General features: G+C 60.0%; 50 protein-coding genes. 9 read left to right on the forward strand and 41 right to left on the reverse strand.

Annotated elements, in window-relative coordinates; all coding sequences use genetic code 11:
- The 4 genes from JWQ61_RS16540 to JWQ61_RS16555 form a co-directional block, all read left to right on the forward strand.
- Positions 1-825: A24 family peptidase (locus JWQ61_RS16540; protein ID WP_304361492.1), on the forward strand; the 825-nt coding region annotated here is incomplete at its 5' end.
- A gap of 6 nt (positions 826-831) precedes the next feature.
- A complete protein-coding gene (gene coaE, locus JWQ61_RS16545; protein WP_304361493.1) occupies positions 832-1,485 on the forward strand; it encodes a dephospho-CoA kinase in 654 nt (217 codons plus the stop codon).
- A 130-nt stretch (positions 1,486-1,615) separates the two neighbouring features.
- Positions 1,616-2,371 carry a cell division protein ZapD gene (gene zapD, locus JWQ61_RS16550; protein WP_120234299.1) on the forward strand — a complete coding sequence of 252 codons (756 nt, stop codon included), beginning with the start codon at positions 1,616-1,618 and terminating at the stop codon, positions 2,369-2,371.
- Positions 2,372-2,392: 21 nt separating this feature from the next.
- Positions 2,393-2,581, forward strand: coding sequence for a DNA gyrase inhibitor YacG (locus tag JWQ61_RS16555; protein ID WP_304361494.1), 189 nt, complete (start codon positions 2,393-2,395; stop codon positions 2,579-2,581).
- Positions 2,582-2,592: 11 nt separating this feature from the next.
- On the opposite strand, the gene mutT is transcribed toward JWQ61_RS16555, so the two are convergent.
- From mutT to JWQ61_RS16580, 5 genes are all read right to left on the reverse strand, one after another.
- Positions 2,593-3,006: an 8-oxo-dGTP diphosphatase MutT gene (gene mutT / locus JWQ61_RS16560; RefSeq protein WP_304361495.1), complete on the reverse strand. Its 414-nt coding sequence runs from the start codon at positions 3,004-3,006 to the stop codon at positions 2,593-2,595.
- A complete protein-coding gene (locus tag JWQ61_RS16565; protein WP_304361496.1) occupies positions 3,003-3,878 on the reverse strand; it encodes an ATP-binding protein in 876 nt (291 codons plus the stop codon). Before JWQ61_RS16565 ends, mutT begins: the two co-directional genes overlap by 4 nt.
- A gap of 140 nt (positions 3,879-4,018) precedes the next feature.
- Positions 4,019-5,257, reverse strand: a complete 1,239-nt coding sequence (argJ, locus tag JWQ61_RS16570; RefSeq protein ID WP_304361497.1) for a bifunctional glutamate N-acetyltransferase/amino-acid acetyltransferase ArgJ — start codon at positions 5,255-5,257, stop codon at positions 4,019-4,021.
- 207 nt (positions 5,258-5,464) lie between these two features.
- Positions 5,465-8,224 (reverse strand): preprotein translocase subunit SecA, encoded by a 2,760-nt coding sequence (gene secA / locus JWQ61_RS16575; protein WP_304361498.1) that lies wholly within the window; start codon positions 8,222-8,224, stop codon positions 5,465-5,467.
- 202 nt (positions 8,225-8,426) lie between these two features.
- The gene (locus tag JWQ61_RS16580; protein WP_304361499.1) at positions 8,427-9,383 is read right to left on the reverse strand and encodes a M23 family metallopeptidase; all 957 of its coding nucleotides are present in this window, start codon (positions 9,381-9,383) and stop codon (positions 8,427-8,429) included.
- Positions 9,384-9,536: 153 nt separating this feature from the next.
- Between JWQ61_RS16580 and JWQ61_RS16585 the strand changes: the two genes are divergently transcribed.
- Positions 9,537-9,938 carry a hypothetical protein gene (locus JWQ61_RS16585; RefSeq protein WP_236904444.1) on the forward strand — a complete coding sequence of 134 codons (402 nt, stop codon included), beginning with the start codon at positions 9,537-9,539 and terminating at the stop codon, positions 9,936-9,938.
- Positions 9,939-9,994: 56 nt separating this feature from the next.
- On the opposite strand, the gene lpxC is transcribed toward JWQ61_RS16585, so the two are convergent.
- From lpxC to tyrS, 26 genes are all read right to left on the reverse strand, one after another.
- Complete coding sequence (gene lpxC / locus JWQ61_RS16590; RefSeq protein ID WP_304361500.1) at positions 9,995-10,930, reverse strand: UDP-3-O-acyl-N-acetylglucosamine deacetylase; 936 nt, start codon at positions 10,928-10,930, stop codon at positions 9,995-9,997.
- Between the two features lie 143 nt (positions 10,931-11,073).
- Positions 11,074-11,580 (reverse strand): peroxiredoxin, encoded by a 507-nt coding sequence (locus tag JWQ61_RS16595; RefSeq protein ID WP_304361501.1) that lies wholly within the window; start codon positions 11,578-11,580, stop codon positions 11,074-11,076.
- 232 nt (positions 11,581-11,812) lie between these two features.
- Positions 11,813-12,988 (reverse strand): cell division protein FtsZ, encoded by a 1,176-nt coding sequence (gene ftsZ, locus JWQ61_RS16600; RefSeq protein WP_014007911.1) that lies wholly within the window; start codon positions 12,986-12,988, stop codon positions 11,813-11,815.
- Between the two features lie 121 nt (positions 12,989-13,109).
- On the reverse strand, positions 13,110-14,342 hold the full coding sequence (ftsA, locus tag JWQ61_RS16605) for a cell division protein FtsA (RefSeq protein WP_014007913.1): 1,233 nt from the start codon (positions 14,340-14,342) through the stop codon (positions 13,110-13,112).
- A gap of 10 nt (positions 14,343-14,352) precedes the next feature.
- Positions 14,353-15,120, reverse strand: coding sequence for a cell division protein FtsQ/DivIB (locus tag JWQ61_RS16610; protein WP_304361502.1), 768 nt, complete (start codon positions 15,118-15,120; stop codon positions 14,353-14,355).
- A 59-nt stretch (positions 15,121-15,179) separates the two neighbouring features.
- Complete coding sequence (locus JWQ61_RS16615) at positions 15,180-16,166, reverse strand: D-alanine--D-alanine ligase (RefSeq protein WP_304361503.1); 987 nt, start codon at positions 16,164-16,166, stop codon at positions 15,180-15,182.
- A 26-nt stretch (positions 16,167-16,192) separates the two neighbouring features.
- Positions 16,193-17,599, reverse strand: coding sequence for a UDP-N-acetylmuramate--L-alanine ligase (murC, locus tag JWQ61_RS16620; RefSeq protein ID WP_304361504.1), 1,407 nt, complete (start codon positions 17,597-17,599; stop codon positions 16,193-16,195).
- A gap of 9 nt (positions 17,600-17,608) precedes the next feature.
- Positions 17,609-18,697 (reverse strand): undecaprenyldiphospho-muramoylpentapeptide beta-N-acetylglucosaminyltransferase, encoded by a 1,089-nt coding sequence (murG, locus tag JWQ61_RS16625; RefSeq protein ID WP_304361505.1) that lies wholly within the window; start codon positions 18,695-18,697, stop codon positions 17,609-17,611.
- Positions 18,694-19,827, reverse strand: coding sequence for a putative lipid II flippase FtsW (gene ftsW / locus JWQ61_RS16630; protein ID WP_236904701.1), 1,134 nt, complete (start codon positions 19,825-19,827; stop codon positions 18,694-18,696). The genes murG and ftsW overlap by 4 nt, the downstream gene beginning before the upstream one ends.
- 98 nt (positions 19,828-19,925) lie before the next feature.
- Positions 19,926-21,452, reverse strand: a complete 1,527-nt coding sequence (gene murD / locus JWQ61_RS16635; protein WP_304361506.1) for a UDP-N-acetylmuramoyl-L-alanine--D-glutamate ligase — start codon at positions 21,450-21,452, stop codon at positions 19,926-19,928.
- A gap of 20 nt (positions 21,453-21,472) precedes the next feature.
- Positions 21,473-22,642 (reverse strand): phospho-N-acetylmuramoyl-pentapeptide-transferase, encoded by a 1,170-nt coding sequence (gene mraY / locus JWQ61_RS16640; protein WP_014007920.1) that lies wholly within the window; start codon positions 22,640-22,642, stop codon positions 21,473-21,475.
- 1 nt (position 22,643) lies between these two features.
- On the reverse strand, positions 22,644-24,062 hold the full coding sequence (gene murF, locus JWQ61_RS16645; RefSeq protein WP_304361507.1) for a UDP-N-acetylmuramoyl-tripeptide--D-alanyl-D-alanine ligase: 1,419 nt from the start codon (positions 24,060-24,062) through the stop codon (positions 22,644-22,646).
- Entirely contained in the window at positions 24,059-25,591 is a 1,533-nt protein-coding gene (locus JWQ61_RS16650) for a UDP-N-acetylmuramoyl-L-alanyl-D-glutamate--2,6-diaminopimelate ligase (RefSeq protein WP_304361508.1), read from the reverse strand. The genes murF and JWQ61_RS16650 overlap by 4 nt, the downstream gene beginning before the upstream one ends.
- Entirely contained in the window at positions 25,588-27,369 is a 1,782-nt protein-coding gene (locus tag JWQ61_RS16655; RefSeq protein WP_304361509.1) for a penicillin-binding protein 2, read from the reverse strand. The genes JWQ61_RS16650 and JWQ61_RS16655 overlap by 4 nt, the downstream gene beginning before the upstream one ends.
- Positions 27,366-27,638: a cell division protein FtsL gene (ftsL, locus tag JWQ61_RS16660; protein ID WP_014007924.1), complete on the reverse strand. Its 273-nt coding sequence runs from the start codon at positions 27,636-27,638 to the stop codon at positions 27,366-27,368. Before ftsL ends, JWQ61_RS16655 begins: the two co-directional genes overlap by 4 nt.
- On the reverse strand, positions 27,635-28,609 hold the full coding sequence (gene rsmH, locus JWQ61_RS16665) for a 16S rRNA (cytosine(1402)-N(4))-methyltransferase RsmH (RefSeq protein ID WP_304361510.1): 975 nt from the start codon (positions 28,607-28,609) through the stop codon (positions 27,635-27,637). Before rsmH ends, ftsL begins: the two co-directional genes overlap by 4 nt.
- Before the next feature lie 10 nt (positions 28,610-28,619).
- A complete protein-coding gene (gene mraZ, locus JWQ61_RS16670) occupies positions 28,620-29,048 on the reverse strand; it encodes a division/cell wall cluster transcriptional repressor MraZ (RefSeq protein ID WP_061534628.1) in 429 nt (142 codons plus the stop codon).
- A gap of 490 nt (positions 29,049-29,538) precedes the next feature.
- On the reverse strand, positions 29,539-30,081 hold the full coding sequence (ruvC, locus tag JWQ61_RS16675; protein WP_304361511.1) for a crossover junction endodeoxyribonuclease RuvC: 543 nt from the start codon (positions 30,079-30,081) through the stop codon (positions 29,539-29,541).
- 37 nt (positions 30,082-30,118) lie between these two features.
- The gene (purH, locus tag JWQ61_RS16680) at positions 30,119-31,696 is read right to left on the reverse strand and encodes a bifunctional phosphoribosylaminoimidazolecarboxamide formyltransferase/IMP cyclohydrolase (RefSeq protein ID WP_304361512.1); all 1,578 of its coding nucleotides are present in this window, start codon (positions 31,694-31,696) and stop codon (positions 30,119-30,121) included.
- A 127-nt stretch (positions 31,697-31,823) separates the two neighbouring features.
- Positions 31,824-32,057 (reverse strand): Fis family transcriptional regulator, encoded by a 234-nt coding sequence (locus tag JWQ61_RS16685; protein WP_014007929.1) that lies wholly within the window; start codon positions 32,055-32,057, stop codon positions 31,824-31,826.
- 121 nt (positions 32,058-32,178) lie between these two features.
- Positions 32,179-33,195 carry a tRNA dihydrouridine synthase DusB gene (dusB, locus tag JWQ61_RS16690; RefSeq protein ID WP_304361513.1) on the reverse strand — a complete coding sequence of 339 codons (1,017 nt, stop codon included), beginning with the start codon at positions 33,193-33,195 and terminating at the stop codon, positions 32,179-32,181.
- A gap of 85 nt (positions 33,196-33,280) precedes the next feature.
- Complete coding sequence (locus JWQ61_RS16695) at positions 33,281-34,417, reverse strand: GGDEF domain-containing protein (RefSeq protein WP_304361514.1); 1,137 nt, start codon at positions 34,415-34,417, stop codon at positions 33,281-33,283.
- Positions 34,418-34,592: 175 nt separating this feature from the next.
- Positions 34,593-35,264: a histidine phosphatase family protein gene (locus JWQ61_RS16700; protein ID WP_304361515.1), complete on the reverse strand. Its 672-nt coding sequence runs from the start codon at positions 35,262-35,264 to the stop codon at positions 34,593-34,595.
- A gap of 22 nt (positions 35,265-35,286) precedes the next feature.
- On the reverse strand, positions 35,287-35,922 hold the full coding sequence (locus tag JWQ61_RS16705; RefSeq protein ID WP_304361516.1) for a YbhB/YbcL family Raf kinase inhibitor-like protein: 636 nt from the start codon (positions 35,920-35,922) through the stop codon (positions 35,287-35,289).
- A gap of 151 nt (positions 35,923-36,073) precedes the next feature.
- Complete coding sequence (dtd, locus tag JWQ61_RS16710) at positions 36,074-36,532, reverse strand: D-aminoacyl-tRNA deacylase (RefSeq protein WP_369684906.1); 459 nt, start codon at positions 36,530-36,532, stop codon at positions 36,074-36,076.
- Positions 36,529-37,800, reverse strand: a complete 1,272-nt coding sequence (gene tyrS / locus JWQ61_RS16715) for a tyrosine--tRNA ligase (protein ID WP_369684907.1) — start codon at positions 37,798-37,800, stop codon at positions 36,529-36,531. The genes dtd and tyrS overlap by 4 nt, the downstream gene beginning before the upstream one ends.
- Positions 37,801-38,034: 234 nt before the next feature.
- On the opposite strand from tyrS, the gene JWQ61_RS16720 reads away from it, so the two are divergent.
- Both JWQ61_RS16720 and JWQ61_RS16725 read left to right on the forward strand, forming a co-directional pair.
- Positions 38,035-39,441 (forward strand): M23 family metallopeptidase, encoded by a 1,407-nt coding sequence (locus tag JWQ61_RS16720; protein ID WP_304361517.1) that lies wholly within the window; start codon positions 38,035-38,037, stop codon positions 39,439-39,441.
- Positions 39,442-39,549: 108 nt separating this feature from the next.
- Entirely contained in the window at positions 39,550-40,707 is a 1,158-nt protein-coding gene (locus JWQ61_RS16725; RefSeq protein WP_304361518.1) for an anhydro-N-acetylmuramic acid kinase, read from the forward strand.
- A gap of 121 nt (positions 40,708-40,828) precedes the next feature.
- Here the strand turns inward: JWQ61_RS16725 and erpA are convergent, their stop codons facing one another.
- The 4 genes from erpA to argC form a co-directional block, all read right to left on the reverse strand.
- Complete coding sequence (gene erpA / locus JWQ61_RS16730; protein ID WP_014007938.1) at positions 40,829-41,191, reverse strand: iron-sulfur cluster insertion protein ErpA; 363 nt, start codon at positions 41,189-41,191, stop codon at positions 40,829-40,831.
- 75 nt (positions 41,192-41,266) lie between these two features.
- Entirely contained in the window at positions 41,267-41,662 is a 396-nt protein-coding gene (locus JWQ61_RS16735; protein WP_014007939.1) for a polymer-forming cytoskeletal protein, read from the reverse strand.
- 13 nt (positions 41,663-41,675) lie between these two features.
- Entirely contained in the window at positions 41,676-42,410 is a 735-nt protein-coding gene (locus tag JWQ61_RS16740; RefSeq protein WP_304361519.1) for a DUF6776 family protein, read from the reverse strand.
- A gap of 36 nt (positions 42,411-42,446) precedes the next feature.
- A complete protein-coding gene (argC, locus tag JWQ61_RS16745) occupies positions 42,447-43,484 on the reverse strand; it encodes an N-acetyl-gamma-glutamyl-phosphate reductase (RefSeq protein ID WP_304361520.1) in 1,038 nt (345 codons plus the stop codon).
- 68 nt (positions 43,485-43,552) lie between these two features.
- On the opposite strand from argC, the gene JWQ61_RS16750 reads away from it, so the two are divergent.
- On the forward strand, positions 43,553-43,792 hold the full coding sequence (locus tag JWQ61_RS16750; protein WP_304361521.1) for a hypothetical protein: 240 nt from the start codon (positions 43,553-43,555) through the stop codon (positions 43,790-43,792).
- 1 nt (position 43,793) lies between these two features.
- Here JWQ61_RS16750 and rpsI read toward each other — a convergent pair whose 3' ends face one another.
- Together rpsI and rplM are read right to left on the reverse strand one after the other, a co-directional pair.
- Positions 43,794-44,186 carry a 30S ribosomal protein S9 gene (rpsI, locus tag JWQ61_RS16755; RefSeq protein ID WP_014007942.1) on the reverse strand — a complete coding sequence of 131 codons (393 nt, stop codon included), beginning with the start codon at positions 44,184-44,186 and terminating at the stop codon, positions 43,794-43,796.
- A gap of 9 nt (positions 44,187-44,195) precedes the next feature.
- Positions 44,196-44,624 (reverse strand): 50S ribosomal protein L13, encoded by a 429-nt coding sequence (gene rplM, locus JWQ61_RS16760; RefSeq protein WP_014007943.1) that lies wholly within the window; start codon positions 44,622-44,624, stop codon positions 44,196-44,198.
- A 531-nt stretch (positions 44,625-45,155) separates the two neighbouring features.
- Between rplM and JWQ61_RS16765 the strand changes: the two genes are divergently transcribed.
- A complete protein-coding gene (locus JWQ61_RS16765; protein ID WP_304361522.1) occupies positions 45,156-45,602 on the forward strand; it encodes an OsmC family protein in 447 nt (148 codons plus the stop codon).
- A gap of 4 nt (positions 45,603-45,606) precedes the next feature.
- Here JWQ61_RS16765 and coq7 read toward each other — a convergent pair whose 3' ends face one another.
- The 4 genes from coq7 to JWQ61_RS16785 all read right to left on the reverse strand — a co-directional run.
- Positions 45,607-46,233, reverse strand: a complete 627-nt coding sequence (coq7, locus tag JWQ61_RS16770; protein ID WP_304361523.1) for a 2-polyprenyl-3-methyl-6-methoxy-1,4-benzoquinone monooxygenase — start codon at positions 46,231-46,233, stop codon at positions 45,607-45,609.
- Positions 46,234-46,294: 61 nt separating this feature from the next.
- Positions 46,295-47,116: a DUF3025 domain-containing protein gene (locus tag JWQ61_RS16775; protein WP_304361524.1), complete on the reverse strand. Its 822-nt coding sequence runs from the start codon at positions 47,114-47,116 to the stop codon at positions 46,295-46,297.
- A 133-nt stretch (positions 47,117-47,249) separates the two neighbouring features.
- Positions 47,250-48,062, reverse strand: coding sequence for an ABC transporter ATP-binding protein (locus JWQ61_RS16780; protein WP_144739457.1), 813 nt, complete (start codon positions 48,060-48,062; stop codon positions 47,250-47,252).
- Positions 48,063-48,087: 25 nt separating this feature from the next.
- A partial coding sequence (locus JWQ61_RS16785; protein WP_304361525.1) for an ABC transporter permease subunit occupies positions 48,088-48,515 on the reverse strand: 428 nt, incomplete at its 5' end.

The raw sequence follows: 48,515 nt of genomic DNA on the forward strand, positions 1-48,515 counted from the left end.
CCCACCGTACTGGCAGCTGTTTTTGGATTGTTGATCGGCAGTTTCCTGAATGTAGTGATTCACAGGCTGCCGATCATGATGCAGCGCGAATCGGATAATTACGTCGCCCACGAAAGCGGCAAGCCGCTGCCGCACACCGAACGCTACAACTTGGTGGTGCCGCGCTCGGCCTGTCCGCAATGCAAACACCAGATCGGCGCGCTGGAGAATGTGCCGGTGCTGAGTTACCTGGCCTTGCGCGGCAAATGCGCAGCCTGCAAAACCCCCATCTCGATACGCTATCCCCTGGTCGAAGCACTGACCGGAGCGCTGTCGGCCCTGCTCATCTGGCACTTCGGCAGCGGCTGGGTCGGCCTGGCGACCCTGCTCTTCGTCTATCTGCTGATCGCGATGACATTTATCGACGCCGATACCCAATTGCTGCCCGACGACCTGACCTTGCCGCTGCTCTGGATAGGCCTGCTGCTGAACCTGTCCGGCCTGTTCGTGCCCTTGCAAGACGCCGTGATCGGCGCCGCGGCCGGTTACCTGAGCCTGTGGGCGATTTACTGGGCATTCAAACTGCTGACCGGCAAGGAAGGCATGGGCTACGGCGATTTCAAGCTGCTGGCGGCGCTCGGCGCCTGGCTGGGCTGGAAGATGCTGCCCATCATCATCCTGTTTTCATCATTGGTGGGCGCGGTAGTCGGGATCATATTGATCGTTTTTGCCCGCCGCGGACGCGACAAACCCATCCCCTTCGGCCCCTACCTGGCCGCTGCCGGCCTGCTGGCCCTGCTCTACGGCCAAACAATTCTGGAAACTTATTTCGGTTTTGCTACCTAATACCGTATGAACCAGCACGATGCGGCTAATCACGACCAGCCAGCGCAAGGCAAGCCCAGATTCAGCGTCGGCCTGACCGGCGGGATCGGCAGCGGCAAGAGCACCGTCGCCGACATGTTTGCCGAGCGCGGCGCCGCTGTCATCGACACCGATGTCATCGCCCATCAGCTGACGGCGCCGGACGGCGCCGCCATCGCCCCGCTGGCCGCCGAATTCGGCAGCGCCTTCATCGACGCCAGCGGCGCCATGGACCGGGCCAGGATGCGTGCCCATGTATTCTCGGACCCGCAGGCAAAACAGCGCCTGGAAGCTATCCTGCATCCCCTGATCCGGGCCGAAACCGCCCGCGCGGCGCAGCATGTCCAAGGTTTGTACCTGATCTTTGTCGTACCACTGCTGATCGAATCCGGCAACTGGAGAGAACGGGTACAGCGCATACTGGTCGTGGATTGCGACGAGCAGATCCAGCTGGAACGCGTGATGCAGCGCAATGCAATGACGCCGTCTCAAGTACGGGCCATCATGGCAACCCAAGCCTCCAGGCAGCAACGCCTGCAAGCCGCCGACGATGTGATTGTCAATGATGGTGAGCCCGCGGCGCTATTGCCGCAAGTGACGCGATTACACGCGCTATATGAAACATTGAGCCGATCGTTATAATGGTATAAAGCTTTATATATCAGACAGAAAGCCTGTCGCTCAATGTTAAAAATAGAGGGGCATTTGTAATTTCTGTTCGCATCGTTCAGAATCATGTCTTATCCGGCTCAAATTTTTAAGGGATGTCACTTTGATCGTCTACGAATATCCTTTCAACGAGCGCATTCGCACCATGTTGCGGCTGGAAGACCTGCATGAAAGATTCGGCTTTTTCGTGCAGCAGGAAAGCCCGCTGCAACACCATATCGCGCTGTCCACCATTTTCGAAATGCTGGAGGTTGCCGGACGCGCCGATCTGAAGTCGGATTTGCTGCAAGAACTGGAACGACAAAAACAAACCCTGCTCGGCTTTAAATCCAACCCCAACGTCGCGCCCGACATGCTGGACGCCATCCTGCAGGAGATAGACAGGATCAGCACGGCGCTGATGGCGACCCAGGGCAAGACCGGCCAGCACATCCGCGATAATGAATGGCTGATGAGTATCCGCGGCCGCACCATCATTCCCGGCGGCGCCTGTGAATTCGACCTGCCTTCCTACTATGCCTGGCAACAGCACCCCGCCGAACAGCGGTTTGCCGATATCGTCGGCTGGTTCGCGCCGCTGGCGCCATTGTTCGACGCTATCAGCATCGTATTGCGATTACTGCGAGAAACCGGAAGTTCGGTAAAGATAGACGCACAAAACGGCAGTTATCAGCAAATGCTGCAAGGAAAGTCTTACCAGATGCTGCGTCTGATCATCGATGAGCAACTGGCGGCGATTCCTGAAATATCCGCCAACAAGTACATGCTGTGGGTGCGCTTTACCACCCAGGGCGGCGACCTGAAGCCAAAAGCGTATGAGGGCGACGTGCCGTTCGAGCTGACTCTTTGTAATTTTTAAATGTTTTTTGAATAGATTTGTATGACTACTACCGTCGATTGCCCGACTTGCGGCATAAAAGTTGAATGGATTGCCGCCAACCGGTTCCGGCCGTTTTGCTCCGAGCGCTGCAAGCAGATCGACCTGGGCGCCTGGGCCGAAGAGAAATATGCGATTCCGGCGGTCAATCCGCCCGATGAAATCGATGACGACGGCAAGCTGCCGCAATAGCTCGAGCGAGATTAAACGCTTTCTCGGCGCAATTCGTCCAGCCATTCAATCAAGGGAATCGCCGCCGGCAACAGAGGCTCTACGCCGACGCTGCCTTGCCACGAAAAAGCCTGCCCTTCCAGGCTTTGCGGCTCACCTTGCCATTCGCGGCTGATGTAGAAATGCAGGCGCACACGCGCATGCGGATAATGATGCTCAATCCCGCACCAGGGCTCGGCGGAAGCAATTTCAACCCCCAGCTCCTCCATCAGCTCACGCTTGAGCGCGTCGAAAATCGACTCGCCCAACTCGACTTTCCCTCCCGGGAATTCCCAATAACCAGCCATGGGCTTACCTTCTGGTCGCTGGCCAAGCAACACATCGCCATTCGGCTTCATCAGGATGCCCACGGCTACATTGACCGGCTCCCGCTCAGGAAGGCTCATGGCTGGGTCATCCGGCCAGCGTAATCGCGAGCAAACTGCCATGCCACCCGGCCCGAACGCGAGGCCCGTTGCAGGGCCCAGCGCAAGGCATCGCCGCGCGCTTCGGCAATCTGCTCGGCATTGCAGCCGAAATGGCTGAGCCAATGGCCGACGATGTCCAGGTAATCGTCTTGCTTGAACGGATAAAACGACACCCACAGTCCGAAGCGCTCTGAAAGTGAAATCTTTTCTTCGACGGTTTCCCCCGGATGCAAATCGCCGTCCTCGGTGGTTTTATAGCTGGCATTGTCGGACATCCGCTCCGGCAGCAGATGGCGCCGGTTGGAAGTGGCGTAAATCAGCACATTGTCCGATTGCGCCGCGATGCTGCCGTCGAGCGCCACTTTGAGCGCCTTGTAACCGCTTTCGCCCTCTTCGAACGAAAGGTCGTCGCAAAAAATGATGAAGCGTTCCGGCCGCTCCGCCACCAGGTCGACAATATCCGGCAACGCCGCCAAATCGTCCTTATCTACTTCGATCAGGCGCAAACCCTGGGGAGCATACTGGTTCAGGCAAGCTTTGATCAGGGACGACTTGCCGGTGCCGCGGGCACCGGTCAGCAGCACATTGTTGGCCGGCCGGCCATCGACGAACTGGCGCGTATTCTGGTCGATCTGCTGCTTCTGCACTTCGATATTGTGCAGGTCCGACAGCGCAATATCCGAAATATGGCCGACCGCCTGCAGGTAACCGCCGGCAGATCCGCCGCGATGGCGCCAGCGAAAAGCGGTCGCCGTCTGCCAGTCGGGAGCAGCCTTGGCCTGCGGCAGGATGGATTCAAGCCGGGCCAGGAGGGCTTCGGCGCGGATCAAGAACTGGTCTAATTGAGTCATGGCTGGTTCGGTGACAAATGGGATTTCCCCATTCTGACGCAAAGCAAAACGCTGCTGGGTGAATATTATTTGTCAAAGTAAATTCGCCGCCGTGGCCGACAACCGGCCTCGGACAGCATTTTTCTCAGGATATTATCGGCTCAGGAGCGATAGTCAGCATTGATCGAGACATAGTCATGCGATAAATCGCAAGTCCAGACAGTCGCATCGGCATCGCCGCGCGCCAGTTGCACCCGCACCGTGATCTCGCTCTGCTTCATGACGCGCTGGCCTTCGGCTTCCTGGTATTCCGGGTTGCGGCCGCCGTTTTTTGCCACCAGGACGTCATCCAGGTACAGGTCCAGCTTGCTGACGTCCAGGTCATCGACGCCAGCGTAACCGATTGCCGCCAGGATGCGACCCAGGTTCGGATCGGAAGCGAAGAAAGCCGTCTTGACCAGCGGCGAGTGGGCGATCGAATAAGCGATCTTGCGGCATTCTGCAACGTTCTGTCCCTGTTCCACGGTGATCGTGATGAACTTGGTGGCGCCTTCGCCGTCGCGTATGATCATTTGCGCCAGATGCCGGGAAATATCGGTGACGGCGGCCGCCAGCTCCGCATATTCCGGACTGTCGACGCTGCTCACTTCCAGTTCACCGGCGCCGGTGGCGATCAGCATGAACGAGTCGTTGGTCGAGGTATCGCCGTCGATGGTGATGCAGTTGAACGAACGGTCGGCGGCCTGGCGCACCATGTGCTCCAGCACCGGCTGCGCCACTTTCGCATCGATCGCCAGGAAACCGAGCATGGTTGCCATGTTCGGCTTGATCATGCCGGCGCCCTTGCTGATGCCGGACAGCGTCACCGTTTTGCCGGCGATGACCAGGCTGCGTGAAGCAGCCTTTGGCTGGGTATCGGTGGTCATGATAGCCTCGGCGGCATTGAACCAGTTGTCGCTTTGCAGGTTCTGTATTGCCTGCGGCAAACCGGCAGTGACGCGCTCCACCGGCAGCGGCTCCAGGATGACGCCAGTCGAAAACGGCAAGATCTGTGCCGCATGGCAGCCCAGCAGCTCGGCCAGCGCATCACAAGTGGCATTGGCGGCCGCCAGGCCGGCTTCGCCGGTGCCGGCGTTGGCGTTGCCGGTATTGATCAGCAGCGCGCGGATAGGCTCGCCGGAAATCTCGGCGGCCGCCAGGTGTGCTTTGCTGACCTGCACCGGAGCGGCGCAAAAGCGGTTTTGCGTGAACACCCCGGCTACCGTCGCCGTCGACGCCAGCTTCATCACCAGCAAATCCTTGCGATTCGCCTTGCGTACGCCGGCTTCAGCATGGCCAAGCTCGATGCCCGCCACAGGCAGCAGGTCGGCGGCGACAGGAATGGGGGAATTGACGGCCATGAGAATCCTTAACTAGGTATAGATGTTGGCGGCGCTGGTTTGCCGAGATTAATGGGTGGTTCGCCCGGTCCAGCAGACCGGCAGCTGATCCAGGTGCTTATTTTAAGGGGTATTAAGGCGTATGCGCAGACCATGTGTGCATCTGCCGCAACAAAAGCAAAGGGCGGGTTTCCCCGCCCTGCTTTAGCTGTTGCCTGCCATTGCCGGTTACATCAGCTGGCCGTGGCACTGCTTGTATTTCTTGCCGCTGCCGCAAGGGCAAGGATCGTTACGGCCGACCTTCGGCACGCTGCTGCCCGGCTGCTGCGATTCATCGCTGTGCGCGGTCGGCGCCAGCAAGGCTTCCGGCGCGGCGTTCGAATCAAAGTCGGCGTGCTGGTAGTGCACGTTTTCCACATGGGACTGCGCCATTTCTTCTTCGGCAGCAGCAATTTCCTCGCGGTTTTCGATACGCACCGTCATCACCACCTTGACCACTTCATTCTTGATCAGGTCCAGCATCTGGCCAAACAGTTCGAACGCTTCGCGCTTGTATTCCTGCTTCGGATTCTTCTGGGCGTAGCCGCGCAGGTGGATCCCCTGGCGCAGATGGTCGAGCGCCGCCAGATGTTCGCGCCAGTGGCTGTCGACGCTTTGCAGCATGACGCTGCGCTCGAAGCCGGCGAACGATTCCTTGCCGACGATTTCGGTCTTGGCGTCATAGGTAACGTTGGCGGCAGTCAGCACACGCTCCAGCAGATCCTCGTCGGTCAGGTTCGGTTCCGATTTCAGCATCTCGCCCAGCGGTACTTCCAGGTGCAGGTCGTTGGCCAGGGCCGTTTCCAGCGCCGGGATATTCCATTGCTCTTCAAGCGACTCTTCCGGCACATAGGTGCGGAAAGTGTCGTCCAGCACGCCTTCGCGCAGCGACGCCACCGTCTCGGACACGCCTTGCGATTCCAGCAACTCGTTGCGCTGCTGATAGATCACCTTGCGCTGGTCGTTGGCGACATCGTCATATTCCAGCAGCTGCTTGCGGATATCGAAGTTGCGCGCCTCGACCTTGCGCTGTGCCGATTCGATCGACCGCGACACAATGCCGGCCTCGATCGGCTCGCCTTCCGGCATTTTCAGCCGGTCCATGATGGCGCGCACGCGGTCGCCGGCAAAAATGCGCAGCAAGGCGTCGTCCAGCGACAGGTAGAAACGCGAAGAACCCGGATCACCCTGGCGCGCGGCACGGCCGCGCAACTGGTTATCCACCCGGCGCGATTCATGGCGCTCGGTGCCGATGATATGCAAGCCGCCGGCATTGACCACGTGGTCATGCAGCGATTGCCATTCATCGCCCAGCTTGTCGGAGCGCAGTTGTTTTTCGGTGTCGCTGAGCGACTCGTCAGCTTCGATGAACTGGATCTGCTTCTCGACATTCCCACCCAGTACGATGTCAGTACCGCGCCCCGCCATGTTGGTGGCGATAGTGATCGCTTGCGGACGGCCTGCCTGCGCGATGATTTCCGCTTCGCGCGCATGCTGCTTGGCGTTCAGCACGTTGTGCGGCAGCTTGGCCTTGGTCAGGATCGAGGACAGCAGCTCCGAGTTTTCGATCGAGGTGGTGCCCACCAGCACCGGTTGCCCACGCTCGTAGCAATCCTGGATATCCTTCAGCATCGCATTGTATTTTTCCTGCGAAGTCTTGTAGACCTGGTCTTGCCGGTCCTTGCGCTGGTTCGGCCGGTTTTGCGGGATCACCACGGTTTCCAGGCCGTAGATTTCCTGGAATTCGTAAGCTTCGGTATCGGCGGTGCCGGTCATGCCGGCGAGTTTGCCGTACATGCGGAAATAGTTCTGGAAAGTGATCGAGGCCAGAGTCTGGTTCTCGTTCTGGATCTTGACGCCTTCCTTGGCTTCCACCGCCTGGTGCAAGCCGTCCGACCAGCGGCGGCCGGTCATCATGCGGCCGGTGAATTCGTCGACGATGACAATTTCGCCGCCCTGCACCACATAGTGCTGGTCCTTGAAGTATAGCGAGTGCGCGCGCAGCGCGGCGTACAGGTGATGGATCAGGCTGATGTTGGCGGCGTCGTACAGGGAAGCGCCTTCGGCCAGCAAGCCCATGTCAGTGAGGATCTGCTCGGCCTTTTCATGGCCGGCTTCGGTCAGCAGCACCTGGTGCGCTTTTTCATCCTTGGTGTAATCGCCGGGCACTTCAACCTTGCCCTTGCCGTCCGGCGTTTCTTCGCCAACCTGCTGGATCAGCAGCGGCGGCACTTCATTGATCTTGTAATACAGGTCGGTGTGATTTTCAGCCTGGCCGGAAATGATCAGCGGCGTCCGCGCTTCATCGATCAGGATCGAGTCGACTTCATCGACGATGGCGAAATTCAGGGTGCGCTGCACGCGGTCGGCAGCGTCGTACACCATGTTGTCGCGCAGATAATCGAAACCGAATTCGTTGTTGGTGCCGTAGGTGATGTCAGCGCCGTAAGCCACCTGCTTGGCGTCGTGCTCCACCGACGACAGGTTGACCCCGGTCGTCAGGCCCAGCCAGCTATACAAACGTCCCATCCACTCGGCATCGCGCTGCGCCAGGTAGTCATTGACGGTCACCACGTGCACGCCCTTGCCGGACAGCGCATTCAGGTAAGCCGGCAGGGTCGCCATCAGCGTCTTGCCCTCGCCTGTGCCCATTTCGGCGATTTTCCCGTAATGCAACACCATGCCGCCGATCAGCTGCACGTCGAAATGGCGCATTTTCAAGACCCGCTTGCCGGCCTCGCGGCAAACCGCGAACGCTTCCGGCAGCAAGGCGTCGAGCTTTTCGCCGTCGGCTATGCGCTGCTTGAGCTCCGGCGTTTTCGCCTGCAGCTCGGCATCGGACAGTTTTTCGAACGCCGGTTCAAGTGCATTAATTTGTCGGACGACTTTTTTATATTGCTTAAGCAGGCGCTGGTTGCGGCTACCGAAAATCTGGGTCAGTAATGACATGCTTGGATTCTAAAAAAAGCGCCGGCGGCATTCCGTGGCATCTTGTGGATGGCCCCGAAACCGGGCTGTGGCTAAATAAATAATCGGAGAATTTTATCATGCAGTCCCCGACACATTGGGGTTATGCACCAGGAAACAATAGCAAGTTGCGCAAATTGTGCCCGGCATCCGGCCTATCCTGCTTGCATTACAACAACATTCATTACTTCCCGGCCAATGTTGCCATCTTGGCCAGGTCGGTGCCGGCGTTCAGGAACTTGCGCGGATCCTGCGCCACACCCTTGATTCTTACTTCGAAATGCAGGTGCGGTCCGGTCGAACGCCCGGTAGTGCCGATATCGGCGATATGCTGGCCGCGCTGCACGATGTCGCCCACTTTGACAAACAGCCTGGAGGCATGGGCGTAGCGGGTGATGATGTCGTTGCCGTGATCGATATCGAGCATGTTGCCGTATTGCGGATGATATTCGGCCGCGATTACCACGCCGGCCGCCGCGGCGACGATGTTGGTGCCGACCGAGGCTGGAAAATCCAGTCCTTCATGAAATGCGCTGCGGCCGGTGAACGGATCGAGCCGCCAGCCGAAGCTGGAGGAATTGTAGTTGACGTTGACCGGCTGGTTGGTCGGCAGCAGCTTGGACTTGATGCGATCGCTCATGAGTACGGTTTCGACCACATTCAGGTAGTCGGTGCGAAAACCGACGTCGCGCGACATGGCGTCCAGCGCTTGCTGGAATTCGCTCATGCTCATGTCGTGCGAGCGCCGGTCGTACAGGCTGCTCGATTCGGCGCCGCCGCGTCCCGGCGCTTCCTTGAAATTGAATTCTTCCGGCTTGACCCCGGCCAGGCCCTGGACCCGCTCACCCAAGGCATCCAGACGCATCAGCTGCGCCTGCATTTCACCGAGCTTGATGGCCATCGCCGCCAGGTTTTCCTTCAGGTACTTGTCTTTATCCTGTACTCCTCCGGCGACAGCGTTGCCGGCGGCCTTGCCCGCAAACGGCAGGCCGACCGCGTAACGAGCGGTGAGAAAATACAATAATCCGGTCGCCAGCAATACCGCCAGTAAAAAACCGACGATCATCAGGGTGATGTGCTTGGCGCCTAAGGTGATGGATTTTGCGCGATTAAAACGCGGGTGCAGCAGAATTACCTGCATGGCAGCTCCTGTGACGCCCTGAGTGGGTCACAGGTGTGATATGGTTTCACCATCATGCGTAGACTCTCACCTTCTTCTTACCGGCCAGCGACAACGGGTTCCAGGCCTCAGACTCAAAAAGCCGTTGCCGATTTTTTACGGGGAAATGACAAGATGGCGGCTTTGCTGCCCGCTGTCACACGCATGGCAGCGCTGCAAAAACAATGCGCCGCCGAATTGCCTGCCATGTTCAGTACCTGCGAAGTATTGCAATGCGAAGCCGGGCAGCTGGTGCTGTCAGCTCCCAATGCAGCTCTGGCAAGCAAATTGAAGCAGCAACTGCCACGCCTGCAAAACCAATTGCTGGCAGGAAATTGGCAGATTAATGCAATCCGAATCAAAGTGCAAGTAAGCCAAAACCTAATGAAAGCGCCTGCTGTCAAGCAGGCACTACTTTCATCCAAAGCTGTATCGGCATTCTCTTCGCTGATGGAAGAACTGGAACCATCGGCTGCCAACGAAGCACTGAAAAATGCTATCGCAGCGATGGTCAGGCGCTATAGCGATAAAAAATAAATCGCTGCAGGCGGGGACAAACGCCATCTTGTAAAAATGGCATTATACACAAACAGCTAGTTGAGAGCCCACTCTTGCCCGACCTGGCGCTGATAAGCGCCGGGCGCTTCGGTCAACTCGTCGAAACTGACTACTTCATAGGCATCCGGCTGGGCCAGCAAAGCGCGCAGCAACTGGTTGTTCAGGCCGTGGCCCGACTTGTGGGCGGTGTAGCTGGCCAGCAGCGGATGGCCGATCAGGTACAGGTCGCCGATGGCGTCCAGGATCTTGTGGCGGACAAACTCGTTTTCATAACGCAAGCCGTCGCTGTTAAGGATGCGGTACTCATCCATCACGATGGCGTTTTCCAGCGAACCGCCGCGCGCCAGTCCCAGGCCGCGCATGGTTTCCACATCCTGCATGAAACCGAAAGTGCGCGCGCGCGCCACTTCCTTCACATACGACTGGATGCTGAAATCGACTTCCGCGGTCTGGCCGGTGCCATCCACCGCAGGGTGGTTGAATTCGATAAAGAACTTCAGCTTGAAACCGTTGCATGGATCGAGCCGCGCCCACTTCTCGCGGTCGCCTTCGCCTTCACGCACTTCGACGGATTTTTTGATGCGCACGAATTTCTTGGCGGCGTTTTGCTCTTCCAGCCCCGCTTGCTGCAGCAGGAACACGAACGACGACGCCGAGCCATCCATGATGGGAATTTCCTCGGCAGTCACGTCGACATACAGGTTATCTATGCCCAGCCCCGAGCAGGCCGACATCAGATGCTCGATGGTGGAAACCCGCACGCCGTCCTTGACCAGCACCGAGGCCATGCGTGTGTCGCCGACTTCGGTGGCCCTGGCCGGGAAATCGACGGCAGGATCGATATCGATACGCCGGAAAACGATGCCGGTATCCACTGCTGCCGGACGCAAAGTCAGCTCGACCTTGGTGCCGGAATGGACGCCAATGCCTGTCGTCTTGACAATTCTTTTGATAGTGCGCTGTTTCAACATGATGACATTATAAGTCTGACTGATAATTATTCTGTAACGATGTGTAGTTATTGTGGGGTAAAAAACACGCCAGGATGTTTCCTGCCCCGGAACTGAAAAACGGCGCCGTTGGCGCCGCCTTCTTTACCGACAATGACTAGCTTTTAGGCCAGTTGCGCCAGCAGGGTTTCCGCATTGGACACTTCGAACTTGCCGCCCTGCTCCACGTTCAGCTGCTTGACCACGCCGTCGTCGAGCAGCGCCGAAAAACGTTGCGAACGCACGCCCATGCCGAACTTGCCGAAATCGGCGTCCAGGCCCAGCGCCTTGACGAAATCGGCATTGCCGTCAGCCAGCAAACGCACGATGCCGGTGGCTTTCTGGTCACGGCCCCAGGCGCCCATGACGAATGCATCGTTGACGGAAACCGCCCAGATTTCATCGACGCCCTTGGCCTTGAATTCCGCCGCGTGCTGGATGTAGCCAGGCAGATGCTTGGCGGAGCAGGTCGGCGTGAAAGCGCCCGGCACGGCGAACAAGGCGATTTTCTTGCCCTTGACCAGGTCGCTGACATTGAACGAATTTGGTCCGAGCGAGCAGCCTTCGGTCTCGGTTTCGATGAATTCTGCTAATTTGCCTTCCGGCAGGCGATCGCCGATCTTGATAGTCATGACTAAGTCCTTGTCTAGGTGTGGATGCCCTGAAGCCCATGGCGCAACGCTATGGCGCGCGCCGGTATTCCAGAGGCACGGAATGTTGGCGGATGCTACAAAAGAAAACGCCGCGCCTTTCGACGCGGCGTTGAACCCGCAGTATGCCCTGTTCCGCACTTTCATGCAGAATGCCGGCGATGATAGCGAGTATCGGCACCCGCCATCACCATTGGGACAAAAGAGCCCTGGCTTAGTCGGCTTGCTTGCGCAGGAAAGCCGGAATGTCGTAGGTTTCCATGCCGTTCTTTTCCAAAGCCCGCACCGTGTCGGAAGCCGACTCGCGACGCCATACCGCCGGCGCCTTCATGCCTTCGAACGACGAGCTGCCATGTCCCACGGACGCCTGGCCGTGCATCATCGGCTCGTTGTGGGTGCCGGTACGCATCATCGGCGCCTGCACCAGCTGCACGGCCTTGCGCGCACGGCCCAGGCCGGTCGCCACCACGGTGACGCGGATATCGTCGCCCATGGTTTCGTCGTAGGCGATGCCTTGGGCAATCGAAGCGTCCGGCGCCGCAAACGCACGCACGGTCGCCATGACTTCCTTGATTTCCTTGCCCTTCAGGCTGCGGCTGGCAGTGACGTTGACCAGCACCCCGCGGGCGCCGGACAGATCGATGCCATCCAGCAGCGGCGAGGCAACCGCCTGCTCGGCCGCCAGGCGTGCGCGATCGACGCCGGATGCGGTAGCGGTTCCCATCATGGCCTTGCCCTGTTCGCCCATGATGGTCTTGACGTCATTGAAGTCGACGTTGATGTGGCCCGGCACATTGATGATTTCGGCGATCCCGGCGACGGCGTTGTTGAGGACGTCGTCGGCGTGCTGCAGCCATTCCATCATGCTGTCGTCTTCATAAATCTCTTCGAGCTTCTCGTTGAGAATGATGATCAGCGAATCAACATGCTGGGACAGCGCTTCCAGGCCCTCATCGGCGATGTCCATGCACTTCTGGCCTTCGTAGGAGAACGGCTTGGACACCACCGCCACCGTCAGCGCGCCCAGTTCCTTGGCGATCTGCGCCACCACCGGCGCAGCGCCGGTGCCGGTGCCGCCGCCCATGCCGGCAGCGATGAACACCATGTGCGCGCCGCGCAATGCGTCTTCGATCCGGCCGCGCGATTCCTCGGCCAGCTGACGACCCACCGACGGCTTCATGCCCGCGCCCAGGCCGGTCTCGCCGATCTGGATCACGTTATGCGCCTTCGATTGCTTGAGCGCCTGCGCATCGGTGTTGGCGGCGATGAACTCCACTCCTGACACACCCTTGTTGATCATATGTTGGACCGCATTGCCGCCGGCGCCACCGACGCCGACAACTTTAATCACGGTGCCCAAAGTTGCATTGTCAAGCATATCGATTTCCATGATATTTCCTCATAAAGATGCAGCATTCAGTCAATAGGCATCACGCGGTGTGAGGCCTAGCAACTGACAACTGCGTGTTGCACAAACAACGTTAAAAACAAATTTCGTAAACTAAAAAAAGCTAGAAATTACCCAGGAACCATTCCTTCATGCGCTGCCAGATCGCTTTCGCCGACCCTTCCTGGCGTGTCACGATATAGCCGCGCAGGTATTGCTTCTTCGCTTCCAGCAGCAGGCCCAGCACAGTCGAATAACGCGGGCTACGCACCACGTCGGCCAGCTGGCCGCGGTAGTCCGGCGTTCCCAGCCGTGCAGGCTTGAGGAAAATATCCTCCGCCAGCTCGATCATGCCGGGCATCATGGCCGAGCCGCCGGTCAGCACCACTCCGCTCGACAACACCTCTTCGTAACCCGACTCGCGCACCACCTGGTGCACCAGCGCAAACAGCTCTTCGACCCGCGGCTCGATCACCGCCGCCAATGCCTGGCGCGACAGGGTGCGCGGATTGCGGTCGCCCAGCCCTGGCACTTCCAGCGTCTCGCCCGGATCGGCCAGGATCTGCTTGGCCACGCCGTAGCGCAGTTTGATTTCTTCCGCCTCGTTGGTCGGCGTACGCAGCGCCATCGCGATGTCGTTGGTGATCTGGTCGCCGGCAATCGGGATCACCGCGGTATGCCGGATCGCGCCTTCGGTGAACACCGCAACGTCGGTGGTGCCGCCGCCGATATCAACCAGCACCACACCCAGCTCTTTCTCGTCGGGCGTCAGCACCGCATCGGCCGAGGCCATCGGCTGCAAGATCAGGTCCGACACTTCCAGGCCGCAGCGGCGGATGCACTTGACGATGTTCTGCACCGCCGACACCGCGCCGGTCACGATGTGCACCTTGACTTCCAGTCGGATGCCGCTCATGCCGATTGGTTCACGCACATCTTCCTGGCTGTCCACAATAAATTCCTGCGGCACCGTATGCAGCAACTGCTGGTCGGTAGGAATGTTGACCGCCTTCGCCGTTTCTATAACGCGCGAGACGTCGGCCGCGCTGACTTCCTTGTCCTTGATCGCCACCATGCCGCTGGAATTGAAGCTGCGGATATGGCTGCCTGCGATCCCGGTGTAGACGTTGCGGATCTTGCAGTCGGCCATCAGCTCCGCTTCTTCCAGCGCACGCTGGATGGACTCGACAGTGGCCTCGATGTTCACCACCACGCCTTTTTTCAGCCCCTTGGACTCAGCCTGGCCCAAGCCGATGACTTCATGGCGCCCGTCGGACAATACCTCGGCTACCACGGCCACCACCTTGGAGGTGCCGATGTCGAGACCGACGATCAGGTTTTTTGCGTCTTTTGTCATAGTGTTTCGCTTATTTTTTCTTGCTTCCCAATCCGGTCGACAAGCCACTCGCCTTCAGCGCCAAGCCATTCGGATACCGCATATCTACACTCTCAATCCGGTTCTGCAAACGCGACAGCAGCTGCGGATAAATCTGCACCAGCCGCTCAACACGATCTTTCAGCGTGCTCTTGTCTTGCTCACGCCCCAACTCCACCGTCATGCCGTTGTCCAGTTTCACGGTCCACGCATAACGGCTCGACAAATCCACCTCTACCGGGTTCAGCTTCAACGGCGCAAACCATGCCCGAAAATCCGCCAGCCGCGCCGTGACGTCTTTCTCGCTGCCTTTCGGACCTGACAAGCGCAGCAGTTCGCCGTCTTCCTCCGCCTCGTCCAGGTTGGCGGTAAATAAATCGCCATACACCGACAGCAGGCGGCCGTCATCGTCCCAGGTGGCCAACGGCTGATGCTCTTCAATCGTCACGATCAGCGTGTTCGGCCATTCGCGCTGCACCGCCGCCTTGCGCACCCACGGCACCGATTCGAATGCGCTGCGCACCGTATCCAGGTTAGCCGTGAAAAAGTTGCCCTTGATGCGCGGCAGCGCGCTGGCGCGGACGATCAACGGATTGACGCGCCGCAGCTCGCTCTGCCCCGCACCTTCGATCCTGATCGTCTTCAGCGTAAACATCGGACGCTGCGCCAGCCACCAGACGCCCGACGCCAACAATGCGAGCGCAGCCAGTCCCAGCAGGGTGCCGGAAATCGCGTTCAACATTTTGATGTCTTGCCACATGGTTATCGACTTTATCGCTTGGATCGTTAAGGTTTTCTATTCAGGTTTTTCCACCCGGATCAGTCCGGTTTCCAGTCTGTCGACGGCTTCAGGTCCAGCGAGGCCGACTTCAGTATTTCCACACACAGGTCTTCGTAGCTCACACCGTCCGCCTTGGCCGCCATCGGCACCAGCGAATGGCCGGTCATGCCTGGCGAAGTGTTGATCTCCAGCAGGAACGGTTCGTTGTCGGAAGAGCGCAGCATGAAATCGACCCGCGCCCAGCCTTCGCATCCCAGTGCATTGAAAGCCTGCACCGCCAGCGACTGTATGCGCTGCGTCAGCGCCTCATCCAGGGGCGCCGGACACAGATACTTGGTGTCGTCGGTAAAATATTTATGCTGATAGTCGTAATTGCCTTCCGGTGCACGAATCTCGACGATAGGCAAAGCCCGCGCATTGCGGCCGGCGCCCAGCACCGGCACCGTCAGCTCGCGGCCGGTGACAAATTCTTCCGCCAGTACTTTCTCATCGAATTTGGCGCACAAGGCAAAACCTTCGCTCATGTCCGAATAGCCGACCACCTTGCTGATGCCGATAGTCGATCCTTCATGCGGCGCTTTCAGCATCAATGGCAAACCCAGCACATCCGGCACCTGGCGCAGTTCTTCGCGGGTTGCGCTGTGCGAATCCAGTACGATAAAACGCGGCGTCGGCAAACCCATGCTTTGCCAGATGCGCTTGGTCATGACCTTGTCCATGGCAATCGCCGACGCCATCACGCCCGGTCCTGTATAAGGAATGCCGAGCTGCTCCAGCGCGCCCTGCAAAGTCCCGTCTTCGCCGTAGCGGCCATGCAGGGCGATGAACACGCGGTCGAATTTCTCCGCCGCCAGTTCGGCCAGGCTGCGCTCGCGCGTATCAAACAGATAGGCGTCAACGCCATGGCTTTTCAATGCCTTCAGCACGCCGTTGCCGGACATGATGGAAACTTCGCGCTCGGCCGAACGGCCGCCGAACAGCACTCCGACTTTGCCGAATTGATGACCTGTCTTTTTTTTGCTCATCGTTTCACTCATCGCTGTACTCATGACTATTGCTCTACCAATTGCGCCAGTTTGCCGGGCACGCCGCTGATCGAGCCGGCACCCATCGTCATCACTACATCGCCGTCGCGCACCAGGTTCAGGACTGACGCCGGCATGTCGTTGATGTCTTCCACAAACACCAGTTCGGCCATGCCCGCCACCCGCAACGCATGCGCCAGGGCGCGTCCGTCGGCGGCAATGATCGGCGCTTCGCCGGCGGCATACACTTCCGCCAGCACCAGCACATCCACCGTCGACAATACTTTTACGAAATCTTCAAACAGGTCGCGGGTACGGGTGTAGCGGTGCGGCTGGAATACCAGCACCAGGCGCCGTCCGGGATAAGCGCCGCGCGCTGCCGAAATCGTCGCCGCGGTTTCCACCGGGTGATGGCCATAGTCGTCGACCAGGGCGAATTCGCCGTTTGGCTTGCCGGCGGCGTCATGCAACTTGATTTCGCCGTAGCGCGTGAAGCGGCGGCCGACGCCGTTGAATTCGATCAGCGCTTGCTGGATCGCCGCATCCGCAACCCCCAACTCACGTGCAATCGCAATCGCGGCGCAAGCGTTCTGGACGTTGTGCATGCCCGGCTGGTTCAGGCTGATCGGCATCGCCACATAACCTTTCTGGATCACGGTGAACTGCATGTGGCCGGCTACCGCCTTGGCGTCGATCGCGCGCACGTCGGCGTCCGCATGGAAACCGTAGGTGGTGATCAGCTTGGAAATCTGCGGCATGATTTCACGTACGTTGGCGTCGTCCATGCACAGCACCGCGACGCCGTAAAACGGCAGGCGCTGCGTAAACTCGACAAAAGCCTGCTTCAGCTTGCCGAAATCATGGTCATAGGTATCCATGTGGTCGGCATCGATGTTGGTGATCACTTCGATCACCGGCGACAGGTTCAGGAACGACGCATCCGATTCATCGGCCTCGGCCACGATGAAGTCGCCCGAACCCAGCTTGGCGTTGGCGCCAGCGCTGGTCAGACGGCCGCCGATGACGAAAGTCGGATCCAGGCCGCCCTGCGCCAGCACGCTCGCCACCAGGCTAGTGGTTGTCGTCTTGCCATGGGTGCCGGCAATCGCGATGCCGCGCTTCAGGCGCATCAGTTCCGCCAGCATGACCGCGCGCGGCACGATCGGAATGTGCTTCTCGCGCGCAGCGACCACTTCCGGATTGTCCGCCTGCACCGCGGTCGATGTGACGATCGCGTGCGCCTGCTCGATATTCGCGGCAGCATGGCCGCGGCTGACTTTGGCGCCAAGGCTGACCAGGCGACGGGTCGCGGCGTTATCGCCAAGATCGGAACCGGAAATCGTATAGCCGAGATTGAGCAGCACCTCCGCGATGCCGCTCATGCCACTACCGCCGATACCGACGAAATGTATGTTTTTTACTTTATGCTTCATGGTCTTTACTCATTGCGCACCTGCCAATTCTTCGAGGACCTGCGCGATCGCCTGGTTGGCGTCGCGCCGGCCGTTTTCATATGCTGCCTGCGCCATCGTCTGGCAGTCCTGGCGCGAGATCCGCGTCAGCAACTCGGCCAGGCGCTCTTTGCTCAAGTCTGTCTGCGGCAAATGAATCGCCGCTTTCTGGGTTGCCATCCAGCGTGCATTGTCGCGCTGGTGCGAAGTGGTCGACGCCACCAGCGGCACCAGCACGCTGGCGACGCCGGCCGCTGTCAGTTCCGAAATCGTGATCGCGCCGGCGCGGCAAATCACCAGGTCGGCGTCGGCATAACGGCGCGGCATGTCGTCGATGAACGCCACTACCTCCGCTGTCACGCCAGCGGCAGCATAAGCGCTGCGCAAGGCATCGATATGCTGCTTGCCGGACTGATGCGTGATGCTGGGACGCAGGTCGACCGGAATCAAGGCCAGCGCCGCCGGCAAACAATCGTTGAGCGCCTTCGCGCCCAGGCTGCCGCCCACCACCAGCAAGCGCAAAGGACCGATGCGGCCGCCGTAACGCTCGGCCGGCAATGGCAGCGCCAGGATTTCCTTGCGCACCGGGTTGCCGGTGACCAGCGCCTTGCTTGCGGCTTTGCCAAAATCCGCCGGGAATCCGAACAGCACCCGTTGCGCCAGCGGCGTCAGGGTCTTGTTCGACAACAGCAACGCCGCGTCGGCGTTCACCAGCACCAGCGGCACGCCGCGCAAGCGCGCCATCGCTCCGCCCGGCACCGTCACGTAACCGCCCATGCCCAGCACCACATCGGCCTGGCGCCGGCCCAGGATGCGGAAACAGGCGGGGAAACTGGCCAGCAAGCGCCAGGCGCCGCGCAAGGTATGCGCCAGGCCTTTGCCGCGCAGGCCGGAGAAGGTGATCTGGTCCATCTCGATGCCGTGCTGCGGCACCAGGTCGCGCTCCATGCCGTGGGTAGTCCCCAGCCAGCTGACTTGCCAGCCGCGCGCACGCATGGTGTCGGCAATCGCCAGGCCGGGAAATATGTGGCCGCCGGTGCCTGCCGCCATGATCAATAGACGTTTTGTGCTGAGGCTCATGCCCGTCCCCCGCGCATCAGAACCCGGTTTTCGTAATCGATGCGCAGCAAGATCGCCAGGCCGACGCAATTGATCAGCACCCCGGAGCCGCCGTAGCTCATCAGCGGCAAGGTCAAGCCCTTGGTCGGCAGCAAACCCAGGTTGACGCCCATGTTGATGAAAGTCTGCACGCCGATCCAGATCCCTATGCCCTTGGCCGTCAAGCCGGCAAAAGTCTGGTCCATGGCGATCGCCTGGCGGCCGATTTCAAAAGAGCGCTTGATGATCCAGTAAAACAGCATGACCACCACCAGCACGCCGGCAAATCCCAGTTCTTCGCCGATCACCGCCAGCAGGAAGTCGGTATGCGCTTCCGGCAGGTAATGCAGTTTCTCGACGCTGGCGCCGAGGCCGACGCCGAACAGTTCGCCGCGGCCGAAGGCGATCAGCGAATGCGACAGCTGATAGGCCTTGCCCAGAGCATTTTCTTCTGCCCACGGATTCAGGTAAGCGAAGATCCGCTCGCGCCGCCATGGCGACAGCCAGATCACCAGAGTGAACATGCCGGCCAGCATGGCGCCTATGCCGCCGAACCAGACGCCGTTGATCCCGCCCAGGAACAGGATGCCCATCGCAATGCAGACGATCACGCCGAGCGCGCCGAGATCCGGCTCCAGCATCAGCAGCAGGCCAACCAGCCCGACCGCGGCGGTCATCGGCAGGAATCCCTTGGTCAGCTTGTGCATCACTTCCTGCTTGCGCACCGTATAGTTGGCGGCGTACAGGACAATGAACAGCTTCATCAATTCCGACGGCTGCAGGTTGAATACGCGGAACGACAGCCAGCGCTTGGCGCCGTTGACGCCGCGCCCCAGGCCCGGCACCAGCACCATCGCCAGCAAGATCAGGGTAATCACGAACAGGTACGGCGCCCAGCGCTGCCAGGTGGCGATCGGGATGCGGAAGGTCACCAGCCCGGCCAGCAGCGAAACGCCGATGAAAATCGCCTGCCGCACCAGGAAATGGCCGTTGGTATAGTTCGAATACTTGGGCGAATCCGGCAGCGCGATCGAGGCCGAATACACCATCACCAGGCCGAACAGCATCAACAGCACGACCACCCACACCAGCGGCTGGTCGTACTCCATCATTTTCGAACGCTGGACGCCGGGTTTCTGGCTGTCGAGCGTGCGCGGCCGCGACGGCGCTTGATCCGTCGGCTTGCCTGAAAATGATGGGAAGGCGAATTTCATAGCCCAACCTCGCCGCGCGACAAAGCCAGCTCACGTACGGCATCGACGAATACTTGCGCGCGATGGGCGTAATTACGGAACATGTCGAAACTGGCGCAAGCCGGCGACAGCAATACCGCATCGCCCGCATGCGCCAATTCGGCGGCGCGCGTCACCGCCTCTCCCAGCGTGGCGCAATCCACCATGGCGATACCTGCCGCCTGTTTTTCGACCGCGGCGCGGATCACCGGCGCATCGCGGCCAATCAGCAGCAACGCGCGGCCGTAGGTGGCCAGCGGCGCCGCCAGCGGGGCAAAATCCTGTCCCTTGCCGTCGCCGCCGGCGATCAGCAGCAGGCGGCTGGCATTACCGTCACCATCACAGCCGCGCCCCAGGCCGTTCAAAGCCGCCACCGTGGCGCCGACATTGGTGCCTTTGCTGTCATCGTAATATTCGACGCCGCCGATCGTCGTCACCAGTTCGACCCGGTGCGGCTCGCCGTGATACTCGCGCAAGCCGTGCAGCAACGGCGCAAAAGGCAGGTCGATGGCGCGGCACAAGGCCAGCGCGGCCAGCGCGTTGGCGGCATTGTGGCGGCCACGGATCCGCAGCGCGTCGGCCGGCATCAGGTGTTTTACTGAAACCGGCAGCAAGGCCAGTTGTTCCTTCTTGCTGCGCCGCTTTTCGACACGTTCCTCTTCGTCGCCCGGCACCGCCACCGACAGCCACTGCATGCCGTTGTCGCTCACCAGGCCGAAACAGTCGCCGTCCAGCGGCTCGTCGAAACCGAAACTGATGCTGTTGGCGTTGTTGAACTGCATCGTCAATGGATCGTCGCGATTCAGCACCCGTATCGTATCGGCGCTGAAAATGCGCGCCTTGTCGGCCACATAGGATTCCATGTCGCCGTGCCAGTCCAGGTGGTCCTGGGTGATGTTCAGGATGGTTGCAGCATCGGCGTGCAGGTTGCAGGTGGCATGCAGCTGGAAGCTGGACAGTTCCAGCACCCAGACCTGTGGCAAGGCGTCTTTTTCCAGCGCGCTGCGCAAGACATCCAGCGCCGCCGGGCTGATATTGCCGGCCACCTGCACCGTCAGGCCGGCGCGCTCGCACAGCAGGCCGGTCAGGCTGGTGACCGTGGTCTTGCCGTTGGTGCCGGTGATGGCAATCACCTTCGGCGTATACGAACGGCTCTCGCGCAATGCCGCCAGGGCTTGCGCAAATACTTCGATTTCACCCCATACCGGGATGTTGCGGTCAGTCGCCGCCGACAGGATTTCCTTCAGCTCGCCGGTAGGCGCCAGGCCCGGGCTGGTGACAGCGAAGTCGATGCCGTCCAGCAGGTCGACGGCAAAACCGCCTTCTGCGCCGGAGGCGACGAATTCCACCGCCGGAATTGCCTGTTGCAGCAGCGGCAGGCGTTCCGGTGCGCTGCGGGTATCCGCCACGCGCAGCGTCGCACCGCAGTGCGCCAGCCACAATGCGGATGCCAGGCCCGATTCTCCGAGCCCTAATACCAGAACATGTTTACCCGTGTAATCCATTACCGCCGCTTACCTTCCGCTTACCTGAGCTTCAGAGTTGAAAGTCCAAACAGCACCAGCATCATCGAGATGATCCAGAAACGCACCACAACCTGCGTTTCCTTCCAGCCTTTTTGTTCATAGTGATGGTGCAGAGGCGCCATCAGCAATACCCGGCGGCCGACGCCGAAACGCTTTTTCGTGTACTTGAAATAGATTACCTGCAACATCACCGACAAAGTCTCTACAACAAAAATACCGCCCATAATGAACAGCACGATTTCCTGGCGCACGATCACCGCCACGGTGCCGAGCGCGCCGCCCAAGGCCAGCGCGCCGACATCGCCCATGAAGACCTGGGCTGGATAGGCGTTGTACCAAAGGAAGGCAAGTCCGGCGCCGGCCATCGCGCCGCAGAAAATCAGCAGTTCGCCCGCGCCCGGGATATGCGGGATCAGCAGGTATTTGGCGAAAGTCACGTTACCGGTCAGATAGGCGAACAAACCCAGCGCAGCCCCTACCATCACGGTCGGCATGATCGCCAGGCCGTCCAGGCCGTCGGTCAGGTTGACTGCATTGCTGGTGCCGACGATGACGAAATAAGTCAGGGCCATGAAACCCCAGACCCCCAGCGGATAGCTGATGGTCTTGAAAAACGGCACGATCAGGTCGGCCTTGGGCGGCAAGTCCAGGCTGAAACCGGACTCGACCCAAGCCACAAACAGATCCCAGACCTGGGTATTGTTCGGCGCCGACACCGAGAACGCCAGGTAGATCGCCGCCACCACGCCGATCACGGATTGCCAGAAATATTTTTCGCGCGAACGCATGCCGTTCGGATCCTTGTAGACCACCTTGCGGTAATCGTCGACCCAGCCGATGGTGCCGAAACCCAGCGTCACTACCAGCACGATCCAGACAAAACGGTTGCCCAGGTCGCTCCACAGCAAGGTCGAGATGCCGATCGCAATCAAGATCAGTACGCCGCCCATGGTTGGCGTACCGGATTTGATCAAGTGCGTTTGCGGACCGTCGGTGCGCACTGCCTGCCCGACCTTCAGGCGCGCCAGCATGCGGATCACGCCAGGTCCTGCGATCAGGCCGATCATCAACGCCGTCAACGTCGCGAACACGGCGCGAAAGGTGATGAAGTTGAAGACGCGCAGGAAACTGAAATCCTGCTGAAAATTTTGTGCCAGCCATAGCAGCATGTTAGTGAGTCCCCTCAGATGTTGTACCGACCAGATGCTGGACAGCACGCTCCATTTTCATGAAGCGCGACCCTTTGATCAGCACCGTGGTGTCCGGCGTCATGGTCGCATCGAGCGCGGCTAGCAACGCTGCGATGTCGTTAAAGTGTTGTGCCTGCGGACCGAAGGCGGCGCTGGCGTCAGCCGCCATGTCGCCCAGGGTGAACAGCCGGGCGATGCCGCGCTGCTGTGCATACGCGCCGATTTCCTGGTGGAATTCGCGTCCTTCGTTGCCGACTTCGCCCATGTCGCCCAGCACCAGCAAACGCGGCGCGGCCGATTGCGCCAGCACATCGATGGCGGCCCGCACCGAATCCGGATTGGCGTTGTAGGTGTCGTCGATCACCAGCGCGCCGGCACAGCCGGCTGCTGTCGCCAGCTTGCGTTGCAGGCGGCCGCTGACCGGCGCAAAGGTTTCCAGGCCGCGCTTGATCGCGGCGACGTCGATGCCGATCGCCAGAGTGCAGGCGATGGCGGCAAGCGCGTTGCGCACATTGTGTTCGCCGGCGGCGGCCAGCTGCAAAGCGAATATTTGCGGGCCACCCGCGGTGGCGAAGGTAACGATCAGGTCGCTGCCGAAACCATGCGCCGCGCCAGTGTAGCTGCAGCTGACATCGGCGTCGGCGGTCAGGCCGAAACTGATGCTGCCGGCCTTGCCGGCGGCATAACCGCGCCACAGGCCGGAATACGGATCGTCAGCCGGGAACACCGCAATGCCGCTGGCCGGCAAGCCGCGTATCACGCTGCCGTTTTCTTCGGCGACCGCGGCGACGCTGGCCATGAACTCCTGGTGCTCGCGCTGGGCGTTGTTGACCAGCGCTACCGTCGGTTCGGCCAGCGCTGTCAGCAGCGCGATTTCGCCGGGATGGTTCATGCCGAGCTCGATCACGGCAGCCTGGTGGCCGGCCTCCAGCCGCAGCAAGGTCAGCGGTACGCCGATCTCGTTATTGAAATTGCCGCGCGTCGCCAGCGATTTTTCCGCGCCAAAAGCCGCGACCAGGATCGCGGCGATCATTTCCTTGACGGTGGTCTTGCCGTTGCTGCCGGTGACCGCAATCAGCGGCAGCGTGAATTGCTGCCGCCAGCGCTGCCCTATCGTACCGAGTGCAACCCGGGTGTCGCTCACCACCAGCGCCGGCACTGCCAGCGCGGCCAATGTAGCCGGTGTGCGTTCCACCACCACCGCGGCCGCACCTTGGGCGATCACCTGGTCCAGGAAATCGTGGGCGTCGAAACGCTCGCCGCGCAAGGCGACAAACACGCAGCCTGGCGTCACCGCACGGCTGTCCGTGCACAAGCCGTTGACCACGACCTGGTCCTGGCCGGCGCCAACCGAAGGTAATCCCAGCCACGCTTGCAATTGCGACAATGAGACGTTCATGCAGCGCCGCCTTTCATCGTGGCCCGCGCAGCCAGCGCCAGCGCAGTATGGTCGGCATCTAGAAACGGCAATTTCTTTCCTTTTATTTCCTGATAAGTTTCATGTCCTTTGCCCGCCAGCAAGACCACATCGGCCTTGGCCGCGTGGCGCACCGCCCACAAGATCGCTGCAGCGCGGTCTTCCAGCGCCTGCGCGGCCTGCGGCGCTTTCATCCCGGCCAGGATCTGGCCGATGATGAGGCTTGGCTCTTCGCTGCGTGGGTTGTCGCTGGTGACGATGACGTGATCTGCGAGTTCCGCCACGGCGCCCATCTGCGGCCGCTTGCCGGGATCGCGATCGCCGCCGCAACCGAATACGCACCACAGCTCGCCGTTGCGCTGCTGCGCTACTTGCCGCAGGGTATTCAATGTTTTGTCCAGCGCATCAGGAGTATGTGCATAATCGATCACTATCAGCGGCGCGTCCTGGCCGCCGAACTGCTGCATTCGACCCGGCACGGCAACCAACAGTTCAATCGCATGCAGCGCAGCATCCCAGGCCGCGCCTTTAGCCAGCAGCACGCCGAGGATGCCCAGTGCATTGCTGACATTAAACTGCCCTACCAGCTGGGTCTTGACCAGCGCCGAACCGAAAGGCGAATCGAGGTGGAACGCCGTGCCGGTCGCATTGGTGCGGATCGCCGAGGCGCGCAGCACCGGAACGCCGGCCGCGTCCACTTCCTCGCAGGTATAGCCGATCACCGGAATCGCTGGTTGCTTCTGCTGCAAATGATCAATCAAGCGCAAGCCCATGGCGTCGTCGAGATTGATCACCGCCTGCTGCAATCCGGGCCAGTCGAACAACATACGCTTGGCGGCTTCATAGTGCTGTTCGTCGCCGTGGTAGTCCAGGTGATCGCGCGTGAAATTGGTGAACAGGGCGATGTCGACATGCATGCCGTTCAGGCGCCCTTGTTCCAGCCCGATCGAGGAAGCTTCGATCGCCAGCGCCACTACTCCTTGCCGGCGCATGTTGCTCAGCGCCTGCTGCAACAGCAGTGCATCGGGCGTGGTGTTGCCGGTTTCCTCGAACTCGCCGCGCTCGCCTTGCGTATAGATTCCTGTGCCCAGGGTGCCGATCACGCCGGTCACCTGGCCCAGGTGCGACAGCGCATGGCCCAGCCATTGGGTGCAAGAGGTCTTGCCATTGGTGCCGGTGACGGCAACCACCAGCATGTCTTTGTCTGCCTGGTCGTAATAGCCGTGCGCGATCTGGCCGCTGAGCCGCTTGAGTCCGCTCACTGCGCGATGGGCGACGCGCCATGCCGTATCCCAGGCAAATTTTTCCTTCTCGTACAACACTGCGGACGCGCCGTTCTCCAGCGCCTGTGCAATATAGGCGCGGCCGTCCGCGGCATCGCCGGGATAGGCGAAAAACACGTCGCCGGCTTTCACCTTGCGCGAGTCAGACACCAGCTCCGCGCCGGCCGGGGCGACGCTGTCCAGCCACTGCTGGATTTCCGGCAATTGCTGTAGCTTAGGCTTTGTCACAAGCCCTCCTGCGGACCGTCGGTCGGGATGATGATGTCGGTGACGCTGGAATCGGGCGGCACGTTCAACGCCCGCAAGGCGTTTGCCGCAACCGTCGCGAACACCGGTGCCGCGACGTCGCCGCCAAAGTGCGAGCCGACGCTAGGCTCGTCCACCATGACCGCAATGATCAGGCGCGGATCGGAAGCCGGCGCAAACCCGACGAAATCGGCGATATATTTTTTGACGTATTTGCCGCCTTCGATCTTGTAGGCGGTGCCGGTCTTGCCGCCCACGCGGTAGCCTGGAACCTGCGCCTTAGGTGCGGTGCCGCCCGGCGCGGTAACCCGCTCCAGCATGGCGCGCATGGTCAGCGCGGTCTTTTCCGACACCACGCGCTGGCCGACCGGAGGTTCGCTGACCTTCTGGAACGACAGCGGGATCAGGTCGCCGTTGCGGGCAAAGATCGTGTAGGCATGCGCCATCTGGATCAGCGATACCGAGATGCCGTGGCCGTAGCTCATGGTGGCCTGTTCGATAGGCCGCCACGATTTGAACGGACGCACGCGGCCGGCGACAGCACCGGGGAAGCCGAATTTCGGCTGCTGGCCAAGGCCGACCGTGGTGAACATCTCCCACATTTCCTCGGCCGGCATTTGCAGCGCGATCTTGGCGGTGCCGATATTCGACGACTTCTGGATGATCTGGGCGACGCTCATGTTCCACACCGGATGCGGATGGGAGTCGCCCACGGTCGCGGTGCCGATCGTCATCTTGTCGGGAACCTGGAACGTGGTGGTGGCCTGCACCCGGTTGGTGTCGAGCGCGAGCGCCACGGTAAACGGCTTGAGCGTCGAGCCCGGCTCGAAGGTGTCGGTCATGACGCGGTTGCGCAGCTGCGCGCCGGTCAGCACCGAGCGGTCGTTCGGGTTGTAGCTGGGCAGGTTGGCCAGCGCCAGCACTTCGCCGGTCTTGGCGTCGACCACCACGATGCCGCCGGCCTTGGCCTTGCTCTTGGCCACCGCTTCTTTCAGCTGGGTAAACGCGATGTACTGGATCTTGCTGTCGATCGACAGCACCAGGTCCTTGCCGTCATGCGGTTCCTTGACCGCCTCGATATCCTCGACGATGCGGCCGAGCCGGTCCTTGATCACGCGCCGGCTGCCGGTGGTGCCAGCCAGGTTTTTCTGTTGCGACAGCTCCATGCCGTCCTGGCCGGCATCTTCCACATTGGTGAAACCGACCACGTGCGCCATCACCTCGCCTTCCGGGTAGAAGCGCTTGTATTCCTTGCGGGTCTCGATGCCGTCGATGCCAAGCTTGATGATCTGGTCCGACACATCTTGCTCGACCTGGCGCTTGAGGTAGACGAAATTGCGGTCGGAATCGAGTTTCTTGCTGAGTTCGGCATAGCTCATGTCGAGCAGCTTCGCCAAGGCCTGCAGCTTCTCTTTCGGCGCCGCCTGCACATCCTCAGGAATGGCCCAGATCGCCTTCACCGGCACTGACGACGCCAGTACCTGGCCGTTGCGGTCGGTGATCTTGCCACGCGTGGCCGGCAGCTCCAGCGTGCGCGCATAGCGCGACGCACCCTGCTTTTGCAGGAAGTCGGTGGAAATCCCTTGCAGCCACAATGCCCGCACAATCAGCGCCAGGAACGCGGCGAACATGGCGAACAGCACCACCCGCGAGCGCCAGACAGGCAGCTTGACCTTGAGCATCGGGCTGGCCGAAAACGGCACTCCCTTGCCGGCGGCAATCCGTCCTGCGTGGGAGCTGCGCGGGGGATTGCGCGTCATTTTTCCCCCACCGTCAGATATTGGGTGCGGGCAGCGGTCAGCGGCACCATGTTCAGGTCGCGCGTGGCGCTGGCTTCAATCCTGGCGTTCTTGCCCAGCGTCGACTGGTCGAGCTGCAACTGGGCCCATTCGATATCGAGCTGGCGCGACTGGCTGGCCGCCCGTTCCAGCTCGATGAACAGCTGGCGCGCCTGGTACTGCGCGTTGACCAGCGCCAGTGCGCACAACACCAGCGCCAGCGCCAGGACAAAATTGAGGCGCCCGCTCACGGCTGGACTCCGGCAGGCAGGGTAGTGGCCAGGCGCTCGCCGACCCGCATGATGGCGGAACGCGCGCGTGGATTGTCGGCCACTTCGGTATCGGATGGCTTGACCCGTGCCACCAGCTTCAATTCCGGCTGCGGCAGGTCAACGGCGCGAATCGGCAGGCGACGGTCGGGCTGCGGCAGCCTGGCTTTGGAAGCCATGAACTGCTTGACGATCCGATCTTCCAGCGAATGAAAGCTGATCACGACTAATCTCCCTTGCTGGGCCATCTGCCGAAATGCCTGATCCAGTACTATCTCGAGTTCTTCAAGCTCTTGATTGATGAAAATCCGTATAGCCTGAAAGGTACGAGTGGCCGGGTCTTTGCCTTTCTCACGGGTCTTGACGGCGTTTGCCACGATCTGGGCAAGCTGTCGTGTGCCAGTAATGGGCTGGACTGTCCGGCCAGCAACAATCGCCTTTGCAATCTGAACAGCAAACCGTTCTTCCCCATAATCACGTACCACCTTTCCGATTGTTTGTTCATCTGCGACTGCCAGCCAGGCCGCTGCCGACATGCCGCGCGTCGTATCCATGCGCATGTCGAGCGGGCCGTCGGCGCGGAAACTGAATCCGCGGCTGGCGTCGTCCACCTGCGGCGACGAGATGCCCAGGTCCAGCAACACCCCGTCGACTTGTTGAATGCCTCTTTCCTGCAATGCCTGCGCCATCGTCGCAAAGCTGTCGTGCACGATCTCGAAACGCGGATCGGCTATCTCGGCCGCAGTAGCGATCGCCTGCGGATCCTTGTCGAAAGCAATCAGGCGGCCGCGCGGCCCCAGGCTCTGCAGGATCTTGCGGCTATGGCCGCCACGCCCGAAAGTGCCGTCGACATAAATGCCGTCCGCACGCGTACCGGTAATCGCCAACGCACTGACAGCCTCATCCAATAACACGGTGCGGTGCTGGAACTCGGGCACCACTGGTTCACTCATGGCAGGCCCGTCAGAACGAAAAATTGCTTAACACTTCGGGCATGCCAGCCGCAACTGCTTGCGACTCGCTCTCGGCCAGCTTGGCCGCATCCCAAATCTCGAAATGGCTTCCCATGCCCAGCAGCATCACCTCGCGCGTCAGGCCGACGGCCGAACGCAGCTCAGGCGCCACCAGGATCCGGCCGGCCGAATCCAGCTCGACGTCGGAGGCATTGCCCAGGAAAATCCGCTGCCAGGCGCGCGCCGACATCGGCCAAGCCGCGATCTGTTCGCGGTGGCTTTCCCAGGTCGGGCGCGGAAACAGCAGCAGGCAGCCGTGCGGGTGCTTGGTCAGCGTCAAGCGCCCCTCGCACTGGACGGTGAGCGCGTCACGATGCTTGGACGGCACTGCCATCCGCCCTTTCGCATCGAGATTTAATGCTGACGCACCCTGAAACACCGCACACGCTCCTTAATTTAATCTTGAAAAAATTCTCTGGCGGCATGTAAAAATGCCCCACAAAAAAACACTTTTCCACACTTCCACCCACTTTAGAGGATGCACTATTCTAGGTCAAGCCATTTAGCTGCCGGCAATTGCAAAATACTCGAGTAAAGTCAATGACTTAGCGCGGGTATCTAACAATCGACCGAGAATGTTCTTACATTGAATTACTAAATAAATGAAGGACTTAGCGCGACATGTAAATGTCAGCTCTTAGATATACACATGTGTTTGCCACGATTTTGCCGAAACAAAGGTTCACAATTGAACGAGCCTTCCTACATGCAAAATGAGACAAATCGCAGATAAAGCGGGGAGTAGGCGGCTTGATAGCGCGCAATGAACTGCTGCAGATGACGGAATAGAATGAAACCCTGCTGTAACAACAGAAACCAACCTCGAACAATGCACCACAATCGGGAACACAGCGGACACCGATAGCGGCTCAACCTACCAGCCGGCCGCCGCGCACCCGCAAACCCTTTTTCGCAAGATCCGGCGCCAGCGCACTCAGGTGCGCCAGCGCGTCGCCGCTGTGAGCATGGCAGATCGCTACCGCCAGCGCATCGGCGGCGTCGGTGCCCGGCAAGCCGGGCAACTGCAGCAGCCGCTGCACCATGTCCTGCACTTGCTGCTTTTGCGCCTTGCCATGGCCGGCCACCGCCTGCTTGATCTGCAGCGCGGTATATTCAGCTACCGGCAAATCCGCGCTGACCAAAGCGCAAATCGCCGCGCCGCGGGCTTGCCCGAGCAGCAGCGTCGATTGCGGATTGACGTTGACGAAGACTTTTTCGATCGCCGAACAATCCGGCGCATAGGTGCGGATGACCTCCGAAACGCTGGCCAGGATCACCTTCAGGCGCTGCGGCAGATCGGCGTCCGGGGTCTTGATGGTGCCCGACGCGATATAGCTGAGCTTGTTGCCCTGCTTGTCGATGACGCCAAAACCGGTGGTCCGCAGACCGGGGTCGATACCGAGGATTTTCATATAACCAGACGATGACCGAAGCGCCGGTCGCTGCTACTTAGTGACGGAAGTGGCGGGTGCCGGTGAGCAGCATGACCACGCCATGTTCGTCGGCCGCATCGATCACTTCCTGGTCGCGCATCGAACCGCCCGGCTGCACCACGCAAGTGGCACCGGCGTCGACCACCACATCCAGGCCGTCGCGGAACGGGAAAAACGCATCCGAAGCCACCGCCGAACCGACCAGCGACAAACCTGCATTCTGCGCCTTGATCGAAGCGATGCGGGCGGAATCGACCCGGCTCATCTGGCCGGCGCCGACGCCCAGCGTCATGCCGTTACCGCAAAACACGATAGCGTTCGACTTGACGAACTTGGCGACGCGCCAGGCAAACATCAGGTCCTGCAGCTGCTGCTGGGTCGGCTGCTTCTTGCTCACCACTTTCAGCTCGCTCAGGGCGACGTTGCGCGCATCCGGCGATTGCACCAGCAAACCGCCGCCGACGCGTTTGAAATCGTGCTGGTTGATGGCCGCATTTGCCCCATTGACCAAGGGGATTTCCAGCAAGCGTACATTCTGCTTGGCGGCGAACACCTGCTTGACTTGCTCAGTAAAGGACGGTGCGATGATCACTTCAACGAACTGCTTGGCGACTGCCTCAGCCGCGTTGCCGTCAAGCTCCTGGTTAAAGGCAATGATGCCGCCAAAAGCCGAAGTCGGATCGGTCTGCAACGCCTTGCTATACGCTTCCAGCGGATTGTTGCCGATCGCGACGCCGCAAGGATTGGCGTGCTTGATGATGACGCAGGCGGTTTCGCTGAAAGTCTTGACGCATTCCCAGGCCGCATCGGCATCGGCGATATTGTTGTAAGACAGTTCCTTGCCTTGCAGCTGTCTGTAATTAGCCAGCGCGCCTTCGACATGACGGGTATCGCGGTAAAACGCCGCCGACTGGTGCGGATTCTCGCCGTAACGCATTTCCTGCACTTTTTCGAAATGCAGGTTCAGTGTCTCCGGATAGGCGCTGCGGGTAGCGTGCTGCTTGTCTTCGCCCAGCGACGTGAAATAGTTGGTGATGGCGCCATCGTACTGGGCGGTATGGGCGAACACCTTCTTCGCCAAAGCAAACTTGGTGCCGTAGCCGACTTCACCGTCGTGCGCCTTCAGCTCGGCCAGCACGCCGGCGTAATCGCTGGGATCGCACAGCACAATCACATCCTTATGGTTCTTGGCCGACGAGCGCAGCATGGCCGGGCCGCCGATGTCGATATTCTCGATCGCATCCTCCAGCGAACACTGCTCCTTGGCGATGGTCTGCTGGAACGGGTAGAGATTGACCACCACCATGTCGATCAGCGGGATCTGGTGCTGCGCCAGGGCCGCGACATGCTCAGGGAAATCGCGGCGCGCCAGGATGCCGCCGTGCACTTTCGGATGCAGGGTCTTGACGCGGCCATCGAGCATTTCCGGGAAGCCGGTGTAATCCGCCACTTCGGTGACCTTGATGCCGTTATCGGCCAGCAGCTTGGCGGTGCCGCCCGTCGACAGAATATTCACGCCCAGCGCCGACAACTCTTTTGCGAAATCAAGTATCCCGGTTTTGTCGGATACGGAAATGAGGGCTTGTTTAATCATGATGAAAACTCTGGAAGGGAAGGAAAACGGATAAATACATCATTGGCGGGAAACACTGCCTCCTTGGGCGAGGACGGCAGCTTGCTGTCAGTTTCTGGCTTGGCGCCGCTGATCCTTGGACTGCCTGCTACAAAAGACCGTGCTGCTGCAATTTCTTGCGCAGGGTGTTGCGATTGATGCCCAGCATTTCCGCCGCATGCGACTGGTTGCCTTCGGCGCGCGCGATCACGGCTTCCAGCACCGGCTTTTCGACCGTGGAAATCACCATGTCATACACATTCGACGGCGGCTGCTCGCCCAGGTCCTTGAAATATTTTTCAAGGCTTTGCTTCACCACGTCTTGGATACTTTCTTTGCTCATTCTTTTTTACTGTTCTTTTTTTAGGATTCAGGCAATTCCATCAGCGTTCGGTCTATGGCGTCATGCTCACCTGATGCCCGCCTGCCGGGAAATTCCTGATTCTGTTTCTTGTTGATCTGATTCAGGCCGCCAGCATCTGCTCGGCCACACCGTATTGTAACCGCTCCCCAAACGCAAACTGCGATTCGAAGAAGCTATTTACTGCGGCCAGCTGCTGGCCGCAATCTTCCAGCAGGTTCATGCGTTGCCGAAATGCCTCGCCGCCGGGCAAATCGCGCACATACCAGCCGATATGCTTGCGGGCGGTGCGCACCCCCAGGTAATCGCCATAAAATCCGTAATGCGCCCGCAGGTGTTCATCCATCAGCTGTTGCACTTCCGTCACCAGCGGCGCCGGCAAATATTCTCCGGTGCGCAAATAGTGCTCGATCTCGCGGAAAATCCATGGCCGGCCCTGCGCTGCGCGCCCCACCATGATGGCGTCGGCCTTGGTGTACTCCAGCACTTGCCGTGCTTTTTCGGGCGTCGTGATGTCGCCGTTGGCCACCACCGGGATCGTGACCGCTGCCTTGACCGCGGCAATGGTCTGGTATTCGGCATCGCCGCTATAGCCGTCCGCGCGCGTGCGGCCATGCAAGGTCAGCATGGCGATGCCGCTGGCTTGCGCCAGCCGCGCGATATTCAAGGCGTTCTTGTTGAGGCGGTCCCAGCCGGTGCGGAATTTCAGCGTGACCGGCACGTCGACCGCGTTCACCACCGTTTCCAGGATCTTCGCCACCAGTTGCTCATTTTGCAACAAAGCCGAGCCACACCAGCTGTTGCACACTTTCTTGACTGGGCACCCCATGTTGATGTCGATGATTTGCGCACCGTGGTCGACATTGTATTTTGCGCACTCTGCCAGCATCAGCGGATCGGCGCCGGCGATCTGCACCGCCCGCGGCTCCATCTCGCCATCGTGGTTGATGCGGCGCGAGGTCTTCTCGGTCTGCCACAAGCGTGGATTGGAGGCCGCCATTTCCGACACCGCATAGCCGGCGCCCAGCTCTTTGCAGAGCTGCCGGAACGGTCTGTCCGTGACGCCCGCCATGGGCGCCACAAAGACGTTGTTACGTAGGAAATAAGGGCCAATATTCACGACGGCGTCACTGACTCGAGATGGAATCACAAGGGGAAAGGCGTCATTTTATCCCGATTGCCAAGGCAAGCGGGGTTTTGCGCAATCAAAGTTCGTCTTCGGCCGAGGTGCTGGAGCTGCGCAGATGCTGGGTGGCGTAGTGGATCAGCTCATCCAGGCCGCGGCCGTCGGCGCCGTAAGTGGCCACTCCTATCGACAACGCGAGCCGGATCGACCAGTTTTCGATGTTGACCGGATGGTGCTTGAAATGGCCGAGGAAAGTCTCGGCCAGGTTATCGGCATCGACTGTGTCGGTAGCCGGCAACACATACAGGAATTCGGTGGCGTTCCAGCGTCCGCCGCTGTCGGTCTTGCGCAGCTGCGCGCCGGTATCCTTGGCGAACGCCGCCAGGATATTGTCGGCCACCGCCCAGCCGTACAGGTCGTTGATCTTGTGGAAATCGTCCAGCTGGCAATACAAGATGGACAACGGCGACTCGTCGATAACGGTGGCGGCCACCGCTTCTTCATAGACGTGCACGATACGGCGCCGGGTCAGCAAGCCGGTCAGCGAATCAAGCTGCGCCTGGCGCGTGAGCAGGTGCGACAGGTTGGACTGCTTCCAGATCACTTCGCAGACATGGCCGAAAGCCTGGAACGAGGCAAACCCGGTTTCCGAAAAATAATCTTCGCTGTCGGCGTAAAACACCATCATGCCGTGCATGCGGGCTTTTTCCGAACGCAGCGGTATGGCCAGCGCGGCCTTGGCCGAGCAACGCTCGGGGTGCGCTTGCCACGGGGTAAACAGGGCATGGAAATCGCTGTCGTGGCCAGCCTCCCAATCGGCGACCTGGGCAAACGGCGCAACGTAGTCGAAACAATCCTTGGCCAGTTGCCAGTTATCCGACTCGCCCAGCGCCTTGCCGACAATCGCCGCCGGCTTGATGGTCGCTTCCGAATCGTCCTGGCAGAAACCTACCCACACCAGCCGGATATGCGGACTGGCAGGCAGGATCATCTGGCACAGGCGCTTGACGCTTTCGCGGCCGCTATAGGCCTGGGGCAGAGTTTGCAGCAGCTGATGCAATACGCCGACCAGCGCCAGCTGCTCATCGTTCAGCGCCGGCGCCGGTGTTGTCGTGGCGGGCGCACTCTGTTTCCCCGCGGCCGCATCAACCACTTCGGCCAACGGCACAGGATCAGCGGCACGCTGAGCCCAGGAGGGAAAGAGATTAAGTTTCATGCTGGCAGTCCCGCTGTTGTTTTAATTCTTGCTAGCAAGATTAGCACAAGCACGCTGCTTTTATCGCAACTGTTTTTGCAAGAGCTTATACAGATTTATAGCGATTTCCGGGACTTGCCGCGAAAGCCCAACATAAGCGGAAAAACGCCGGCGGCATCAATGTTGCAAACAGCGCTTATTGATCGATTTCGTCCAGCGACAAGGCGTCCAGGTGCGCCACGTCGGCCCAGCCGTCCACCCGCAACGGTTGCGGCCATTCCGGGTTCCAGCTCAGGCGGTTGATGCTGGCATTGAAAATATCGCAACTGCGCGCCTGAGCCAAAGGCAGCTTGTGGGCAAAACGGTAGATGCAGTCGAGCACGCCGCCGTGTGTGACTACCGCAATCCGACACAAATTCGGACGCAAATCGCCCGGCGCCAGCAAAGCCGACAAGGCCGCCACCACCCTTGCGTAGAATTCGCGCATGGTTTCCGCCACGTGCTGGCCGGCCGGATAACGGACATCGACAGCGCGCGCCATCAGCGCCGCATAGGCTTCAGGAAAATGTTCGGCCGCTTCCGGATAACGCAAGCCTTCCAGCGCGCCGTAGCAACGCTCCCGCAATCCGGTTTCGAGGCGCAAGGCCATGCCGCGCGCTTCGGCCAAAGGCGCGGCGGTTTGTTGTGCACGCTGCAGGTCGCTGCAAAAAACGGCGTCCAGGGCGAGGCCGTCCAGGCTGCGCGCCAACGCGAGCGCCTGGCGCCGGCCGGCCGGATTGAGCGGGATGTCCAGGTGGCCTTGCAGGCGACGCTCGAGGTTCCAGTCGGTTTCGCCGTGGCGTATCAGCAGGATTTCGGTAGTTGACATGGGCTTTCTGCAGGGCTGGCGCTTACAAGGCGGGGTTCAGGGTATACAGGCTGACGATCGAGGTCTCGGCCAGGATGTGTCCGCGCATCGCCGCCAGCGCTTGCTGCCCGGTGAACTTGCCGTCCACCGGCAAGCGCGCGATGTCCAACGCGTACACGGTGAAAACATAGCGGTGCACGGTCTCGTCGTTCCATGGCGGGCACGGACCGTCGTAGCCGAAATAATCGCCGCTCATCGCGGCGTCGCCGGCAAACCAGCCAGTGTAGTCGTTCAGGCCGTGGCGCGCGCCGGGGATCGGGCTGCCGTAAATTTCCGGGCCCGGCTTGCCGCGCGAGATGACGCGGTCGCTGAAGGTTCCGGCTTCAATCGACGTCGCATGCGGCGGCAGGTCGACCAGCACCCAGTGGAAAAAATCGACGCGCGGCAGCTCGGCCGGCACCGTCTTGCCTTCCTGGTTGACATCGTCGCCGCGCGACGGCACATCGGGATCGCAGCAGATCAGCGCCAGCGATTTGGTGCCGGCCGGCGGTTCGCCCCAGCCCAGGTGCGGGTTGTGGTTGGCGGACAAGGTGACGTGGGTCTCGGGATGCACTACCGCGAAAGCAAATTCGCCGGGGATATAGGCACCGTCGTTGAAAGAATGGCTCCAGAGGTTCACGGTAAGCTCCTGTCGTAAAGTTGTCAGGCTACAGCAAAAGCGGATTACCCGGGACTTATGCAAAACTGTTCCAGCAAGGCACGACGACGAAGACAGTACGGCGTACGGCTAGGAGGAGTAACGCCGCTGGGGCAGTTTTGCGTAAGTCCTTTTACGCTTTGGCGGCCGGCGGTTTTACCTGCAGCCAGAAGGTCACCGGGCCGTCATTGGTCAAAGACACTTTCATGTCGGCGCCAAAACGGCCGGTCGCGACCTGCTTGTGCCGGCTTGCGGCCTGGCTGGAGAAATAATCGAACAGGCGGCGCCCTTCTTCCGGCGCCGCCGCCGGCGTGAACGAAGGCCGGGTGCCGGACTGGGTATCCGCCGCCAGCGTGAATTGCGGCACCAGCAGCAGGCCGCCGCCGATGTCGCTCAGGCTGCGGTTCATCTTGCCGGCGTCGTCGGCGAACACGCGATAAGACAGCAACTTGGCCAGCAGCGCGTCCGCTTCCTTTTCACGATCGCCGCGCTCGGCGCACAGCAGCACCATCAGGCCGCCATCGATGGCGCCGACCGTGACGCCGTCCACCACCACGCTGGCGTGGCTGACTCGCTGCAGCAGGCCGATCATGCGGTCAAGGTTACCCGGGCGAACTTGCGCTTGCCAACCTGTATCACGAAGGTGGCGGCGTCGACTTTCAAACCCTTGTCGCTGACCACCGCGCCGTCGATCCGCACCCCGCCCTGCTCCACCATGCGCAGCGCTTCCGAGGTCGATGGGCAAAGATTGGCTTGTTTCAGCAGCTGGCCGATGCCCAGCGGCGCGCCGCTCAGCGTCAGTTCAGGAATGTCGTCCGGGATGCCGCCCTTGGCGCGGTTGTTGAAGTCGCTCAAGGCGTCTTCCGCCGCTTGCTGGTTGTGGAAGCGCGCCACGATTTCCTGCGCCAGCGCAACCTTGATGTCGCGCGGATTCTGGCCGCCTTCGACTTGCGCCTTGTAGCCGGCGATCTGCGCCAGCGACTTGAACGACAGCAGCTCGTAGTAACGCCACATCATGACGTCGGAAATGCTCATGACCTTGGCGAACATGGTGTTGGCCGGCTCGGTGATGCCAATGTAGTTGCCCTTGGACTTGGACATCTTTTCGACGCCGTCCAGGCCTTCCAGCAGCGGCATGGTCAGGATGCATTGCGGTTCCTGGCCGTAATCCTTCTGCAGCTCGCGGCCGACCAGCAGGTTGAATTTCTGGTCGGTGCCGCCCAGTTCCAGGTCGGACTCCAGCGCCACCGAATCGTAGCCCTGCATCAGCGGGTACAGCAGTTCGTGCACCGAGATCGGGGTGCCGGCCTTGTAACGCTTGGTGAAATCCTCGCGCTCCAGGATCCGCGCCACCGTGTATTTCGCCGACAGCTGGATCATGCCGCGCGCGCCCAGCTTGTCCGACCATTCCGAGTTGTAGCGGATTTCCGTGCGCGCCGGATCCAGCACCAGGCTGGCCTGGGCGAAATAGGTCTTGGCGTTTTCTTCGATCTGTTCGCGGGTAAGCGGCGGCCGCGTCACGTTGCGCCCCGACGGATCGCCGATCATCGAGGTAAAGTCGCCGATCAGGAAAATCACGTTGTGGCCGAGATCCTGCAGCTGCCGCATCTTGTTCAGCACCACCGTATGGCCGAGGTGCAGGTCGGGCGCGGTCGGGTCCAGGCCCAGCTTGATGCGCAAGGGTTTGCCGCTTTGCTCGGAGCGCTGCAGCTTGCGCGCAAAGTCGCTCTCGATCAGCAGTTCGTCGACGCCGCGCTTGGTGATCGCCAGCGCCTCCTGGGTCCGGTCCGACAGGACCAGGGGGGTGTTTTCAACAGCAGCGGCTGCCTTCGGTGATGCGTTTTGAGAATCGTGAGCCATATAGGGAATAAAAATCCAGCGAAAATGAAATCTGAAAAGCTGCGCTTGTGCCGGCACTGGACGGCAAGGGCGGACAAAAAAACGCATACAAAGGGTTACGAGAAAATCAGACTAGTCCTACAACCGCCCAAGATACCCTAAGGTATAATCCCTGATCCTTTTAACCCGCCGCAAGTCGTTCAATCAAACAACAACACAAGAATCGGTAGCAAACGGCAAATTTTAACGTATTGCATGTCTCTCAAAGATAAAATCATCAACTTGCGGTCCAGTATCAAGCCGTTTTTCAAGCAGATACCAGCCCGGGTCTATGCTTGTTTTGCTGATTCCACGCCTAAAAGCCGTATTGTCTCCGCTTCGGCCGTGTTGCTGACCCTGGTTGCTTTTGGCGCGGCCGGTGTTGCTCCGCTGCCAATGGATCCTGACGAAGTGTCGGTGAAAGCGATTTCCGCCGAACTGGAATTGCCCAGCCTTAGTGAACAGATCGCAAAACTTGAAGCTCAGCAACAACTTTATGTTGCCGAAGACAAGATGCGCGCCGGCGACACGCTGGCGACCTTGCTGACCCGGCTTGGCGTAGACGACGACCAGGCCAGCAATTTCATCAAGTCGGACCGCCGCGCACGCGCCGTGCTGCGCCTCAAGACCGGCACCACGGTGCAGGCGCAGACCAGCAATGACGGCGTACTGCAGATGCTGCGCGCGACGATTGCCGACGGCGACGATACTCCGACCAATCTGCTGATCCACCGCGACGGCGACAAGTTTACCGTCAGCGAGGAAAGCGCCACGGTTGAACGGCGCGTCGAAATGCATACCGGGGTGATCCGCTCCTCGCTGTTCGCCGCCACCGATGCCGCCGATATCCCCGACAGCGTGGCCTCGCAAATCGTCGCCATGTTCGGCACCAACATCAATTTTGCTTCCGACCTGAAACGCGGCGACCATTTTAATGTCGCCTATGAAACATTCTGGCAGAACGGCCAGTTCCTGCGCGCCGGACGCATCCTGGCCGGCGAATTCGTGAACGGCGGCAAGCCGTTCCAGGCAGTCTGGTTTGACGAACCAGCCAGCGGCCAGGGCGGCTACTACGGTTTCGACGGCAAATCGCTGAAAAAGGCCTTCTTGAAATCGCCGCTGACCTTTACCCGCATTTCTTCCGGCTTCTCGATGCGCGTGCACCCTATCCTGGGCAAGTGGAAAAAGCATACCGGCGTCGACTTTGCCGCCGCCACGGGTACGCCCATCCATGCCACCGCCGACGGCGTGATCGACTTTGCCGGCGTTGAAAGCGGCTACGGCAACGTGGTCATCATCAAGCACGATAGCAAATATTCAACGGTGTATGCGCACATGAGCCGTTTTGCGCCGACCTCGCGCAAGGGCGGCAAGGTCAGCCAGGGCGATGTCATCGGCTACGTCGGCATGACCGGCTGGGCGACCGGCCCCCACCTGCATTACGAGTTCCGGGTCGCCAACGAGCCGCGCGATCCGATGTCGGTGGTAGTGCCTACCGCCAGCCCGCTGGCCGGGGTCGAGCTGGAGCGCTTCAAGACGGTTGCGGCCGATATCACCCATCGTTTTAACCTGCTGAGCGGCGAAACAGCTGCTGCGCCAGCCACCAAGCTGGCGTCAAAATAAATTTCCGGCATGCCTGGAGTTTGCTGAACTCATTTGCTGAATTCAGAATAAACTTAAAACCGTTGTCGAGTCGCTAGTAAAATCAGCTGATCTCACAACGGTTTTATTATGTCCACTCCAACTACCCAAAGCGGCTTGTTCATCGGCCTGATGTCCGGCACCAGCCTGGATGGCGTCGATGGCGTCATCGCAGCATTTCCCAGCGCCCCGGTGCAGCATCCGGTAGCCACCCTGGCCTCGGCCTACATGCCGTTTTCAGCTTCGCTGCGCGCCGAACTGATGGCGCTGCAAACCGCCGGCCAGGATGAGATCGAACGCGAAGCGCTGGTCGCCAATACCCTGAGTTCGCATTACGCTGCTTGCGTCGAGCGCCTGCTGGCAGATGCCGGTTTGCGGCCAGACCAGATCCGCGCCATCGGCGTCCACGGCCAGACCATCAGGCATCGGCCCGAACTGGGTTTTACGCGCCAGGCCAACAACCCGGCGCTGCTGGCCGAGCTGACCGGGATCGACGTCATCGCCGATTTCCGCAGCCGCGACATCGCCGCCGGCGGCCAGGGCGCGCCGCTGGTGCCGGCTTTCCACCAGGCTGTGTTCGCCGATCCGGAACAAACCCGGGTGGTGGTAAATATCGGCGGCATCGCCAACATCAGCGTATTGCATGGCCAGGCGACGCCGGGCCAGAGCCGCGACGTCATCGGCTTCGATACCGGGCCGGGCAATGTCCTGATGGATTTATGGATCAAGCGCCATCACGGCAAGGACTATGATGAGAACGGCTTGTGGGCGGCCAGCGGCCAGCCGGCGCCGGCCTTGCTCGACGCCATGCGCAAGGAAGATTATTTTGCCGCGGCGCCGCCCAAAAGCACCGGGCGCGACCTGTTCCACGAAGCCTGGCTGGCGCGCCATCTCGGCAGTTTGCCGCAACTTGCCGCCGCCGACGTGCAGGCCACGCTGGCGCTGCTGACCGCCACTACCATCGCCGACGCGATCGCACAGCATGCGCCGACGGCGCAAACCGTGTATGTCTGCGGCGGCGGCGCTTATAACCCGTACCTGATGCAGCAGCTGGCGCAAGCGCTGCAAAACCGCCAGCTGGCGGCAGCCGTGCAATCTACCGAAGCGCTCGGCATTGCTCCCAACCATGTCGAGGCAGTGGCTTTCGCCTGGCTGGCGCTGCGTTTTGACCAGCGCCAGCCAGGCAACCTGCCGCTGGTGACCGGGGCACGCGGCTTACGGATCCTGGGGGCGCTGTATCCGGCCTGAGGGCATCCTGCCGGAAACGCAATCGGCAACGGGCAATAAGCAGACAATAAAAAAGGACGCCCAAGGATTTCTCCCCGGCGTCCTTTTTCAAGAGCCGCGTGTTGCTTACGTAATTACTTGATCAAGCCGAGAAAGAAGAACCGCAACCGCAGGTAGTCGTCGCATTCGGATTCTTGATCACGAATTGCGCGCCTTCCAGGTCGTCCTTGTAGTCGATTTCAGCGCCGACCAGGTATTGATAGCTCATCGAATCGATCAGCAGCTGCACACCGTTCTTGCTCATGGTGGTGTCGTCTTCGTTGACGATTTCATCGAAGGTGAATCCGTACTGGAAACCGGAGCAACCGCCACCCTGCACGAAAACGCGCAATTTGAGGTCTGGATTGCCTTCTTCTTCGATCAGCTGCGCAACCTTGGCGGCGGCGCTATCGGTAAACACGATCGGCGAGGCGACTACATCTTGAATTTCAGCGACAGCATTCATTTTTGGCTCCTGCGGGGTACATACAATACTGCATTATAGGCGCTTGCTCGGATTCATGCCGGCCAGCCCCAAATCTTAGGCAGATTGCGACATGGCAAGTTTCAGCACCGGCTCAGCCACATTCTGTTCATGGGTCAGTTTGCCGCTTACCAGGGCGCCGCTGTGCATTTCCAGCGCCTTGTAATTGACATCACCGGTTATGCGGGCTTTCGGCTGCAATTCAAGCAGTTCGGCGGAATAAACATTGCCGCTGATCTCACCGTTGACCACCAGGTGGGCGACCCGCACGTCGCCTTCCACCTTGGCGCTCTCGGAAATCACCAGGACGCTGGTTTCGCCAGGCTCCGCCACTACATTGCCTTTCACATTGCCGTCGATGCGCAGACCGCCCTTGAAGTGGACATCGCCCTCGATGCTGGTCGACGAACCAATCAAGCTATCGATAGTGCTCTTTGCTTTACGGTTGAACATGATGTTTCCTTTTTTACAAATTAGAGGTTTGCTGCGCCCGCATCTGGCCCTTTTCCATGACCTTGGCCTGAATCGCCTTGACCACGGCGCCTTCCGGCAAAGTCAGTTCAGCCTCGACGCGCTGGTAATACTTGAAATCCAGCTGGGACGCGGTCTTTTCTGCAGCCGTGGCGCTGGCGCCCGGGAAAATCAGCACCGTGCTTTTACCCGCCACTGTCGCAGTCACCAATAGTTGCACATTTCCAACAAAATTGGCACCTTTGCCGCCCTGCATGATCAACATTCGATAGCGCAATTGTGTAGGCGTCAACAATTCGGCAGTCAGGCGCTGGATGGTGATGCCCTGGCTGCCTGTCGCATTCGGCAGCAGCCCCTCGAAAAACGCCAGGTCCTCTTTCAGCTTGGCATTCTCGGTTTCCAGCACCTTGATCTGCTGGCCCAACTGCTCCTGCGCCGCTTTCTCGATATTGAGCCGGCTTTCGGCGGCATTGACGGTGCTCGAGAAACGATCCCGCTCCGCCGTCAAGACGCCCACTTTTTCATTGAGGTCGGCCAGCTGCTGTTTGCTGACCACCGGGCTGTGGCCGGTGAAATCGCGCCCGAGGTCATATATCCACAGTGCGATCGCGCCGCCAAAACCCAGCACCAGCACCAGGAAAAGCGCTTTCAGCGGCCACGGGTAATGGCTCTTCACCGTCATCTTCGGCGCCGAAATCGACATGCGCCGAACCCACAATTTATACTTCATCGCTGCCGGCTCGGCCGCTCAAAAAGACGCATGGCGTCATGGCATGACCGGCACGTGCAGCAAGCCGGTAGTCTCTTCCAGGCCGAACATCAGGTTCATGCATTGCACTGCCTGGCCGGCCGAGCCTTTGACCAGGTTGTCCTGCACCACCAGCACCACCACGGTGTCGCCATTGTCGGGACGATGCAAGGCGATCCGCAACATGTTCGATGCACGGGTGGAACGGGTTTCCGGATGCGAGCCGAACGGCATCACATCGACAAACGGCTCATCCTTGTAGGCATCTTCAAACAGCGCCTGCAAGGCCGCGTTGTCGATATCCTTGGTCAGGCGCGCGTAGATGGTCGAATGCATGCCGCGGATCATCGGCACCAGATGCGGCGTAAACAACAGGCCGACTTTCTGGTCGGTCAGCTTGCCGAGCTGCTCCAGCGTTTCCGGCGTATGCCGATGGCCGGATACGCCATAAGCCTTGAAATTGTCGCTGGCTTCCGAGAACAGCATGCCGATTTCCGTCTTGCGGCCGCCGCCGGATACCCCCGATTTGCAATCGGCGATCAGGTGCGAAGCGTCAATCACGTCGGCTTTCAGCAACGGCGCCAGGCCGAGCTGCATGGTGGTCGGATAACAACCCGGATTGCCGATGATGCGCGCGTCCTTGATGGCGGCGCGGTTCAGCTCCGGCAAACCATATACGGCTTCCTTCAGCAGCTCGGGGCAGCCGTGCGGCATCTTGTACCATTTCTCGAACACCGCGGTGTCCTGCAGGCGGAAATCGGCGGCCAGGTCGATCACCTTGACGCCGGCTTCCAGCAGCTCGGGCGTCTGCGCCATGGCGACGCCGTGCGGGGTGGCGAAGAACACCACGTCGCAGTCGGTCAGGCGGGCTTTTTCAGGTGCGGAAAACGCCAGCGCAACGCGGCCGCGCAAAGACGGGTACATGTCGGCAATCGGCATGCCGTCTTCCTTGCGCGAAGTCACCGCCTGCAGCTGCGCATGCGGATGGGTCGCCAGCAAACGCAGCAACTCGACGCCTGTATAACCCGTACCACCCACAATCCCGACTTTGATCATCTTTTTTCCTTGCATGGAGCTGTATATTTTTTCCACCCGGCTTTCAAACCCGATATGAAAACAATACGATGTTGGACCCGGTGTTTTGGGTAAATTGCCGCCAAGAGCTGGCTATTTTATCAGCCAATGAATCGTTAGGGCGGCTTAACATTGAAATCGGAAATACCTTGCAGGCACAGGCGCTGCAGCGCGTTTCCCAATGTTACCTTTTGATAAAGAGCGCAACGGACAACGCAAAAAACCGGCAGCAAATGGCAAAAAGCCGCCAGGCGCAAACCTGGCGGCTTTTCGATATTCTGAAAGCGTAGATTAGCGCTTGGAGAATTGTTTTGCGCGGCGAGCCTTGCGCAGACCGACCTTCTTACGTTCAACTTCACGTGCATCACGTGTAACGAAGCCGGCTTTGGACAGCTCCGGTTTCAAAGTTGCATCGTAGTCGATCAGTGCACGAGTGATGCCGTGGCGAACTGCGCCAGCCTGGCCGGATTCACCGCCGCCGCTGACATTGACCTTGATGTCGAAAGTTTCGACATGGTTGGTCAGTTCCAGTGGCTGGCGAATCACCATCAGGCCGGTTTCGCGCGAAAAATATTCATTCGCTGGCTTGCCGTTGACGACGATTTGGCCGGAGCCTGACTTGATGAAGACGCGAGCCACTGCACTCTTGCGACGGCCGGTTCCGTAATTGTAGTTACCGATCATGTCTATTCCTTAGAGTTCAAGTGCTTTAGGTTGCTGCGCGGTGTGCGGATGGCTGCCATCTGCGTACACTTTGAGCTTCTTGATCATGGCGTAGCCAAGCGGACCCTTAGGCAGCATGCCCTTGACCGCTTTTTCCAGCGCACGACCTGGAAAACGCTGTTGCATTTTCTGGAAATTTGTTTCGTAGATGCCGCCTGGGTAACCGGAGTGACGGAAATACGTCTTGTCGGTTGCCTTGGCGCCAGTGACGCGCAGTTTACCTGCGTTGATGACGACGATGAAATCGCCGGTATCAACGTGAGGAGTAAATTCGGGTTTGTGTTTGCCGCGCAGTCGGAGTGCCACTTCGCTGGCAACACGTCCGAGGACTTTGTCCGTCGCGTCAATCACGAACCAATCACGCTGGACTTCATGGCCCTTAGCGGAAAAAGTTTTCATGTTGACTTCCTAACTAGTTTAATTCGCTCAAATGGTGGTTCCGCCGCTATCGAAAAACCGGCTTTTAGACCGGAGCATCGTCCTGCATCAGCGACAGACTCTTCCTTGTTATCTTTTCCTGAGCAAACGGAAAAGCCGTAAATTATAGCCTTTTCAAGGACTTGGCGTCAAACCGATTGAAAAAAATGGCCGTTTGCGCTATGGGATGTTGTAAATGCGGTTGTAAACAGGGCGGTAAACACCTGCAACCGCTCCTGCAGATAAAAGAAAACCCGAACTGCGCTGTGGCGTCGGGTTTAAATCCACTCCTGTGGAGGGGTGGAGGAGACATGGCGTTAATTGCCGAGAATCAATCTCGCAACGGTTAGATTGATATTAGCAAACAGAATTGTGCATCGCAAGGTAGAGAATCGAGGTTTTTAGTAAAAATTTACGGTTTAATTTTCTTTTGTGCAACAAAAGCCAGCTAAACCGGGTCCGCCAAGAGCAGTTAGAATATGACGACACAATTCACCACCCTCACGAGATCATATGGAATGCACTGTTCGCTGGACCGGCTCGTCCGGCATGACGTTTTTGGCAGAAACCGGCTCCGGCCACATTTTGACGATGGATGGCGCGCCGGACGGCGGCGGCCGCGACCTGGCGCCGCGGCCGATGGAAGTGGTGCTGGCCGGCACCGGCGGCTGCACTGCTTATGACGTAGTGCTGATCCTGCGCAAAAGCCGCCAGGATATCCGCGGCTGCGACGTCACGCTGAAATCGGAACGGGCGGAGACAGAGCCTAAGGTATTCACCAAGATCCATTTCCACTTCACCGTACGCGGCCGCAACCTGAAGCCCAACCTGGTGGAACGCGCGATCAAGCTGTCGCATGAAAAATACTGCTCGGCCTCGATCATGCTGGAAAAAACCGCTGTAATCACCCACTCCTTCGACATCGTCGACGACCTGGCGGAAACCGCAATCGAAGCCTAGTGCTTCAGATATGGTAGGCGACTGTCGTCATCACTTTCGACATCGCCTGCATCACTTTTTGCACCGGACGCGGCATTTCAGCCGCCCCCAACGAACGCGCCGCCGCGCCATGGGCGATTTCATCGTCGCGCATCTGCTCGACGATGGCGCGCGACTTGGCGTCCTGCAGCGGCAATTGTTCCAGGTGGCTGCTGAGGTGCGCTTCAACCTGGCGCTCGGTTTCCGATACAAAACTCAGGCTGCGCACATCGCCCAGGCGCGCCGCCAGCGTTCCCAGCGCATAGGAACCGGCATACCACAGCGGATTGAGCAAGCTGACGTGCGAACCCAGTTCGCGCAAGCGTTCTGCGGTCCAGGCCAGGTGGTCTTCCTCTTCCCTGCCCGCTGCGGCGAATTGCTGCTTGATCGGATCGCCCTGGGCGAAACGGCCCTGGGCGTCATACAGCGCCTGGGCGCAGACTTCACCGACATGGTTGACCCGCATCAGGCCGGCGCTGTGACGCTGCTCGGCCGCATCCAGCACGCCGTCGGCAGCCAGCAGCGCCGGATTCGGGCGCGAAGCCGAAGCCTGCCCGGTGATCACCCGCAAGGCGTTGTCGAAATCGGCGATGGCTCTGTCCAGGAATAGCATGCGAAGAATCACTTTTAAAATTAACTAGGTGGATTTTATCAGGCCGGCCTCATTTGCCGCGTCATTTGCCGCGCTTTGGGCGAAACACCGCAGCATCAGCATAGAAGGCCTGGTCCTGGCCGCTACTCCAGCCCGGCACGCCCAGCACCGGCAACGGCGTCAGGCGCCCGATCAGCGCATCCGGCTGCGCCAGTTCGGCGGCAACGCGCTGATCAATCCAGCCGCGCTTGGCTTCATCGGTCAGCGCGAAATAAGATTCCGGCACGCCAAGCACCAGGGTATGCGCGGTAATCGCCTTGTATGGCTGCACCAGTTTTTCCAGCAAGGCGTGGCCGAACAGCCAGACTTCGGCATCGCCGCCAAACATGTGGCCTTGATCGACAAACACTTGCTGCCATTGGTGCTGGCGCAAGGCTACGCTCAGCGACTGCCCCGTGGCGTTATCCGGCACCAGCAGCAAAGCGGCATTTTCATCAAAGATGGTGGCGGCATCGCGCGCTGCGCCGCGCGGCTTGCTGCTGCCGGAGACGGTGCCGGCCTTGGCCAGCTCGGCAGCCTGCAACACATTCAGGCGCGCCTTGATGGCCGGGAACGATAGCCAGACCAGGGCATTCAGGAAATCGTGGAGGTTGTCGCGGGTCGGCACTTTGCCGCTGCTGCCAATGAATGCTTCGTAAGCGGTCGCCGGCGGCAGTTCGGCCTGCGCCACAAAACTGACCGGCAAACCCTGGTAATTGCGGATGCCGCGCTCCTGGGCAAGCGCATTCAAGACCAGCCGCCAATTATCGGAAACTGCGGCAACGGCGCTCAGGCGCTGGCCGAGAATACGGAACGGCTTAAGCCAGGGTTGTGACCAATCGATGAGGGCGGCGGGAGTAGGCATTTGCCGCGCATTTTACCTTGCGCGCAAGCGGTTCAGCCCACAACCCGCTGCAAATTCTCCTGGCCGAGATCGGCGCAACCCTCGGCGAAAGCATCGGCGCAACGCACTACTTCGCATATGCTCCAGGCCGGCGTCACGCCGCTTGCGCTGCCGGATGCGCTTGTTTGCGGTACAGGAATTCCAGCACCGAAGTGCGGTACTCGGCATACAAAGGGTCCTGCGCCAGCGCCACCCGTTCGCGCGGCCGCGCCAGCCGCACCTGCACGATGTCGCCGATGGTGGCGGCGGGACCGTTGGTCATCATCACGATGCGGTCCGACAGCAGCACGGCTTCGTCGACATCGTGGGTCACCATCACTACCGTCGATCCGGTCTTGGCGACGATCTTCAGCAACTCGTCCTGCAGATGGGCGCGGGTCAAGGCGTCCAGTGCGCCGAACGGTTCATCCATCAGCAATACCTTGGGCTCCATCGCCAAAGCGCGAGCGATGCCGACCCGCTGCTTCATGCCGCCGGAAATTTCATGCGGACGCTTCTGCCCGGCCGCGGTCAGCCCCACCATCGCCAATGCGGCCTTGGTGCGCTCCTTCAAGGCGCTCTTGTTTTCGGTAGCGGCAAACACGCGCTCGACGCCGAGATAAATGTTTTCGTGGCAGGTCAGCCAGGGCAGCAGAGAATGGTTCTGGAACACCACCGCCCGTTCCGGCGACGGTCCGCCGATTTCACGGCCGGCGCAAATCAGCACGCCATCGCTCGGCAGCAGCAAACCGGCGATCAGGTTCAGCAGGGTCGACTTGCCGCAGCCCGAATGGCCGATCAAGGTCACGAATTCGCCCTTGCGCACGGTCAGGTTGATATCGCGCAGTGCGTGAAACTGGCCTTTGCTGGTGCTGAACACCATTTCAGCCTGGTGGATATCGATGAATTTGGCGTCGCGTTGTTCCATGTTGTCCTCGGCCTCAGTTAGTCAGTTAGTTCGCTACCTGCTCATAGGTAAATGCCTTGGCCAGCGCCACCAGCAATTGCTCCAGCAACAGGCCGACCACGCCGATCACCACGATGGCGATGATAATGTGCGGCACGTTCAGATTGTTCCATTCATCCCAGACCCAGAAACCGATGCCGACGCCGCCGGTCAGCATTTCGGCGGCGACGATCACCAGCCAGGCGGTGCCGATCGCCAGCCGCACGCCGGTCAGCATGTACGGCAATACAGAAGGGAACAGGATCTTGGTGATGATTTTCCATTCCGACAGGTTCAGTACGCGCGCGACGTTCATGTAATCCTGCGGCACCCGCTGCACGCCGACCGCGGTGTTGATGATCATCGGCCAGATCGAGCAGATGAAGATCGACCAGATCGCCGCCGGATTGGCCGACTTGAACACCAGCAGGCCGA

This window comes from Collimonas fungivorans (genome assembly GCF_028292705.1).
Taxonomy (GTDB): domain Bacteria; phylum Pseudomonadota; class Gammaproteobacteria; order Burkholderiales; family Burkholderiaceae_D; genus Collimonas; species Collimonas fungivorans_B.

Bases quoted from the DNA above. Each gene is read 5' to 3' on its own strand.
- erpA (WP_014007938.1), bottom strand. From the start codon at position 41,191: ATGAATGCTGTCGCTGAAATTCAAGATGTAGTCGCCTCGCCGATCGTG.
- JWQ61_RS16720 (WP_304361517.1), top strand. From the start codon at position 38,035: ATGTCTCTCAAAGATAAAATCATCAACTTGCGGTCCAGTATCAAGCCG.
- murG (WP_304361505.1), bottom strand. From the start codon at position 18,697: ATGAGCCTCAGCACAAAACGTCTATTGATCATGGCGGCAGGCACCGGC.
- JWQ61_RS16580 (WP_304361499.1), bottom strand. From the start codon at position 9,383: ATGCAGGTAATTCTGCTGCACCCGCGTTTTAATCGCGCAAAATCCATC.
- murC (WP_304361504.1), bottom strand. From the start codon at position 17,599: ATGAAGCATAAAGTAAAAAACATACATTTCGTCGGTATCGGCGGTAGT.
- dtd (WP_369684906.1), bottom strand. From the start codon at position 36,532: ATGATCGGCCTGCTGCAGCGAGTCAGCCACGCCAGCGTGGTGGTGGAC.
- JWQ61_RS16775 (WP_304361524.1), bottom strand. From the start codon at position 47,116: ATGCCTACTCCCGCCGCCCTCATCGATTGGTCACAACCCTGGCTTAAG.
- lpxC (WP_304361500.1), bottom strand. From the start codon at position 10,930: ATGTTGAAACAGCGCACTATCAAAAGAATTGTCAAGACGACAGGCATT.
- rsmH (WP_304361510.1), bottom strand. From the start codon at position 28,609: ATGAGTGAACCAGTGGTGCCCGAGTTCCAGCACCGCACCGTGTTATTG.
- JWQ61_RS16765 (WP_304361522.1), top strand. From the start codon at position 45,156: ATGGAATGCACTGTTCGCTGGACCGGCTCGTCCGGCATGACGTTTTTG.
- murF (WP_304361507.1), bottom strand. From the start codon at position 24,062: ATGAACGTCTCATTGTCGCAATTGCAAGCGTGGCTGGGATTACCTTCG.
- coq7 (WP_304361523.1), bottom strand. From the start codon at position 46,233: ATGCTATTCCTGGACAGAGCCATCGCCGATTTCGACAACGCCTTGCGG.
- JWQ61_RS16610 (WP_304361502.1), bottom strand. From the start codon at position 15,120: ATGTGGCAAGACATCAAAATGTTGAACGCGATTTCCGGCACCCTGCTG.
- JWQ61_RS16595 (WP_304361501.1), bottom strand. From the start codon at position 11,580: ATGACTATCAAGATCGGCGATCGCCTGCCGGAAGGCAAATTAGCAGAA.
- JWQ61_RS16740 (WP_304361519.1), bottom strand. From the start codon at position 42,410: ATGAAGTATAAATTGTGGGTTCGGCGCATGTCGATTTCGGCGCCGAAG.
- ftsZ (WP_014007911.1), bottom strand. From the start codon at position 12,988: ATGGAAATCGATATGCTTGACAATGCAACTTTGGGCACCGTGATTAAA.
- JWQ61_RS16780 (WP_144739457.1), bottom strand. From the start codon at position 48,062: ATGGAACAACGCGACGCCAAATTCATCGATATCCACCAGGCTGAAATG.
- murD (WP_304361506.1), bottom strand. From the start codon at position 21,452: ATGGATTACACGGGTAAACATGTTCTGGTATTAGGGCTCGGAGAATCG.
- ftsA (WP_014007913.1), bottom strand. From the start codon at position 14,342: ATGACAAAAGACGCAAAAAACCTGATCGTCGGTCTCGACATCGGCACC.
- JWQ61_RS16615 (WP_304361503.1), bottom strand. From the start codon at position 16,166: ATGAGCAAAAAAAAGACAGGTCATCAATTCGGCAAAGTCGGAGTGCTG.
- purH (WP_304361512.1), bottom strand. From the start codon at position 31,696: ATGATTAAACAAGCCCTCATTTCCGTATCCGACAAAACCGGGATACTT.
- JWQ61_RS16695 (WP_304361514.1), bottom strand. From the start codon at position 34,417: ATGAAACTTAATCTCTTTCCCTCCTGGGCTCAGCGTGCCGCTGATCCT.
- JWQ61_RS16585 (WP_236904444.1), top strand. From the start codon at position 9,537: ATGGCGGCTTTGCTGCCCGCTGTCACACGCATGGCAGCGCTGCAAAAA.
- secA (WP_304361498.1), bottom strand. From the start codon at position 8,224: ATGTCATTACTGACCCAGATTTTCGGTAGCCGCAACCAGCGCCTGCTT.
- mutT (WP_304361495.1), bottom strand. From the start codon at position 3,006: ATGAGCCTTCCTGAGCGGGAGCCGGTCAATGTAGCCGTGGGCATCCTG.
- tyrS (WP_369684907.1), bottom strand. From the start codon at position 37,800: ATGGCTCACGATTCTCAAAACGCATCACCGAAGGCAGCCGCTGCTGTT.
- JWQ61_RS16725 (WP_304361518.1), top strand. From the start codon at position 39,550: ATGTCCACTCCAACTACCCAAAGCGGCTTGTTCATCGGCCTGATGTCC.
- JWQ61_RS16685 (WP_014007929.1), bottom strand. From the start codon at position 32,057: ATGAGCAAAGAAAGTATCCAAGACGTGGTGAAGCAAAGCCTTGAAAAA.
- JWQ61_RS16655 (WP_304361509.1), bottom strand. From the start codon at position 27,369: ATGACGCGCAATCCCCCGCGCAGCTCCCACGCAGGACGGATTGCCGCC.
- coaE (WP_304361493.1), top strand. From the start codon at position 832: ATGAACCAGCACGATGCGGCTAATCACGACCAGCCAGCGCAAGGCAAG.
- rplM (WP_014007943.1), bottom strand. From the start codon at position 44,624: ATGAAAACTTTTTCCGCTAAGGGCCATGAAGTCCAGCGTGATTGGTTC.
- JWQ61_RS16555 (WP_304361494.1), top strand. From the start codon at position 2,393: ATGACTACTACCGTCGATTGCCCGACTTGCGGCATAAAAGTTGAATGG.
- rpsI (WP_014007942.1), bottom strand. From the start codon at position 44,186: ATGATCGGTAACTACAATTACGGAACCGGCCGTCGCAAGAGTGCAGTG.
- argC (WP_304361520.1), bottom strand. From the start codon at position 43,484: ATGATCAAAGTCGGGATTGTGGGTGGTACGGGTTATACAGGCGTCGAG.
- JWQ61_RS16750 (WP_304361521.1), top strand. From the start codon at position 43,553: ATGTTGGACCCGGTGTTTTGGGTAAATTGCCGCCAAGAGCTGGCTATT.
- ruvC (WP_304361511.1), bottom strand. From the start codon at position 30,081: ATGAAAATCCTCGGTATCGACCCCGGTCTGCGGACCACCGGTTTTGGC.
- JWQ61_RS16700 (WP_304361515.1), bottom strand. From the start codon at position 35,264: ATGTCAACTACCGAAATCCTGCTGATACGCCACGGCGAAACCGACTGG.
- JWQ61_RS16735 (WP_014007939.1), bottom strand. From the start codon at position 41,662: ATGTTCAACCGTAAAGCAAAGAGCACTATCGATAGCTTGATTGGTTCG.
- mraY (WP_014007920.1), bottom strand. From the start codon at position 22,642: ATGCTGCTATGGCTGGCACAAAATTTTCAGCAGGATTTCAGTTTCCTG.
- JWQ61_RS16565 (WP_304361496.1), bottom strand. From the start codon at position 3,878: ATGACTCAATTAGACCAGTTCTTGATCCGCGCCGAAGCCCTCCTGGCC.
- argJ (WP_304361497.1), bottom strand. From the start codon at position 5,257: ATGGCCGTCAATTCCCCCATTCCTGTCGCCGCCGACCTGCTGCCTGTG.
- ftsW (WP_236904701.1), bottom strand. From the start codon at position 19,827: ATGATGGAGTACGACCAGCCGCTGGTGTGGGTGGTCGTGCTGTTGATG.